Annotated in this window: 57 protein-coding genes and 2 pseudogenes (2 of these 59 only partly in view); 47 read left to right on the top strand and 12 right to left on the bottom strand. The window is 56.4% G+C overall.

The features are described 5' to 3' along the window. The 14 genes from OCY70_RS01120 to OCY70_RS01185 all read left to right on the top strand — a co-directional run. Positions 1-927 carry the 3' portion of a catalase gene (locus OCY70_RS01120; RefSeq protein WP_213428035.1) on the top strand. Its footprint begins 546 nt before the window's first position, so the window shows 927 of its 1,473 coding nt (coding positions 547-1,473); its start codon lies beyond the left edge, outside the window; its stop codon occupies positions 925-927. 52 nt (positions 928-979) lie between these two features. Beyond that, positions 980-1,276 (top strand): transcriptional repressor, encoded by a 297-nt coding sequence (locus OCY70_RS01125; RefSeq protein ID WP_213428034.1) that lies wholly within the window; start codon positions 980-982, stop codon positions 1,274-1,276. 338 nt (positions 1,277-1,614) lie between these two features. Then, entirely contained in the window at positions 1,615-2,802 is a 1,188-nt protein-coding gene (locus tag OCY70_RS01130; protein ID WP_213428033.1) for an anhydro-N-acetylmuramic acid kinase, read from the top strand. A gap of 70 nt (positions 2,803-2,872) precedes the next feature. Next, positions 2,873-4,285 carry a serine hydrolase domain-containing protein gene (locus OCY70_RS01135; RefSeq protein WP_249725003.1) on the top strand — a complete coding sequence of 471 codons (1,413 nt, stop codon included), beginning with the start codon at positions 2,873-2,875 and terminating at the stop codon, positions 4,283-4,285. 1,006 nt (positions 4,286-5,291) lie between these two features. After that, positions 5,292-6,053, top strand: coding sequence for an IclR family transcriptional regulator (locus OCY70_RS01140; protein ID WP_213428032.1), 762 nt, complete (start codon positions 5,292-5,294; stop codon positions 6,051-6,053). A gap of 75 nt (positions 6,054-6,128) precedes the next feature. After that, positions 6,129-7,139, top strand: a complete 1,011-nt coding sequence (locus OCY70_RS01145; protein ID WP_213428031.1) for an ABC transporter permease — start codon at positions 6,129-6,131, stop codon at positions 7,137-7,139. Between the two features lie 95 nt (positions 7,140-7,234). Continuing rightward, complete coding sequence (locus tag OCY70_RS01150; RefSeq protein ID WP_249725008.1) at positions 7,235-8,101, top strand: ABC transporter permease; 867 nt, start codon at positions 7,235-7,237, stop codon at positions 8,099-8,101. A 41-nt stretch (positions 8,102-8,142) separates the two neighbouring features. Further along, the gene (locus OCY70_RS01155) at positions 8,143-9,750 is read left to right on the top strand and encodes an ABC transporter substrate-binding protein (protein ID WP_213428058.1); all 1,608 of its coding nucleotides are present in this window, start codon (positions 8,143-8,145) and stop codon (positions 9,748-9,750) included. A gap of 43 nt (positions 9,751-9,793) precedes the next feature. After that, positions 9,794-11,053 (top strand): M20 family metallopeptidase, encoded by a 1,260-nt coding sequence (locus tag OCY70_RS01160; protein ID WP_213428030.1) that lies wholly within the window; start codon positions 9,794-9,796, stop codon positions 11,051-11,053. Position 11,054: 1 nt separating this feature from the next. Then, positions 11,055-12,035, top strand: a complete 981-nt coding sequence (locus tag OCY70_RS01165; protein WP_213428029.1) for an ABC transporter ATP-binding protein — start codon at positions 11,055-11,057, stop codon at positions 12,033-12,035. Continuing rightward, positions 12,032-12,994: an ABC transporter ATP-binding protein gene (locus OCY70_RS01170; RefSeq protein ID WP_213428028.1), complete on the top strand. Its 963-nt coding sequence runs from the start codon at positions 12,032-12,034 to the stop codon at positions 12,992-12,994. Before OCY70_RS01165 ends, OCY70_RS01170 begins: the two co-directional genes overlap by 4 nt. A 107-nt stretch (positions 12,995-13,101) precedes the next feature. Then, the gene (locus OCY70_RS01175; RefSeq protein ID WP_213428027.1) at positions 13,102-14,046 is read left to right on the top strand and encodes a DUF1177 domain-containing protein; all 945 of its coding nucleotides are present in this window, start codon (positions 13,102-13,104) and stop codon (positions 14,044-14,046) included. Positions 14,047-14,111: 65 nt separating this feature from the next. After that, positions 14,112-14,813 carry an AroM family protein gene (locus OCY70_RS01180; protein ID WP_213428026.1) on the top strand — a complete coding sequence of 234 codons (702 nt, stop codon included), beginning with the start codon at positions 14,112-14,114 and terminating at the stop codon, positions 14,811-14,813. 881 nt (positions 14,814-15,694) lie between these two features. Beyond that, positions 15,695-17,053 (top strand): IS1182 family transposase, encoded by a 1,359-nt coding sequence (locus OCY70_RS01185; protein ID WP_261944512.1) that lies wholly within the window; start codon positions 15,695-15,697, stop codon positions 17,051-17,053. 294 nt (positions 17,054-17,347) lie between these two features. Here the strand turns inward: OCY70_RS01185 and OCY70_RS01190 are convergent, their stop codons facing one another. Beyond that, the gene (locus tag OCY70_RS01190; RefSeq protein ID WP_213428097.1) at positions 17,348-18,640 is read right to left on the bottom strand and encodes a glycosyl hydrolase family 8; all 1,293 of its coding nucleotides are present in this window, start codon (positions 18,638-18,640) and stop codon (positions 17,348-17,350) included. A gap of 244 nt (positions 18,641-18,884) precedes the next feature. Here OCY70_RS01190 and OCY70_RS01195 point away from each other — a divergent pair, with 244 nt between their 5' ends. The 5 genes from OCY70_RS01195 to OCY70_RS01215 all read left to right on the top strand — a co-directional run bounded on the left by OCY70_RS01195 (position 18,885) and on the right by OCY70_RS01215 (position 23,517). Continuing rightward, positions 18,885-19,019: a hypothetical protein gene (locus OCY70_RS01195; RefSeq protein WP_261944513.1), complete on the top strand. Its 135-nt coding sequence runs from the start codon at positions 18,885-18,887 to the stop codon at positions 19,017-19,019. Between the two features lie 157 nt (positions 19,020-19,176). Then, on the top strand, positions 19,177-20,181 hold the full coding sequence (locus OCY70_RS01200; protein ID WP_373871450.1) for a glycosyltransferase family 2 protein: 1,005 nt from the start codon (positions 19,177-19,179) through the stop codon (positions 20,179-20,181). Next, entirely contained in the window at positions 20,178-20,654 is a 477-nt protein-coding gene (locus OCY70_RS01205) for a GtrA family protein (protein WP_213428095.1), read from the top strand. The genes OCY70_RS01200 and OCY70_RS01205 overlap by 4 nt, the downstream gene beginning before the upstream one ends. A gap of 42 nt (positions 20,655-20,696) precedes the next feature. Further along, positions 20,697-22,118: a glycan biosynthesis hexose transferase WsfD gene (gene wsfD / locus OCY70_RS01210; RefSeq protein ID WP_213428094.1), complete on the top strand. Its 1,422-nt coding sequence runs from the start codon at positions 20,697-20,699 to the stop codon at positions 22,116-22,118. 145 nt (positions 22,119-22,263) lie between these two features. Beyond that, complete coding sequence (locus OCY70_RS01215) at positions 22,264-23,517, top strand: anaerobic sulfatase maturase (protein ID WP_261944514.1); 1,254 nt, start codon at positions 22,264-22,266, stop codon at positions 23,515-23,517. 58 nt (positions 23,518-23,575) lie between these two features. Here the strand turns inward: OCY70_RS01215 and OCY70_RS01220 are convergent, their stop codons facing one another. After that, positions 23,576-24,235 carry a hypothetical protein gene (locus OCY70_RS01220; RefSeq protein WP_249725030.1) on the bottom strand — a complete coding sequence of 220 codons (660 nt, stop codon included), beginning with the start codon at positions 24,233-24,235 and terminating at the stop codon, positions 23,576-23,578. 163 nt (positions 24,236-24,398) lie between these two features. Here OCY70_RS01220 and OCY70_RS01225 point away from each other — a divergent pair, with 163 nt between their 5' ends. Then, a complete protein-coding gene (locus OCY70_RS01225; RefSeq protein WP_213428092.1) occupies positions 24,399-24,977 on the top strand; it encodes a hypothetical protein in 579 nt (192 codons plus the stop codon). A gap of 155 nt (positions 24,978-25,132) precedes the next feature. Next, on the top strand, positions 25,133-26,527 hold the full coding sequence (locus tag OCY70_RS01230) for an L-cystine transporter (protein ID WP_213428091.1): 1,395 nt from the start codon (positions 25,133-25,135) through the stop codon (positions 26,525-26,527). A gap of 139 nt (positions 26,528-26,666) precedes the next feature. On the opposite strand, the gene OCY70_RS01235 is transcribed toward OCY70_RS01230, so the two are convergent. After that, positions 26,667-26,828: a DUF1328 family protein gene (locus tag OCY70_RS01235; protein WP_006677150.1), complete on the bottom strand. Its 162-nt coding sequence runs from the start codon at positions 26,826-26,828 to the stop codon at positions 26,667-26,669. Positions 26,829-27,074: 246 nt separating this feature from the next. Between OCY70_RS01235 and OCY70_RS01240 the strand changes: the two genes are divergently transcribed. The 8 genes and pseudogenes from OCY70_RS01240 (at position 27,075) to OCY70_RS01275 (ending at position 36,263) form a co-directional block, all read left to right on the top strand. Next, positions 27,075-27,683, top strand: a complete 609-nt coding sequence (locus tag OCY70_RS01240) for a DUF948 domain-containing protein (protein ID WP_213428090.1) — start codon at positions 27,075-27,077, stop codon at positions 27,681-27,683. Positions 27,684-27,860: 177 nt separating this feature from the next. Continuing rightward, entirely contained in the window at positions 27,861-29,000 is a 1,140-nt protein-coding gene (locus tag OCY70_RS01245) for a fused response regulator/phosphatase (protein WP_261944643.1), read from the top strand. 18 nt (positions 29,001-29,018) lie between these two features. Beyond that, positions 29,019-32,444: a response regulator gene (locus tag OCY70_RS01250; protein ID WP_213428089.1), complete on the top strand. Its 3,426-nt coding sequence runs from the start codon at positions 29,019-29,021 to the stop codon at positions 32,442-32,444. Between the two features lie 30 nt (positions 32,445-32,474). Continuing rightward, on the top strand, positions 32,475-33,362 hold the full coding sequence (locus OCY70_RS01255; protein ID WP_390955127.1) for a CheR family methyltransferase: 888 nt from the start codon (positions 32,475-32,477) through the stop codon (positions 33,360-33,362). 11 nt (positions 33,363-33,373) lie between these two features. After that, positions 33,374-34,582 (top strand): annotated as a pseudogene (locus OCY70_RS01260) (ATP-binding protein); the annotation flags it as partial. A 105-nt stretch (positions 34,583-34,687) separates the two neighbouring features. Next, positions 34,688-35,008 carry an STAS domain-containing protein gene (locus OCY70_RS01265; protein WP_213428086.1) on the top strand — a complete coding sequence of 107 codons (321 nt, stop codon included), beginning with the start codon at positions 34,688-34,690 and terminating at the stop codon, positions 35,006-35,008. 29 nt (positions 35,009-35,037) lie between these two features. Next, the gene (rsbW, locus tag OCY70_RS01270; RefSeq protein ID WP_213428085.1) at positions 35,038-35,496 is read left to right on the top strand and encodes an anti-sigma B factor RsbW; all 459 of its coding nucleotides are present in this window, start codon (positions 35,038-35,040) and stop codon (positions 35,494-35,496) included. Further along, positions 35,493-36,263, top strand: a complete 771-nt coding sequence (locus OCY70_RS01275) for a sigma-70 family RNA polymerase sigma factor (protein ID WP_213428084.1) — start codon at positions 35,493-35,495, stop codon at positions 36,261-36,263. The genes rsbW and OCY70_RS01275 overlap by 4 nt, the downstream gene beginning before the upstream one ends. Positions 36,264-36,345: 82 nt before the next feature. Here OCY70_RS01275 and OCY70_RS01280 read toward each other — a convergent pair whose 3' ends face one another. The 3 genes from OCY70_RS01280 to OCY70_RS01290 all read right to left on the bottom strand — a co-directional run bounded on the left by OCY70_RS01280 (position 36,346) and on the right by OCY70_RS01290 (position 37,951). Further along, positions 36,346-36,768 carry a hypothetical protein gene (locus tag OCY70_RS01280; protein ID WP_213428083.1) on the bottom strand — a complete coding sequence of 141 codons (423 nt, stop codon included), beginning with the start codon at positions 36,766-36,768 and terminating at the stop codon, positions 36,346-36,348. 14 nt (positions 36,769-36,782) lie between these two features. Further along, positions 36,783-37,154 (bottom strand): YtxH domain-containing protein, encoded by a 372-nt coding sequence (locus OCY70_RS01285; protein WP_238535343.1) that lies wholly within the window; start codon positions 37,152-37,154, stop codon positions 36,783-36,785. Between the two features lie 92 nt (positions 37,155-37,246). After that, positions 37,247-37,951, bottom strand: a complete 705-nt coding sequence (locus tag OCY70_RS01290; protein ID WP_249725028.1) for a phosphatase PAP2 family protein — start codon at positions 37,949-37,951, stop codon at positions 37,247-37,249. A gap of 197 nt (positions 37,952-38,148) precedes the next feature. On the opposite strand from OCY70_RS01290, the gene OCY70_RS01295 reads away from it, so the two are divergent. Both OCY70_RS01295 and OCY70_RS01300 read left to right on the top strand, forming a co-directional pair. Beyond that, positions 38,149-39,159 carry an asparaginase gene (locus OCY70_RS01295; protein ID WP_261944528.1) on the top strand — a complete coding sequence of 337 codons (1,011 nt, stop codon included), beginning with the start codon at positions 38,149-38,151 and terminating at the stop codon, positions 39,157-39,159. A gap of 29 nt (positions 39,160-39,188) precedes the next feature. Then, complete coding sequence (locus OCY70_RS01300) at positions 39,189-39,911, top strand: copper homeostasis protein CutC (protein ID WP_249725025.1); 723 nt, start codon at positions 39,189-39,191, stop codon at positions 39,909-39,911. Between the two features lie 59 nt (positions 39,912-39,970). Here the strand turns inward: OCY70_RS01300 and OCY70_RS01305 are convergent, their stop codons facing one another. Beyond that, on the bottom strand, positions 39,971-40,195 hold the full coding sequence (locus OCY70_RS01305; RefSeq protein ID WP_087440702.1) for a DUF1128 domain-containing protein: 225 nt from the start codon (positions 40,193-40,195) through the stop codon (positions 39,971-39,973). 177 nt (positions 40,196-40,372) lie between these two features. Here OCY70_RS01305 and yyaC point away from each other — a divergent pair. The 3 genes and pseudogenes from yyaC to OCY70_RS01320 all read left to right on the top strand — a co-directional run bounded on the left by yyaC (position 40,373) and on the right by OCY70_RS01320 (position 43,130). Beyond that, a pseudogene (gene yyaC, locus OCY70_RS01310) lies at positions 40,373-40,924 on the top strand (spore protease YyaC). A gap of 481 nt (positions 40,925-41,405) precedes the next feature. Further along, positions 41,406-42,194 carry an alpha/beta fold hydrolase gene (locus OCY70_RS01315; protein ID WP_213428081.1) on the top strand — a complete coding sequence of 263 codons (789 nt, stop codon included), beginning with the start codon at positions 41,406-41,408 and terminating at the stop codon, positions 42,192-42,194. A 204-nt stretch (positions 42,195-42,398) separates the two neighbouring features. After that, entirely contained in the window at positions 42,399-43,130 is a 732-nt protein-coding gene (locus OCY70_RS01320) for a DUF6483 family protein (protein ID WP_213428080.1), read from the top strand. Between the two features lie 464 nt (positions 43,131-43,594). Here the strand turns inward: OCY70_RS01320 and OCY70_RS01325 are convergent, their stop codons facing one another. Then, positions 43,595-43,834 carry a hypothetical protein gene (locus tag OCY70_RS01325; RefSeq protein ID WP_249725022.1) on the bottom strand — a complete coding sequence of 80 codons (240 nt, stop codon included), beginning with the start codon at positions 43,832-43,834 and terminating at the stop codon, positions 43,595-43,597. Between OCY70_RS01325 and OCY70_RS01330 the strand changes: the two genes are divergently transcribed. The 4 genes from OCY70_RS01330 (at position 43,821) to OCY70_RS01345 (ending at position 48,437) form a co-directional block, all read left to right on the top strand. Further along, positions 43,821-44,156, top strand: a complete 336-nt coding sequence (locus OCY70_RS01330) for a PilZ domain-containing protein (RefSeq protein WP_249725018.1) — start codon at positions 43,821-43,823, stop codon at positions 44,154-44,156. The genes OCY70_RS01325 and OCY70_RS01330 overlap by 14 nt on opposite strands. Positions 44,157-44,201: 45 nt before the next feature. After that, entirely contained in the window at positions 44,202-45,599 is a 1,398-nt protein-coding gene (locus OCY70_RS01335; protein ID WP_261944530.1) for a glycerol-3-phosphate responsive antiterminator, read from the top strand. 118 nt (positions 45,600-45,717) lie between these two features. Then, on the top strand, positions 45,718-47,688 hold the full coding sequence (locus OCY70_RS01340) for an O-antigen ligase family protein (protein WP_213428079.1): 1,971 nt from the start codon (positions 45,718-45,720) through the stop codon (positions 47,686-47,688). A gap of 44 nt (positions 47,689-47,732) precedes the next feature. Further along, positions 47,733-48,437, top strand: coding sequence for a hypothetical protein (locus OCY70_RS01345; protein ID WP_249725012.1), 705 nt, complete (start codon positions 47,733-47,735; stop codon positions 48,435-48,437). A gap of 821 nt (positions 48,438-49,258) precedes the next feature. On the opposite strand, the gene OCY70_RS01350 is transcribed toward OCY70_RS01345, so the two are convergent. From OCY70_RS01350 to OCY70_RS01365, 4 genes are all read right to left on the bottom strand, one after another. Then, positions 49,259-49,639: a hypothetical protein gene (locus tag OCY70_RS01350; protein ID WP_249725010.1), complete on the bottom strand. Its 381-nt coding sequence runs from the start codon at positions 49,637-49,639 to the stop codon at positions 49,259-49,261. 49 nt (positions 49,640-49,688) lie between these two features. Continuing rightward, complete coding sequence (locus OCY70_RS01355) at positions 49,689-49,961, bottom strand: hypothetical protein (RefSeq protein WP_213428078.1); 273 nt, start codon at positions 49,959-49,961, stop codon at positions 49,689-49,691. Between the two features lie 175 nt (positions 49,962-50,136). Beyond that, positions 50,137-50,448 (bottom strand): dehydrogenase, encoded by a 312-nt coding sequence (locus OCY70_RS01360; RefSeq protein WP_213428077.1) that lies wholly within the window; start codon positions 50,446-50,448, stop codon positions 50,137-50,139. Between the two features lie 78 nt (positions 50,449-50,526). Continuing rightward, on the bottom strand, positions 50,527-50,979 hold the full coding sequence (locus tag OCY70_RS01365; protein ID WP_213428076.1) for a cupredoxin domain-containing protein: 453 nt from the start codon (positions 50,977-50,979) through the stop codon (positions 50,527-50,529). Positions 50,980-51,178: 199 nt separating this feature from the next. Here OCY70_RS01365 and OCY70_RS01370 point away from each other — a divergent pair, with 199 nt between their 5' ends. The 9 genes from OCY70_RS01370 to gatA form a co-directional block, all read left to right on the top strand. Beyond that, complete coding sequence (locus OCY70_RS01370; protein WP_213428075.1) at positions 51,179-51,790, top strand: DedA family protein; 612 nt, start codon at positions 51,179-51,181, stop codon at positions 51,788-51,790. Between the two features lie 2 nt (positions 51,791-51,792). After that, on the top strand, positions 51,793-52,359 hold the full coding sequence (locus OCY70_RS01375) for a thioredoxin family protein (protein WP_213428098.1): 567 nt from the start codon (positions 51,793-51,795) through the stop codon (positions 52,357-52,359). Positions 52,360-52,454: 95 nt separating this feature from the next. Further along, a complete protein-coding gene (locus OCY70_RS01380) occupies positions 52,455-53,078 on the top strand; it encodes an MBL fold metallo-hydrolase (RefSeq protein ID WP_213428074.1) in 624 nt (207 codons plus the stop codon). After that, entirely contained in the window at positions 53,071-53,196 is a 126-nt protein-coding gene (locus tag OCY70_RS01385) for a hypothetical protein (RefSeq protein ID WP_261944533.1), read from the top strand. The genes OCY70_RS01380 and OCY70_RS01385 overlap by 8 nt, the downstream gene beginning before the upstream one ends. Before the next feature lie 226 nt (positions 53,197-53,422). Beyond that, complete coding sequence (locus OCY70_RS01390; protein WP_213428073.1) at positions 53,423-54,628, top strand: M24 family metallopeptidase; 1,206 nt, start codon at positions 53,423-53,425, stop codon at positions 54,626-54,628. A 206-nt stretch (positions 54,629-54,834) separates the two neighbouring features. Continuing rightward, on the top strand, positions 54,835-55,218 hold the full coding sequence (locus tag OCY70_RS01395; RefSeq protein WP_006677119.1) for a hypothetical protein: 384 nt from the start codon (positions 54,835-54,837) through the stop codon (positions 55,216-55,218). A gap of 446 nt (positions 55,219-55,664) precedes the next feature. Then, the gene (locus OCY70_RS01400; protein ID WP_213428072.1) at positions 55,665-55,856 is read left to right on the top strand and encodes a hypothetical protein; all 192 of its coding nucleotides are present in this window, start codon (positions 55,665-55,667) and stop codon (positions 55,854-55,856) included. Between the two features lie 437 nt (positions 55,857-56,293). After that, positions 56,294-56,581: an Asp-tRNA(Asn)/Glu-tRNA(Gln) amidotransferase subunit GatC gene (gene gatC / locus OCY70_RS01405; RefSeq protein WP_006677117.1), complete on the top strand. Its 288-nt coding sequence runs from the start codon at positions 56,294-56,296 to the stop codon at positions 56,579-56,581. Between the two features lie 35 nt (positions 56,582-56,616). Beyond that, positions 56,617-57,671 carry the 5' portion of an Asp-tRNA(Asn)/Glu-tRNA(Gln) amidotransferase subunit GatA gene (gene gatA / locus OCY70_RS01410; protein WP_373871451.1) on the top strand. The gene runs 391 nt beyond the window's last position, so 1,055 of the gene's 1,446 nt are visible here — the first part of the coding sequence; its start codon is at positions 56,617-56,619; its stop codon lies beyond the right edge, outside the window.

Genomic DNA, 57,671 nt, shown 5'->3' on the forward strand with positions numbered 1-57,671 from the left:
CTCGGCATTCCCGCCACTTACCGCGAGATGGACGGCTTCAGCGTCCACGCGTTCAAATGGGTCAATGAAAAAGGCGGCGTCGTGTACGTCAAATATACATGGAAGTCGCTGCAGGGCGTGCGCGGGTTGAGCGTGGAGGAAGCGGAGCGGATTCAAGCCAAAGATTTCAGCCATGCGACGCGAGATCTGCATCAGGCGATTGAAGAGGGCCGCTGCCCGGAATGGGAGCTGTGCGTTCAAATGCTTGAGCCTTCGCGGCTGGACGATTTCGACTTCGACCCGCTCGATCCGACGAAGGTATGGCCCGAAGCGATGATACCGATGATGAAGGTAGGCCGGATGACGCTGAATCAGAACCCGGACAATTATTTCGCCCAGGTCGAGCAGGCGGCGTTCTCCCCTAGCGCGCTTGTGCCCGGGATTGAACCGTCCGAGGACAAATTGCTCCAAGGCCGTCTCTTTTCCTATCCGGATACGCAGCGGCACCGTCTCGGTCCGAATTATTTGCAGATCCCGGTGAACTGCCCGTTCGCGCGGGTAAGGAATCATCAACGGGACGGGTTGATGACCGTGAAGCAGGATACGTCCCCGATCAACTACGAGCCGAACAGCCATGCCGGGGCATATGCTGAAGCGGGCGAGGCTTATGCCGAGAGCGAAACGGTTGTGGCAGGAACGACGATGCGCCGCTCGATAGACAAGACGAATAATTTCGGCCAGGCCGGAGAGAAGTACCGTGAGATGTCCCCGGAGGAACAAGATCGGCTCGTGCAAAACCTGGTGAACGATCTGAAGCAGGTACGCCCCGAAGTTCAAATGCGGGCGCTGTGCAATTTCTTCCGGGCCGATGCGGAGTATGGAATGAAGCTTGCGGCCGGACTCGGCGTGGATATTAGCGAATATTTGCAGCATGTACCGCGTTCCTAGCGCGATGATATAGAGGTTTGGATTGTCTTTTGAAAATTCTGTGAGGAAAGGAATGGGGCACGTGAATCATAACAAGGTGGAAGCATCGGTTGTTCGGCAGGGCAAGGATAAAAAAATGCATATGACGCAGCAACGAGAGGCCGTCTATGCTTGCATCCGTCAAGCGGCATCCCCTATGACCGCAATGGACGTATTTCTGGCGTTGAAGTCGGGCGGGCAGCTGGTTTCCCTCTCTACCGTCTACTGCAGTCTGAAGTATTTCGTCAAAAAAGGACTTGTTCACGAGCTTCAAGACGATCAGCTCTCCAAGCGTTACAAGCATGCCTGCCCCATATGCCGCGGCGCATAACCGGCCGTACAATGTTTATCACGAGGTTCCTTGAACCGTATGCGATAGGAAGCCCTTTGCAGAACCGCTGCAGAGGGCCTTTCCTCTGCTTGCCGCCGCGTGGCATTCTTTGAAACAAAATATTATATTATCGAAAATATATTTAAAATAATATTTCAATCGCGTATAATAAAGCTAACTTGGAAATGCTTCATTCATCCACTTTCTCATATCACCCCGCAAGAATAGCCTGCCCCTGTACAACGAATGTGCTAAACTCCGCTTTTACTTTATATGGTTACTATAAGTGTCAATTGCATCGTGCCGTTTTGATTTTCGAATGGGAGGGGGAGATAACGATGCGGATTGTCATGCCGAACCGCCCTTATCGGACCATCATTGGCCTGATGTCAGGCACGTCGCTGGACGGAATCGATGCCGCCGTTGTCCGGGTGCAAGGAAGCGGGACCGGAACGGAAGTCGAGCTGCTGGCGTTTCATTGCATCGAATATGATGCTGAGCTGCGCGGCAGGATAAAGCGATTATGCGGAAAAGAGCAATCCGATGCCGCCGACCTCTGCATGATGAATGCTTATCTGGGGCAGCGGTTCGCGGCGGCCGCCCGGGAAGCGGCAGACGCTGCCGGGATCCCGATGGAAGACATCGATCTGGTCAGCTCCCACGGGCAGACGGTCTGGCATCAGCCGATGGCGGATAGCGAAGATCCATATTGTGTTCCCTCCACGCTGCAAATCGGAGATTTGTCCGTCATCGCGAAGCTGACAGGGCGGCCCGTGGTCGGGGATTATCGCCCCGCCGACATGGGCGTCGGGGGCCAGGGGGCCCCGCTTACCCCCTATGCGGATTATATCTTTCACCGCCATGAGCGCATGGGCCGCATTGCCCAGAATATCGGCGGGATCGGGAACTGCACGGTCGTTCCGCCCGGGGCCGATGCGAATCAAGTAGCTGCCTTCGATACCGGACCAGGCAATATGCTGATTGACCAGGCCGTCTACCGGCTGTCGGAAGGGGCGCTGGCCTATGACCGCAATGGCGGCTGGGCCGCCCAAGGCCAGGTGAGCGAAGCATGGCTGTCTGAGCTGCTGGAGCATCCTTACTATGCCCAGAAGCCGCGGAAGACGACGGGCAGAGAAATGTTCGGCGAGGCATATGCCACGGCTTTGATTCACGACGGTCTGCAGCGGGGCTTGCCGGCTGCCGATATCGTGGCGACCTTCACGATGCTGACGGTTCGGACCATCGCGGGCGCATATCGGGACTTTATATTCCCTGAGCATGACATCCATGAAGTGATCGTCAGCGGCGGCGGGGCCCGCAACGAGACGATGATGAGGTGGCTTGCGGCGGAGCTGCCCCAACAGCGGGTCCAGCGCTCCGATGAGGTTGGCTTGCCTGCCGATGCGAAGGAGGCGATTGTCTTCGCCGTGTTGGCGAATGAATTTGTGCACGGGATCGCGAATCAGCTCCCTTCCGTTACCGGAGCGTCGCGTCCAACCGTCATGGGCAAGCTTGCCCTTCCGTGAACTCCGAGGCGGAGCATGAATGACATTGAACGGAGTTTGCTATCCGATACGACAAGAAGGGGGTTTTTCCATGAAAAAATGGGATCTGTCGGCAGCCGGGCAGCTAGGCCTGTGCGAGGAAGGACTGCAAGCCGCTTGGACGCCGCTCGATAACGCGATAGAGCAGGGAATTATCCCCGGGGGCGTGGCTCTTATTGGACGCCGCGGCCATGTGGCGGCTTATGCCGCCGGGCATGCGTTCCTCAGCGAGGATCGTTCCATTCCGGCCAGCGTGGAGACGATCTATGACTGCGCGTCATTGACGAAGGTCGCCGTCACGCTGGCGCTCATGCTCATCTTGATGGATCGGGGCCAAGTTCGGCTTGCCGATCCGGTGGCGCAGCATATCCCCGCATTTGGAACCGCGGGGAAGGCAGAGGTTACGATCGGGCAATTGCTGGCCCATACCTCGGGCTTGCCCGCGCATCGCGATCTGTATTCGCACGGCTGGACGCCGCAGCGGATCCATGACGCGATCTGCGCGATGGAACCGGACTATCCGCCAGGGACGCGCTGCGTCTATAGCTGCCCGGGTTATATGATCCTCGGCGGCATTATCCGGCAGCATTTCGGGCGTCCGTTGGAGGAAGCGGCCTGGATCGAGGTGCTGCAGCCGCTCGGAATGACGGCGAGCCGGTATAACCCGCCGCCGGAATGGAAGCCGCGCATCGCGGCGACAGAATACGATGCGGCGCTGGGCGAGTACCGCTGGGGCTTCGTGCACGATGAGAACGCCTATGCGCTTGGCGGGGCGGCGGGCAATGCGGGGCTGTTCTCGACCGCCTCGGATCTGCTGCGGTATGCCCGCATGTGGCTGGCCTTGGCAGGCAGCGCCAGTTCCGCGGACAGCGCGGCGAACGCTTCCTTAAGCCGCTCCCGGACAGAGGATGGCCCGGAAGCCTTCATATTGTCGCGCGAGGCCGTGAAGGAAGCGCTGCGAAGCCATACCCTTGACATACCGGGAGCGAATCGGGGGCTGGGATGGGTGCTGCACGGAGACCCGGCCGATGTTGGCGGGGAGGGGGTGTCTCCATTCAGCTTCGGCCATACGGGCTTCACCGGAACGAGTCTCTGGATCGATCCGGCGCAGGATCTAATTTTAATTCTGCTGACGAACCGCGTACATTACGACCGGGGCAACTCGATCGCGGCGCTCCGCCGGCAGTTCCACGAGGCAGCCGTAGCGGCCATACAGAACTCATACCTATATGAAAACCTTGGGAAGTACATCCAAACCATGCGAAGTACATCCAGAACCTGGCGAGTACATCAAATCCTTGGCAAGCGCATCCGACGGGATGCCGGCCAGGGATTTTTTTGCTGGCGGCCGGGCTTTGCCGAAATGATTGAGCAGCTTGGCTTGGACACACAGAGAGCGCATCTATTGCGGCAGCTTACATATTGGCGGATTGCGTCTGCTCACCAGAAGGTGGCAGTGCAATAGAATGGCGCACTTCAGCAAAATGTGGCTCTTCAGCAAAATGTGACTGTTTGCCAATGTGGTTGTTCAACAGATTTCGGGAGGGAAGACCATTCAGCATCGGATGAGTTACGGCAGTTGGATTGGCGCACGTTGAGATAAACGGCAATGGGTCTGTCGAAACCAGGTCCAATGTATCTGTCAGGTCTTTGATCCACTCTTCCCTCGGTTCAGAAAGAGAAAGCACACGCTGGCACGACAAGCGGCAGGAGGCGAACCGAAACGATGGAGCAGGCGAGCAAGCAGTAGGACCAAGTAGTTGAATCCAGAAGACGGAATAGCAAAAATGTGGTGCCAACGAAGGTTCCCCTTCAGCGCGCCCCTGAACCGATGGGAGTTTGCCTATAAGGCGGCAGGTGGGCAAGCCACTGCGGCTCTCTGAATCGATGGGATAGTGAAGCTAAGGAAGAAAACGTTGCATGTACCGGACCGAGTTTCTGCACCGATGGGATATTGAGCCTAAGTGGGAGAGAAGCAACCTCCCTTCGCATACCTGAACCGATGGGAGACGGCCTATAAGGCAGCAGGTGTGAGCCATCCCCAAGCCAGCTTCTGAATCAATGGGATAGTGACGCTAAGGAAGAAAATGCAGCATGTACCCGAACGAGTATCTGATTCGATGGGATAGTGAGCCTGAGAGGAGAGGAGCAATCTCCGGCGCGCCTCTGCGCCGATGGGATAGTGAATCCGAGTGGAGAAGAAGCCACCTCCCCTTGGCGCGCCCCTGAGCCAGGGGCCCGGGCCTCCTCACAGGCATTACATCAAATGTAAGGTATGTGCTTCCATAATATACATATGTACACTATGAGAGGACATCGAAACCGCAGTGTCCGCATAGTAAAAACAAGGAAAAATAGTTGTTGATCTTTCGTTCGCATCGTTTATAATGATGAAAAATTATTTATAGAAACAGTGTATCTATTATCGGTACAGTTGCCTTGCTGAATTAAAAAGGGGAAGAGGTGAGGAAGTGTCGCTCAAGACGCTGGCCAAATCGCTTGAATTGCTCGATTGCTTTACATCGGATCATCCGATATGGGGGGTACGTGATTTAGCGAAGAAGCTGGGAATGCACCACTCGGTCGTGCACCGCATCGTAAGTACGTTTGAACAGCACGGCTTTCTCATTCAGAACAGAGACACGCAGAAATACCACCTCGGCTTGAAGCTGCTGGAGTACGGCAAGGTTGTCACCGAGCAGCTCAATATCCAGCAATATTTTCAGCCGATATTGAAGGAAATTGCGAATTTGACCGGAGAATCGGTATACCTGAATATGCTCGAAGGGAAGGAGGGCGTCTGTGTATCCATCGTCCTCAGCTCGAAGGATATTCAATATCTGATTCCGGTCGGCGACCGCTCGCCGCTGTATGCTGGAGCGTCGCAGAAGGTGATGATGGCCTATCTATCCGAGGAGCTTCAGGAGGAAATCATCCAGGAAGGCCTGACGGCCGTCACTTCCCGAACGATAACGAATCCGCTCCGCTTACGGGCCCAGTTGGCGCAAATCAAGGAGGAGGGCTGGTGCATTTCCGTCGGGGAGTATACGGAAGATGTCGTCGGCATTTCCGTCCCGATGCTGGACAGTCATCGCCGCATTCTTGGCTCCATTACGATTGCCGGGCCAAGATACCGGATCGACGACGAGAAATGCGAGTCGTACTTGCGTATTTTGATTGACCAAGTCCCTTTAATACGTCAAAGCTGCAATATTATATCGCATATGTGGTAATCAGGGTTCACATTTTTACACAGCCGCACTTTATTTAGATAATGAGATACCGCTTTAAAGGGGGAGGGGTTGCTCTTGCTACAATTCATTACTCGACGTCTGTTGTACCTCATTCCAAGCTTGCTCGGCATCGTGCTCATCACGTTCATTCTGTCCAGAGTGCTGCCGGGCGACCCTGCTCTGATGATTGCCGGAGAACAAGCGCCGCAGCATGTGGTGGAGAACATTCGCGCCCAGCTCGGGCTGAACGAGCCGCTGTACGTTCAGTTCGGCGCTTATATCAAGCAGCTGGCCCAAGGGGATCTGGGGATCGCCTGGCACACGGGACACACAGTGCTGGAGGATTTCGCCGTCCGTCTCCCGGCCACGATTGAGCTTGGCTTCGCCAGTCTGTTGATTGCGTTGTTGGTCGCGATTCCGGTAGGCATTGTGGCCGCCACGAAAAAAGAATCGATTGTGGATCACATCTCCCGCGTTTTTTCACTAATCGGCGCCTGCATGCCGGTCTTCTGGCTGGGACTGCTGCTCATCCTGTTTTTCTATTCCAAGTTCGGCATTGCGCCCGCTCCTATGGGCCGAATCGGCGGAGATATCCTCCCGCCCACTCATATTACCGGCTTGTATCTGGTGGACAGCTTGCTTACGGCGGATTGGGTCGCCTTCAAGCAATCCTTATCCCATCTCATTCTTCCGGCCATTTGCCTTAGCGCCGGCACGATGGCCATCATCGCCCGCATGATGCGTTCCAGCATGCTGGAGGTCATCGGCCAGGATTATATCCGAACGGCCCGAGCCAAAGGGCTCAACGAGCGTTCCGTCGTGTACAAGCATGCTCTGGCCAATGCGTCGATTCCGACGATTACGATGGTCGGTCTCCAGATCGGCTACCTGCTCGGGGGCGCGGTCATCACGGAAACGATCTTCGCCTGGCCCGGGGTCGGAAGCTATGTCACGGAGTCGATTCTCGCGACAGATTACGCCCCGATTCAGGCGTTCACGCTGCTAAGCGCCGTCGTATACAGCGGCATCAATTTGCTGGTCGATGTCATCTATGGCTTAATCGATCCGCGCATTCGCTATGAATAATCCATCTCTCATGTCATGACATCTTAGGAGGTGCAACCGTGATGAAAGCATCAACCTCATCGTCCGCTGCAATCGCGGCGGCGAGCGAGACGTCCATGCTGCAGGAGTTCTGGCATGGGCTGCGGCAGTGGAGCAAGCTGTTCCTTCGCAACAAGCTTGCCGCGCTCGGCCTCTTCCTGATCGTGCTGTGGACGCTCCTGGCTATCGCCGCGCCGCTGGTCGCGCCCTATGCGCCGGATGCCACGCAGTTGGATGCGAAGCTGCAAGGTCCGAGCGGGGAGCATTGGTTCGGGACCGACCAGTTCGGCCGGGATATTTTCAGCCGTGTCGTCTACGCGGCGCGCATCTCGATCTGGACCGGGCTTATCGCCGTCGGAATTTCCTTCTTCATCGGCGTTCCGCTCGGCGGCATCGCCGCTTATTACGGCGGCTGGATCGGGAATGTGATTATGCGCGTCATGGATATTTTTCTGGCGTTCCCTTCGCTCATTCTGGCGATGGCGATCGCGGCCGCCATGGGCCCCGGCCTCGTCAGCGCGATGATGGCCGTTGGCGTCGTCGGCATTCCGGAATTCGCCCGTCTGATGTACAGCCAGACCATCTATTTGAAGGAGCGAGAATTCGTGGAGGCGAGCCGTTCCATCGGGGTCAAGGACGGCACCATTCTGGTCCGGCATATTTTCCCGAATGCGCTCGCGCCGCTGCTCGTCCGCATTACGCTCGGGATGGGCTTCGCCATCTTGACGGCGGCGAGCTTGAGCTTCCTCGGTCTCGGCGTGCGCCCGCCGCTGGCGGAGTGGGGGGCGATGATATCCGAAGGCCGCGAGTACATTATTACCGGCGAATGGTGGCTGGTCACCTTCCCGGGGCTTGCCATCGCAACAACGATTCTTGGCTTCAATCTGCTTGGCGACGGACTGCGTGACGTCCTTGATCCGCGGCTGCGCACAAGCCGGAAATAAGCGATATTTTTCAGACGAATATTCAGGGGGAGGAAACAATGATGAAACGAAGCAACTTGACGATGGCTCTTGTATTGACACTCATCTTGGCTCTGGTTGCGGGCTGCGCGCCGAAGGCGAACCAGTCCGGGGGAGACAGCGCCGCCGGCTCGGGCGAACAAACGAACGCAACGGGCAGCGGCTCCGGCAGCAAAACGCTGACCGTCGCCTATTCCGAAGGCGGGCAGACGCTCGATCCGGCGGAAGCGAACGATCTGACGTCGGATACGCTGGTGCTGTCCACGTATGATCAGCTTGTCACGTACGGCGTCAAAAACGTAGATGGCGCGGATATCGCCGCCACGGAAGAAATCAAGCCGATGCTGGCCGAGTCATGGGACGTATCCGATGACCAGAAGACGTATACGTTCAAGCTGCGCCAGGACGTGAAGTTCCATAGCGGCAATCCGCTCGATGCGGATGCGGTCGTGTTCTCGCTCGATCATATCAAAAACTCGAACTCGGGCGGGTTCCTGTATCAGCAAGCCTCCATCGAGTCGTACCGCAAGGTGGACGACCATACGGTGGAAGTGAAGCTGGAGCGCCCGAACCATATGTTCCTGCAAATTTTGGCGATGTACTCCTTCTCCGTCATCGATCCGAAAGCGATCGAAGGGGATCCGAGTGAATTTCTGAAGACGAAGACGGCGGGTTCCGGGCCATTCAAGCTGGAGAAATGGGATCCTTCCTCCGAGGCGGTATTCGTGGCGAATGACGATTACTGGCAGGAGCGCGCCAAGCTGGACAAAGTCGTCATGAAGTTCATGAAGGAAGCTTCGTCCCGCACGATGATGCTGAACAAGGGCGATATCGACCTGGCTATGGAGTTTCCGCCGAAGGATGTCGATACGCTGAAGCAGAACACCGGGCTGACCGTGCGCTCTGATGCGAGCAACCGCATTTTGTACATGGGTCTGAACAATAACATGAAGCCGTTCGACAATCCGAAGGTGCGCCAGGCGATCGCCTACGCGATTCCGCATGATGCGCTTCTGAAGGATGTCATGTACGGACAAGCCAAGCAAATGAAGAGCATCGTGGCAAGCAATACGCCGGGTTTTTCCGATAATGGCTACGAGTATGAATACAACCTGGACAAAGCGAAGGAACTGCTGAAGGAAGCGGGCTACGAGAATGGCTTCTCGTTCGACTTCACGCTCGGCTCTGGCTTCAAAGACTGGGAAGACGCCGCCACGGTCATCCAGGCGGAGCTGAAAAAGATCGGCGTCACGATGAACATCAACAAGCTGGCGCGCGCGCAATTCCTGGAACAGCTTCGCACCGGCAATGTGCAGTCCTTCATGTCGAAATGGACCTCTTTCGTCAACGATCCGGAATATCATCTCGGCTTCCTGGTAGATAGCGAGAGCTCTTCCAACTACGTGCATTACGATAATGCGAAGGTCAATGAACTGCTGGATCTGGCGGCTATCGAGACGGACATGACGAAGCGCAATGCCATGTATGATGAGATTCAGGGCTTGATCAATGCGGACATGCCTTATGTGTACATGTACGAATACAACCGCCTCGTGGCGTTCAACAACGACGTGAAGGGGTACATTTTCTTCCCGGATGAATGCTTGCGTTTTTACCCGCTTTCTAAATAAGAGATAACGATCGCAACGGATATAGATACAGGAGGGGATTACGGTGAACGAATGGAAGCAACGCTGGATAGACGAAGTGGAGCAGCGCCAGGACGAATTGCTGGGCTTGTGCTCGAAGCTGATTCAATTCCCGACGGAAAATCCGCCTGGAGACTCGCGTGACATCAGCCAATTCATTATCGACTACTTGGCCGAGGTCGGCATCGAGACGAAGGTGTATGACGCCGGGGATAACATGCTCAATCTGATTGCGGCGATCGGCGATGAGTCCGCGTCGGAACGTCATTTGATCTATTGCGGCCATACCGATGTCGTGCCGGCAGGCGACCGCTCCCGCTGGGACTTCGACCCGTTCTCCGGCGAAGTGCGGGACGGCTATGTGCTGGGACGCGGAGCCAGCGACATGAAATGCGGCTTGGCCGGGCTCATCTTCAGCGTCAAGCTGCTGAAGGAGCTGAATGTTCCGCTCAAAGGCAGACTGTCGCTGCTGATCGTGCCGGATGAGGAGACCGGCGGCCATCTCGGCGTGCCGTGGGTGTTCGAGCGGAAGCTGATCCACGGCACGGCGGCGGTCATCGCCGAGCCGTCGCATCCGCTGCATCCGACCATCGGGCAGAAGGGAAGCTGCTGGTTCAACTTCACGGTGACAGGCACGCCGGGTCACGGCAGCCTGTCGCCTATCCTCGGCGACAATGCGATTATGAAGGCGGCCGCAGCCGTTCAGGCGCTGCAGCAGCTGCATCATTATCCGGTGGAGCTGCCGGAGGAAGTGAAGGATATTATCGAAGTGACGAAGCGCTATATCGCGGAAAAAGAAAATGCCGATTTCTCCGCTATTATCGATCGCGTGTCGGTCAATGTCGGCCTGATCGAGGGCGGAACGAAGACGAACGTCGTGCCTGACCGCTGCACGGTCAGCGTCGATACCCGCCTTCCGTTCGGAGTCGAGCCGGCTCAGGTGCTGGCCGAGGCGAAGCGGCTGCTGTCCGAGATCGGCATCGAGACGGAGCTTCATCCGGAAGGCTTCCAGGGGCGGGCCAACTGGACGCCGCCGACGGATCCGATCGTGGAGGAGCTCGTGCAGCATATTTGCGACGTGAAGCAGGAAGAAGGCTACGGCGTCCTGCAATGGGCTTCCAGCGATGCGCGGCATTTCCGCCGCGCCGGCATTCCGGTGCTGCAATACGGCCCTGCCGATCTGTCCACCATTCACGGCTTCAATGAGAAGGCGCCGGTGCAGGACGTGGTGGACGCGGCCAAGGTGTACACGCTGACGGCGCTCAGCTACTTGGGTGGTGAGTAAGATGGAACCGGTGCTGGCAGTCGAACAGCTGGAAACGGAGTTTGTTACGAACGGGGGCGTCTTCAAGGCGGTGGACGGCGTAAGCTTCCATGTGCACCAAGGCGAGACGCTCGGCGTTGTCGGCGAATCGGGCTGCGGCAAAAGCGTCACCTCCCTGTCCATCATGGGTCTTCTCCCTAAGAAGATTGGCCGGGTGAAGGGCGGACGCATTCAGTTCCATGGGAACGACCTGCTGCAAGTCCCGGAAAAGCAAATGAGGTCCATTCGCGGCAACCGGATCGCGATGATCTTCCAGGAGCCGATGACCTCGCTCAATCCGGTGTTCCGGATCGGCGATCAACTGGCCGAGGCTATCCAGCTTCATAAGAAGCTGAAGCGCAAGGAAGCGATGCGGCATGCCGTCGACATGCTGCGCAAGGTCGGCATTCCGCATCCCGATTCGGTGGCGCAGGAGTATCCGCACCAGCTCTCGGGCGGGATGCGCCAGCGGGTCATGATCGCGATGGCGATGTCCTGCAATCCGGAGGTGCTGATTGCGGATGAGCCGACGACGGCGCTGGACGTGACCATTCAAGCGCAAATTTTGGATTTGATGCGGCAGCTGCAGGAGGAAGAGAAGACGTCCATCCTGCTCATTACCCACGACCTCGGGGTCGTCGCCGAGATGTGCCACCGCGTCGTCGTCATGTACGCGGGGCAGGTCGTGGAGGAGGCGGATGTGGACACGCTCTTCGAATCGCCGCAGCATCCGTATACGCAGGGGCTGCTGGCCTCGCTGCCGCAGCTCGCCGGGGAGCAGGAGCGGCTGGAGTCGATTCCCGGCACGGTGCCGAGTCCGCTGCAGATGCCGCCGGGCTGCCGCTTCGCCCCGCGCTGCAAATACCGGACGGAAGCGTGCGATCAGGCGCAGCCCGCGCTGACGGACTTGGGCGGGGGGCACCGTTGCCGCTGTCTGCTCGTCGAGAAGGGGGTGGCGCGATGACGGCATTGCTGCAAGTGCGCAATCTGAAAAAGCATTATCCGATTCGCAAAGGTCTCCTCAATAAGCAGGTCGGCTCCGTGAAATCGGTGGATGGCTTGAACTTCGATATCTATGAAGGCGAGACCTTCGGCATCGTCGGCGAATCCGGCTGCGGCAAGTCGACGACGGGCCGCTCCGTCTTGCGCCTGATTGAACCGACGGAAGGCGAAATCTGGTTCCAGGGACGCAACATTATGGCGCTCTCTCCGAAGGAGCTGCGCCAGCTTCGCCCCGAGATGAGCATGATCTTCCAGGATCCGTACGCGTCGCTGAATCCGCGCTGGACCGTGCAGCGCATCCTGGAGGAGCCGCTGCAGACCCATCTGCCGATCCGGTCCTCGGAGCGTAAGCGGCGGGTGCAGGAACTGATGGAGCGGGTAGGGCTGTCGGCATTTCAAGCGAACCGTTTTCCGCATGAATTCTCGGGCGGCCAGCGGCAGCGCGTCGGCATCGCCCGCGCCCTGGCGCTCAACCCGAAGTTCATCGTCTGCGACGAGCCGGTCTCGGCGCTGGACGTCTCGATTCAGTCGCAGGTGCTCAACCTGATGCAGGATTTACAGGAGCAAGAGAAGCTGACCTATATGTTCATTTCTCATGATTTATCGGTCGTCAAGTTCCTGTGCACGCGGGTCGGCGTCATGTATCTCGGCAAAATGGTCGAGCTGGCGCCTAAGGGCAAGCTGTATGCAAATCCGCTCCATCCTTATACGAAGGCGCTGATGTCGGCGGTGCCCGTGCCGAACCCGAAGGCGAAGAAGGAGCGCATCGTCTTGTCCGGCGAAGTGCCGAGCGCCAAAAATCCGCCGCAAGGCTGCGCCTTCCACCTTCGCTGCCCGATTGCGTCGGAGCGCTGCCGCACCGTCCAGCCGGAATGGCGGGAGGCGGATGAAGGGCATTGGGTGGCCTGCCACCATATCTAAGGCAGGCCCGTCTAAGGCAGGCCGGCAGAGAGGCTGACAGGTTGCGCTGCAACGTAACTATGATGATATCGACAACTATGACATCGAGCGGAAAAGGAGAGAAAATCATGGCTTTACTGCAAACGTTGCGAATCTATGAAGCGGTAGACAATGCATTTACATCCGGCGAGGCGGTGAAGGAGCTGTTCAAGCCTTATCCGCTGGCCGACGTAAGCGTGCAGCGGGTTCATGGCGAGAAGGGATTTACGGATTTCATCCGCATCCTTATCCCGGGGACGGAAGGCAAGCGCGGGGGCGGACAAGCGCCGAGCTTCGGCATCGTCGGCCGGTTAGGCGGCTTGGGCGCCCGGCCGCAGCGCATCGGGCTCGTCTCCGACGGCGACGGCGCGATTGCGGCGCTGTCGGCCGCATTGAAGCTCGCCGACATGAGCGTGAAGGGCGACCGGCTAAAAGGGGATGTATACATTACGACCCACATTTGCCCGGACGCGCCTACCTTGCCGCATGAGCCGGTCGATTTCATGGATTCGCCCGTTGATATTGCGACGATGAACGAATACGAGGTGCTGGACGAGATGGAAGCGGTCTTGTCCATCGACACGACGAAAGGCAACCGCGTCATCAATCATAAAGGAATCGCCATTTCCCCGACGGTGAAGGAAGGCTATATCCTGCGCGTCAGCGATGATCTGCTTCGCATCATGGAGATGACGACCGGACAGCTTCCGGTCACGTTCCCGGTGACGACGCAGGACATTACGCCGTATGGCAACGGGCTGTATCATATTAACAGCATCCTGCAGCCTTGCGTCACGACCGCCGCGCCGGTCGTCGGCGTCGCGATTACCGCGCAATCGACCGTGCCCGGCTGCGGGACGGGAGCAAGTCATGAAGTCGATATCGCGCTCGCCGCGCGCTTCGCGGTGGAGGTCGCCAAGGAATTCACGAATGAAGTCTGTTCCTTCTATAATAAGGAAGAGTTCGAGCATATGCTTAACCTGTATGGGCCGATGAATGCGCTGCAGACGTTGGGAAAAACGGTGCAATCTTAGACCCTGTATGATCATGCAACGTTTTGCTTAATGCCCCGCCGCAAGAGAGAAAGGAGGCAGCCGGGATGGAACGAAGCGGCAGCCGGCAACGCGTCAAAATAGGTCTCATTACGATAGGACAAGCGCCGCGAACGGATGTGCAGCCATTGATTGAGCGCTGGCTGGCGCCTTGTGCGGATGTTATCCAGCTTGGCGTGCTCGATGGCATGGCGCCGGCGGAGATCGAGCGCGAGCTTGGCCCGCAGGAGGGCGAATTCGTCCTGACGACACGGCTGACCGACGGTCAAGCCGTCGTCTTGTCCGCGGCCAAAACGGAAACAGCAATGCAGCGCTTGATTGACGAGTGCGAACGGCAGGGCTGCCAAGTGATCATTCTGCTCTGCACCGGCGCCTTCCGTCATCTTGCCGCTGAACGAGCCTTATTGATTGAACCGGAACGGATACTGACGCCCGCGATTGCGAACCTGGCTGGCGGGACGCAGATTGGCTTGATCATTCCGCTGGCGGAGCAAGCGGAGGAAATGCGCCAGAAATGGGGCGCGTTCGGCGCCTCGATTACGACGGCAGCCGCTTCTCCCTACACGGCGACGCGGGAACAGCTTGCGGCCGCCGCACAGGATCTGAGAGCTGCCGGGGCCGGAATCATCGTGCTCGATTGCATGGGATACACGCTAGAGCATCAGCAGATCGCCAGACAGGCGAGCGGATGCTTCGCGCTGCTCTCGAGCAGCTTGCTGTTCAAGCTGATAACAGAATTTTGTGAATAAAGGGTAGAACGAGTGGAATCAACAGATGATAACCGCCTGTTGCTTGCGGAAGCGAGCAGCGGGCGGTTTTTTGAGTTGCCTGTTACTTGCACTTACCTGCTCTAAGGCCGCTCTATTTTGGAAAGGATGTACCTTCTCCCGCTCTTAGCTTCACTATCCCATCGGTTCAGACAGGGGGGAACACCTCGGAATGATGACACTTCTAAGTATAGACAGTAAGTATGTATAGGCAGCAAGTATGTATAGCAGCAAGTATGTATAGGCAGCGAGGAATGCCTGTCCCGCCGACACGATGGCAGTGTTGCGGCACGGGGGAAGAGGAGCTCTAGATGCCCATTTATATAGTTAGAAAAGAATCAGGATTCGCCTCGGCCGCTTCTGAACGAATGCGAGAGTGGATATAAAGAAGAAAACAGCGCCTGCACCCGGCGCTGAGTCGATGGGATATTGTGCCTAAGGCCTAAGAAGAGAAAGACTGCAGCATGCAACTGCACCCTTGGCTTTGCCCGAACATTGACTCCGCCCCGTACAACAACAAGGGACTGTCCCATACTCAGTCGCAGGGGAAGACGGGCAACTCGCAGGGTAAGACGGGCAACAGGGAATATAGGTACTTAAAAGACGGCGGCGGGCCAAGCGGCGGAAGAGAGAGGCGGCAGTGAAATCCTGCAAAAGCGCAGGATTTTTCGTAATTTGAGACGCTATTTGATGAAATTCCTGCGTAAGTACATTAATTTTGCTAATTTTCAATTAAAATCCATTATCATGGCTAAAATTCCTGCAGTTTTCAGAGTGTTGAGAAAGTCTATGTTAATTACCCATTCACCGCGTTAATTTGGTATAATGTTCTTATCATAATCCATGGAAAGCGCGGTGTTTGTATGCTTTACACGAATGATCCCAACCCACAACTGGACTATGAACTGGTTTGTCTTGAGCATATGGTTGCCCCTGATCACTTGCTTCGTCATATCGATAAACATATTGATTTTACCTTTATTTTGGACCTTGTGCGTCCTTACTACAGCGAGTCGAACGGCCGACCATCTGTGGATCCCATTGTGTTCTTTAAAATGCTGCTGATCGGCTACTTGTATAACATTCGCTCAGAGCGAGAACTGGAGCGAGTCGTCAACGATTCCCTGGCTTTTCGGTGGTTCTTACGGCTCGGGCTTTCCGGCAAAGCGCCTGACCATTCGATCTTTAGCTGGAACCGGAAAAATCGGTTTAAGGATACTACCGTCTTCCAAGATATCTTCGATAATATCGTTCAGCAGGCGATTCAGCACAACATGGTGGGAGGGCGGCTGCTCTTTACCGACTCCACGCATATCAAGGCAAATGCCAATAACGGACGGTACGAGAAACGAGAAGTCACTTGTACGCCTTATGAATATCTCCAAGAGCTGGAGCAAGCCGTGAATGAGGATCGGGTCGCTTTTGGAAAAAAGCCACTGCCTCCCAAAGAGGAGGCCGAAACCAAGGAACAAAAAGTTAGCTTAACAGATCCGGATAGCGGAAACCTGAATCGGGATGGAAAACCGGAAGGGTTTCATTATTTAGATCACCGCACCGTAGATCATAAATACAACGTGATTACGGACTGCTACGTTACGCCTGGAAATGTGAATGATTCGGTTGTTTATGTGGATCGTCTACTACATCAAATAGAGAAGTTTGGCTGGGAAAAGTCGCTGGAGGCCGTTGCACTCGACTCTGGTTACATGACGGCCTATGTTTGTTACCGTACGAACAAATTAAACATCACGGCAGTTATTCCAGAGCGTTCGACCCGTGAACACGGTGTATTTCCCAAAGAGAAATTTCATTATGATGCAGAAAAGAATGTTTTTATCTGTCCAAACCAGCAAGAACTCACGTACCGCACCACAACACGAAAAGGATTCAGAGATTATAAATCCGATCCCAAACAATGCGCTGCCTGTCCATTATTGAGCAAGTGTAACGAGAACAAAAATAAACAACGCACCATACAACGGCATATCTGGGAAGAACACAAAGAGAAAGTAGTTCAAAACTTCCAGAGTGAGAGCGGAAAAGCCGTTTATGCCCTACGCGCCCAAACCATTGAGCGAAGTTTCGCGGATGCCAAAGTGCTCCATGGACTTCGCTATTGCCGGTTTCGGGGAAGAGACAAGGTGCAGGAGCAAGTGCTAATGACAGCCACTGCACAGAACATAAAAAAGATAGCCACACATCTCGCCAGAAGGGTGGGGTAAAGCAAAGACCCCATCCCCCCTCCATTCTCTCTCACCAAACACCACTTTTTCCCAGCAAAATGATATTACAATGATATTACTTCGTAAAAAACAGGGGTTTTCCAACAGCCTGAGTTTTGCAGGAACCCCTGTAACGGAGTAAACGTCACAAGGAAAAACTGCATTTTGGCAGTTTATTCAGCAATGCGAGCTGTGAGAAGAAAGTTCGGCAAATCGAACTATGAGAAGAAGGAGGGCTGTCTCCCTGCAGCTAAAAACTACTTCATGGGACAGCCCCCAGAAGATGCGTTTAAGTTACGGCGTCCACCAGTTGCCGGAGACGACGATAAGGCTGAGCAGGCGGATGCTGTTGCCGAAGTAGGTGTCGCCGTTGGTCGACTTCGAGGTCGTGTTGCTCCATAAGGAATTGAGCCATTCCTGATTGCTGGAATCGATCATGGCGCTGACGGCGAACGGAGTTGAGAACGGAAGATCGTAGTATGAGACGAGCGGGCTGCCGTTCAGCTTATATCCCGCGCGGATGTTCGCCGGTTTGCTGCCGGTGCTGCTCTTGATCCAGCTATTCAGCTTCGTGAGCTGCGCCTTCGCGCGGGTATCGCCCGTCAAGATGTAGTCGGTCGCGATTCTCCACGGCGTCCGGCAGGAGTTGTAATAGTAGTTGCCGTCATTCGGCGTTTCCAGGTAGGTTCCGACGGCGGGTTTATAGCCGCTGGATTCTTTGGTCGCGAAATCCGGCATCAGCCCGGTTGAGCCTGAATAGCCGGAGAACAGCTGCTGAATGATCGTATAGGTCCGATTCAGGACATTGTCCCAACGCGAATCTCCGGTCGCTGCCTTGAAGACGCGGAGATGGTTGAGCATAAAGTCGGACGGACGCGTTCCTTTGCCCCACTTCGAGTCCGAATCGGAAGCCCAGTCCCCGAGCTTCAAATGCCACGATTTCTGGTTGACCTCGCTTTGCATGATGGCATTGATCAGGTTGACCGCTTCCGCGCGGTAATTGATGCCGCTGGAGCTGCCCCACTGCTTGTCGGCCAACAGGAGCGCATAGGCCATATCCATGTCGCCATCGGTGGCGGCATCCGAGCCGGCTTCCGTATTATTGACGATGGCGGAGCCGTTATCGATCTGCTGCCAGGCCATCAGCTTCGGGTTAATCTCGCTCGGGTGCGCCTTGTAGAAGCGGTATAATCCGTCGAAATAGGTTTTGGCATTGGCGTCATGCCCCGCCATATAGGCGGTAATGAGCATGCCGTATCCGTTCGCTTCGCTGGTGGTGACGGCATTTGGATAGTCATCATCGGATTCGCCGTTTAAGTTGTAGTGAACGAAATATTGATTGCTGACATACGGGTTTTTCTTTAAGTATCGGGCCTTCCATTCGTTGTACAGCCGCTTCACTTCGTTGTCCATCTGGCTCTGGCTCACGTTATTCGGCTTAATGACCCCTGACGCGTACGATTGGTGCTGCGGGAACGGACGATTGACTGCGGCGGCAGACGCCGTCTTCTCGGACATGACCCACAGGGTCTGAACTGAGCCGAGAAGCAGGGTAAGGCAGAGAAACCATTTTACTGACTTTCGCAATGCGATACGACTCCTTTCAAGTTATAAAGTTGAAGCGACTCAATTTTCATGCAAGAAAATTAAATCGATTTCACTTTAAGCTATGCCGATGGGGGTAAGTTCATGATTGCAGAATTAGGTATGAGGAAAGCCATCTGGGCTCGTGAGGAAAGGGGCAAGTCAAGCAACTCAGACAAATCAGGTAATCATGCAAGTCTGAAAATCAGGCAGAGCCGTACATCAGGCGAAGCAGGCAATTGCGGTCATGGATGAAAATATAAGCGATTTAACTTTTGATGCCGAAAACAAAAACCTGTATGTGTCAGAGGCATTTTTTTCAATTATAGTACGAGTCCAGAAAAAAAGAAAAGAGAAACTTAAAGCGCTTACAGATCCTTGACATGATTCGCTTTATTCCCCGACAATGCGATCCGAAAAAGCCCGAATTCACGACATAAATCCCTAAATTTTGAAAAAAGGATTTCATGTTATAGAATATAATGGAAAATGTTTGTATAATAAGGAGGAATTGAATTCCTTCTCTGAAGGAAGCTGTTATGGAGATGACACCGATTTTGTATATGGTTGTTCCTTGCTATAACGAAGAGGCGGTGCTTCCCCTCACGATGCAGACCTTGACCGGCGTGCTGTCCCGCTTGGTTCAGGACTGCGTCATCTCCGCCGAGAGCCGGATATTGCTGGTCGATGACGGCAGCAGAGACGCGACCTGGCTGACCATCGTGCAGGAACGGGAACGGAATCACTGGATTGCCGGATTGAAGCTGTCCCGCAATGCCGGACATCAGAAGGCGCTGCTCGCCGGGCTGATGTATGCCAAAAATTTTGCCGATTGCGTCGTCTCCCTTGACGCCGATCTGCAGGACGATGTCGCCGTCGTGAGGCAATTCGTCGAGCAGTTCCGCGACGGCTGCGATATTGTTTACGGCGTAAGGGACAACCGGGATAACGATACGTATTTCAAGCGGTGGAGCGCCGAATTTTTCTATAAGCTGATGCGGCGGATGGGCATTCCGCTTGTCTACAATCATGCCGATTACCGGCTGATGAGCCGCCGCGTTCTCGACTACCTGAGCCAGTTCCCGGAGTCCAATCTGTTCCTGCGCGGCATCGTGCCGCTCATCGGCTTCCCGTCTTCCGTCGTTCCTTACCGGAGGATGGAGCGGGCTGCGGGCGAGACCAAGTATCCGCTCCGCAAAATGCTGTCGTTTGCCTGGGACGGCATTACGTCCTTCAGCATGAAGCCGATGCGGGTCGTTACCGCGCTTGGCTTCGTCAGCCTGGGCGCAAGCGCGCTGGCGGGCCTCTATGCCCTCCTGTCCAAGCTGTTGGGACAGACCGTATCCGGATGGACTTCTCTGATGCTGTCCGTCTGGTTCGTCGGCAGCGTCCAATTGCTGGGCCTGGGGGTGGTCGGGGAATACATCGGCAAGATCTATTCCGAGGTCAAGCGGCGTCCGCCTTACATCATTGAGCAGGTGCTGGCGGACAAGCCGGTCATCGAGCAGCCGGTCCGGGCGTATGGAACGGGGTGGGCGGAGTGAGCGGCGCGAAGCTGGCCGTGCGGGGCGGCGCCCGTCTGTTCGGCCGCTATGCCGCCGTCGGGGCCGTGAACACGCTGGTCGGGCTCGGGACGGTGTATGTGCTGCTGTATGCCGGCTGGAGCCATTTTCACGCGACATTCGCGGGCAACTCGGTCGGCGCCGGGGTGAGCTACATTCTGAACCGGCGCTATACGTTCCGCTACCGGGGGCAATGGCTGCCAAGCTTGATCCGGTTCATCGCCATCGCCTTGCTCTGCTACGGACTGGCGTACCAGGCGCTGCATCCGGCCATGTCTGCCCTGGCGGCCCTCCTGCTGCCCGCTTGGGCCTCGCCCTGGGAGCCGTATGCGGCCGTATTGGGGGAAGCGGCGGTCTATACCGTTGCCTCGTTCCGGCTTCACCGGGCCGTCACGTTCGCCCGGCCAAGCGGCGGGGACGACGATACCCCGCCTATCGAAGCCGGCGTCAAATAGCAAGCAAGCATAGCGATTTCCACACGGGAGAGTGATTCATGCATGAAGCAGAAAGACTGGGTAACGTGGGGAGCGATGGGAATAGGCGCGCTTATTCTCGTCGTCATTCTGTTCATCCCCCCGTTCATCGGGGTCGCGAACAATGGCGACTTCGAACGGATTGTGGGCAGCGGCGGCATTGCCCCGCTGAGCGACAAGTTCACCTATGAACAAAAATATTTCGGCTACAGCCACTCGCACTATGAATACGGCCCCTTCTCCGTGAACTATTGGTCATCCCAAGCGCTGTTCGTCTTCCTGGCCGGGCTGCTCGGGCGGGCATGGAGTTCCGCTTCGTTTCCGCTGGAGGCGATGGGGGCGATCTATGCCGCCCTGCTGCTGGCGGCGCTGTTCCTTATTGTCCGGCACGCCTGTTCCGGACAGCGCTGGCTGCAGTTGACCGTCGCGCTCTGCCTGCTGTTTATCTTCTTCGATATTGCCTATGTGGCGTATTTTCAATCTTTTTTCGGCGAGCCGGTCTCCCTCATCTTCCTGCTTCTCGGATCCGGAACGTCCTTCGTGCTGGCATCGCGGCGCAAGCCTTCCATCGGCTGGCTTGTTCTGTTCTTCGTCTCCGTCCTGATTCTATCCGCATCCAAGCTGCAGAATGCGCCGATTGGCCTCGTCTTCATCCTCTTCGCCTTCCGGCTATACCGCAAGCGCCCGGAGCGGAGCTGGAGGAGCACGGTCATTGCCGGTTCGGCCTCGATACTGGCCGTGTCCGCATTGGTGTATGCCTATGCGCCGCAGGGGCTGAAGCAGATCAACCTGTACCAGACGATATTTTACGGAATATTGAAGGATTCGCCTCATGTGAAGCGAGATCTGGCAGAGTTGGGCATCCCGGAGAAGTTCGCCGTGCTCGCCGGGACGAATTACTTCCAGAAGGATGTGCCGATCCGGCAGGACGATCCGGAATTGACGGAGCATGTCTATTCCCGGCTCGGGCATGCCGATGTGGCCGCCTACTATATCCGCCATCCCGGGCGGATGATCGATAAGCTGGAGGCCGCTTCATCTCAAGCCGCGATGATTCGGCCGTACTATCTGGGCAACTATGAGCAAGAGGCCGGCAAGCCTCGGGGCGCCCTGTCGTATACATACAGCGTCTGGAGCGAGACGAAGAAGGACTTGCTCCCGCAGCGCTTCGCTTTTAATCTCGTTTTTTTCCTTCTATATATAGGTGTCGCGCTCAGGGAATATACTCGCAGACGCTATGGGAAGCATGTGGTCGATGCGGCGCTGGTCATCGGCTTCGTTGCCATTATCGCGGTGGCGGTGCCGCTGGTGGGGGACGGCGAGGCGGATTTGGGCAAGCATTTGTTCCTGTTCAACGTCAGCTTCGACATGATGATCATCGTATCGCTCGTCTGGGTGATCGCCCAGATTCGCAGAATTTTTGACCGATCCCCCGAATTGCATTGATGAAGCACGGGCGACATGGCGATGAGGGCCGTATGCACCCGCCGGCATATGACCTTGTTCCTAGCGAATCGTTGAAAAATAAGGATATTGTAGATGCGACAGCCGGTGACGCCGGCCGCATCTACAGAGTAAGGGGGCACGGGATATGAACGCTGACGTGAGAGACATCGCCCGCCATCCATTCACTGGTGTCATGTGGAAGACCGTATCCGAGGATTGCAATCTCGCATGTGATTACTGTTACTACAGTTCCTGCCAGGGCCGGCCTGGCCATACGATTCAGCGGATTGACGAGGATGTGCTGGACACGTTCATCCGCCAATGGATGGAGCAATCGCAGGGGGTGGCCTCCTTTGCCTGGCAAGGAGGGGAACCGCTGCTCGCGGGCAAGCCCTTCTTCGAGCAGGTCGTCCGGCTGCAGGCGGCCCATGCGCCGCCGCGCACGGTGATCAGCAACGCGCTGCAGACGAACGGCACCCTGCTCGATGCGGAATGGGCGGCCTTTTTCAAGCGATATGCCTTCTTGATCGGGGTCAGTCTGGATGGTCCGCAGCCGATACACGACAAGCACCGCGTCACCGGATCGGGAGCCGGCTCCTATCAAGCCGTCATGCGCGGAATCGATCATTTGCGTCAGGCAGGCGTGGATTATAATATTTTGACCGTCATCCACGAGGACAATGTGGGCGAGGCGGCCGCGCTGATAGATTTCTTCTCGGCGGAGCGGTTTACGCATATCCAGTTCATACCGTGCATGGATTTCCGATCTCAGAACGTCGACGCGCCCGGCCTCTATACGATCACGCCGGAGCAGTACGGACAATTTCTATGCGAAGCTTTCGATAAATGGTACAACGGCGGGGAGCCGATCTTCTCCGTCCGGATGTTCGACAACGTCCTTCAGGCCGAATTGGGCCTGGAGCCGGAGATGTGCACTCATCGCGAATCCTGCCCCTCGGCGCTCGTGCTGGAGCCGAACGGGGACGCCTACCCGTGCGACTTCTTCCTGCACGACCGCTACCGGCTCGGCAATGTCGGCACCGACCGGCTGGCCTCCTTGTCCTGCCATTCGAACTGGCAGCAATTCCATCAGATGAAGCAGGAGGTGCCGGATGCTTGCGGCGCATGCGAATATTGGCGCTACTGCCATGGCGGCTGCCCGCGCAACCGGATCGGCCGGGACGGCTTTTGGGAAGGCCATACCGACTATTTCTGCGAGAGCTACCGGATGCTGTATGCGCATGCGGGAGAGCGCATCGCCACGCTTGGCCGGAAGATCCGCCTGCAGGAGCTGCTGCGGCTCCGGGGGAGCGGCCGCCCGCTGCCCGGCCGCAATCAACCTTGCGTATGCGGCAGCGGACGCAAGTTCAAGCAATGCTGCGGGCCGCTGCTGCCGTAGGCTGCCCGCTTCCAAGAACAAGAGGCGATGCTCGAATGGCATCGCCTCCTATGTATTGTTACCACTTGATCCACAAGTCGCCTTTCCAGGTGAACACCTTGCCCCAGCGCTGGTTAGTCCCGTCGTAGCGAACCTCTGACACGTTCACCGTCTGCGGGGAGAGCGCGCCTACCTTGCGGCCGTTGACTTGGTCATACAGCGCAGTCTTCTTCTCCAGCTTTGCCTTCTGCTTCTCCTGGCTTGGGGATATGACCCAGGCCTTGCCCTTGTACGTATGAAGCTGATACCAGACGAACCCGGAGTCGTCGATCTGTTCATTGATCACGTTTACGGTCTGGCGGCTGAGCACTCCCAGCCGCTCGCCGTTTATTTTATCGTAGAAGGCCGTTTTGTCGGGCAGATCGATCGACTTGTAGGAAGCGTTCGGATCCTTGAAGTAGCCGTATCCGATCCAGGTCAATGCTCTGTGCCAGGTCCGGTTGTCTAGATCCACGACCGACTCTTCAATATTGACGATCTGGGGCCCTAGCGCCCCCATCCGCTTCCCGCCCGGAAACGTATAGAACGGGACGGACTCATCGAGATCGATTTGCTTCGTCGGCTTCCCGACCGTGCCTGGAACCGCGTGTCCCTCTGAATCCGCGGCCCACGCCGCCGCAGCCGAGAAGGCGCTTAGGGCTGCAGTCAATGCCAACACTGCCGATAATTTCTTCATCATTGAATTCTCCTCTCTCATGGTTATACAATGGTATGGTTTACAGCGATGAGATATACGTGACGCCGTCTATCTCATACTTGCTTGTACACTATGTAACCGTGGGCAATTCGATTTGAAACAGGGCCTTCCCGCTGGTTAAATAGAAGGAGAGGGAGGAGATTGCATGAAAAAAGGATGGAAATGGCTGGGGAGAACGATTGCCTTCCTGATCTTATTCGTGATTATCGCAAGCGTTGCTTTCATATTCTATATTCGGCCGGCGGAGAAGATTGGGTGGCCGGGCCATGTCGAGGTATCGATCCTCGGCAAGCTGGAGCAGATGGTGAAGAACCGTTCCTTGTCCCTGCAGTTGAATGAGGACGAGATCAATGCGCTGGCGGTGCAAGGGATGCAGAAGACGGAGCCGTATCGATCGTACATGAAATTGTGGAAGCTGGACGGCATGCGGATTCATCTGCAGCCGGGCGGCCTGGAGGCGCAGGTGCAGATGGAGCCGTTCCCGGGCATCCGGGCCGAGGCGAACATCCGCTATGAGATGGAATGGAACCCGGAGCAGCAGAGCGTGCGCGCGGTTCCGCAGTCGGTGCGCATGAAGGGCTGGGAGATTCCGGAGTCCTGGCTGAACCTGAAGCCGATGGAATTCCCGATCGCGGCGGAGCTGCCAGATTGGGTGAAGGTCAAAAAGTTCGATTTCCATGCCGACGGCTGGGTAATGAAGCTGGGGCTGTCCTTGACCAAGTAACAACGCCCGCGCGCCATCCAATGAAGACCGTCCATCGAATGTATCGCTTGCCTCCGCTGGATAACTGTTCCCGAATTGGGCAGTAATAAAAACGCAGGGAACCGGCAATAGGCTGCTCCAGCCATTTTGAACCAGGACAGAGGAGTGATGCAGAGATGACAGTCGGATGGTGGGTAGCGATTCACGCCATCATTATGCTCGGCCTGGTGGCGCTGCTGTACCGCATGCAGCGCAAGCATGTATCTTTTACGAAGCGGGTATTCGCGGGTCTTGGTCTCGGAATTGTATACGGGGCAGTGCTGCAGTCGCTTCATGGCCCGAACAGCGCCATTGTGGAGCAGGCGGCCGACTGGTTCGAGATCGTCGGCGTCGGCTATGTGCGGCTGCTGCAAATGGTCATCATGCCGCTCATTATCGTATCGATCATCTCCGCCATCATTCATGTGAAGGCCAAGGCGGGGGTAGGCAAGATGAGCGCCTCCATCATCGGCATCTTGATCGGCACGACCGCCGTGGCTGCCGTTGTCGGCATCGTCACGGCCCTCGTCTTTCAGTTGTCCTCGTTCGAGATTGAAGCGGGCAAGGAGGAGATTGAGCGCGGCAATTATTTGGACAGCAAGCTGGGGGAAGTCAGCGAGATGACGCTGCCGCAGCAAATTATTGAATTCATTCCGGCCAATCCGTTCCTTGATATGACGGGAGAGCGGCGGACCTCGACGATCGCCGTCGTCATCTTCGCGGCCTTCGTCGGCGTTGCCGCGCTTGGCGTGATGCGCAAGAAGCCGGACACAGGGGCCGCTTTCATGACCCTCATCGACGCGCTGCATGCCGTCGTCATGCGGATGGTAACGCTGGTGCTGAGGCTGACCCCTTATGGCGTCCTGACGCTGATGGCCGTCGTGGTCGCCACGACGGCGCCCTCGGAAATATGGAAGCTGGGGAAATTCGTCATCGCTTCATATGTGGCGATCGTCATCATGTTCTGTCTGCATCTGCTGCTCATGGCGCTGTCCGGCATCTCGCCGCTCCGGTACGTGACCGGCGCGCTGCCGGCGCTCGTCTTCGCGTTCACCTCCCGCACCAGCGCAGGCTCGATTCCGATCAACGTCGAGATGCAGGTCAATCGGCTCGGCGTGCCGGAGAGCTTCGCCAACTTCAGCGCCTCGTTCGGCGCCTCGATGGGGCAGAACGGCTGCGCCGGCATCTATCCGGCGATGCTGGCCGTCATGATCGCCCCGAGCGCGGGCATCGATCCGTACAACCTTGGATTTCTGCTCCAATTGGTTGCGGTCGTGGCCATCAGCTCATTCGGCGTCGCCGGGGTCGGGGGAGGAGCGACCTTCGCCGCGCTGATCGTGCTGTCCTCGATGAACTTGCCGGTCGCGCTGGCGGGGCTCCTGATTAGCGTCGAGCCGCTGATTGACATGGGGCGGACGGCCTTGAACGTGAACGGTTCGATGACCGCGGGCGTCCTGTCCTCCCGCTGGCTCGGCCAATGGAACCGGAAGCGGTTCAATGAGGAGCGCCAGCCGCATCGCGAGGACATATAGCGGATGATCCCCATGGAAAATATGAACAAGCTTTCACACTTTTTTGCCCGCAAATGCGATACAATACAAAGGACGCCTTCTTCGTCGGAAGGCGTCCTTTGTTGCATTGCAGGGCAGATGCGGCTGAATGCTGCAAGGGCTATGGCGTTCTTCGTCCCGTGAACAGGGAGATGATGAACAGAATCAGGAACAGGAAGAACAGGATTTTGGCAATGGATGCCGCGGCCTCCACAATGCCGAAAAACCCGAATATCCCGGCTATGATCGCGATAATTAAAAAGATGACAGACCATCTTAGCATCGGTTTCCACTCCTTTGGCTGGTTAATGGGTCTGATGAATGCATGGATCGCTCACCGGCCGATGGATCCACGGTGAAGCTAAGGATGAATAACCGGTCTCCAATTGGAATGAAACAAATAAAGATAACTGTTTCACAAGCGGGCCTGACGGGTACTAAATGGATGATTTCATGGCAACATGCACATCCGTTTTGCAAATAGATGATTGGGTTCACATTTATACAGAGAGAGAAAGGCGGAGATGTTATGCTAGTTGAAATCAGTGCGCTGATCGCGGCGCTGGCCTTTGCCGTATTGGTCGTCTTCCTGATTCAGACGCTGCGGTCGGCCAAGCAGTCGCTCGACAAGGCGTCAAGAACGCTGGAGGATGTGCAGCAGACCGTACAGATGCTGAGCGGGGATCTGCAGGCGATCGCGCGGAATGCCAATCACATGACCGAGGAATTGCAGGGACAATTGAAGAAGATTGAGCCTGTGGCCGATTCGGTCCAGAATGCCGGAGAAGCCTTGAATGAATTGACGCTGGCCGCGAAGCAAATCTCGGTCGGCTTCGTAAGCGGCGTCCGCAAAGCGGCGAGCCGCTTCGAGAAGAAGCGCCAGGACGGGCCGGCACCGGGAAGCCAGCCGGCGAACACGGGCGGCTCTTATGCGGACAGCCCGGCTCCAGTCGGACAAGCCCCTTCTCCGATGCAGGACGGAGCGCCCGGAGCAAGCGCCGCTTCCGCGCTGCCGCTCGCGGCTGCCGCCGCGGAGCGCCCGCAACCGGGAGCGCCGGCGAAGAAGGGCGGGGACGATTGGAAGGCCTGGGTCGATCTTGGAATACGCGCATGGCAGCTCTGGAGGCAACGAAGCTAGTTATCCAGCCGGACTAACGGTTACGTTAGCCGGCTTTTCCGATCTGAGCGGGAATACCGTTGGATCCTATGCCATAAAAAGGGGTGCGAAAGCAGCCGCGTTTCCGTTATATTGGAAGGTAGAGAGTGTAAGTGTTCGGGCAGTGGAATGCTGTCGATTGAGGGGAGGAGAAGGATGTTGAACGTACTTGTTGTCGACGATAATCCGACCAATGTCATGCTGATTCGGGAGATCCTTCGCAAGGCGGGCTATACGGGAGTGCAGTCCGCCTCTTCGGCGCGGGAAATGTACGAGGTGCTCGGCCTGGAAGGACCGGTAGGTCCGCTCTATGTGCCGGACATTGATCTCATTTTGCTGGATATGATGATGCCCGAGATTGACGGGCTGGAGGCGTGCCGGACCATTCAGCAGTATTCGGAGCTGCGCGATATTCCGATCATTATCGTGACGGCGATCGGCGATTCGTATATGCTGGCCGAGGCGCTGGACGCGGGAGCGGCGGACTACGTGACGAAGCCGATTAACCGCATCGAGCTGCTCGCCCGCATCCGGCTGGCCCTTCGCTTGAAGCAGGAGAAGGACTGGCATAAGGAACGCGACCGCCATATCCGGGAGGAGCTGCGGCTCGCCGCCCGGGTGCAGACCTCGGTGCTGACGGAGCCGCTCTCCGATGAGCGGATTACGATAGACGCCCTCTACCAGACGTCCGAGGAGCTGGCTGGAGATCTGTACGCCTGGTTCAAGCTGGGGGAAGGCCGCTACGGCATCATGATTATCGACATGATGGGGCATGGCGTCTCCTCCGCGCTGCTGTGCATGTTCATCGCCTCGGTCCTGAGGGACGCGGTGGTGCAGACCGAGCAGCCGGACATGGTGCTGAAGCGGTTGAACACGAAGTTCCACCAGCTTCATATGAACGGGAATCTGATGCTGTATTATATGACGGCGCTCTATGTCGTCGTGGATACGAATGAGCGCACGATCCAGTATGCCAATGCGGGCCACCCGCCGGGGATCGTCATGATGGAGGACGGCCGGATGGTGACGCTGGAGTCGACAGGCTATCCTGTCGGCATGTTCGCCGAGCTGGAAGTGGATACCCATGCTTTGAAATTCGACTCGCGGGCGAGAATCGCGCTGTATACCGACGGGCTGCTGGAATCGGCAGGGGCCGCCGTGGAGAGCGCGATGGAGCGGATCGGAACGCTGTTGAAGCAGGAACCGTCCTTGAAGAGCAAAGCCTGGGACGAGCTGCTCCATCCGCCGGGAGAAGAGAGCGAGGACGACAAATGCCTCGTATGGGCCGACATTCATTAGACAGAGGGGGAGCATGCGTTGAAGCTGCGAACGAAGCTCATCATCGGTTATGTCATGTTGATGATCATCATTCTCGCGCTGGGCTGGTATTCGTTTGCCCGGATGGGCGGCCTGAAGCAGGACTTGGATCATTTCTACCGGGACAGCTTCCAGAAGGTTGAGCTGGCGCTGACGACGCGGGACGATGCCAATGCGATCGCCCGTGATCTGGTGACTGAGCTGCTCAATCCGGACAAAGCGGATCAGACCGGCAGAGAAGTGCTGGATAAGGTCGACGGCTACAAGGAGCGGATCAACCGTTCTCTGGAAGAGCTGACCCGGAAAGCGGCCAAAGCCGAGGAGAAGCAGATGGTGGAGGCGTCGCTTCACGATTGGGGCCGCTACGACCAATTCGTGACCGATGCGATTCGGCTGAGCATGGAGAATGAGTATGAGCAAGCCAACCAGCTCCGCAATGAATACGGGCTTGATTATCAGAACGATTTGCTGAACAGCCTGGGCGATCTGGCCCGCTACCATGAAGCGGTCATGGAAGATCAGGTGACGGCCGCGACCGAGACGTATGAAGCGGCCCTGACGTGGACGGCGGTCATTATGCTGCTCGGAATTGTCGTGACCGCAGCGGTCATGCTGTGGGTCATTCCGAGCGTCACGCGCAATCTCAATACGATGTCGGTCATGATTCGGAGTCTGGCCCGCGGACGGATGCGCGTCATTCAGAAGCTGGAGCCGCATACGAATGACGAGATCGGGGAAGTCATTCATGTCTTCAAGCAGATGGCCGAGGATGTCGAGAGACGGAAGCGGAGCGAGGAGCAATTCCGGCTGGTTCAGGAGGAGCAAGCCTGGATGGACGCCAATGTCGCCCGCGTGACGGAGCTGTGGAACGGCGTGACGACCTTGAACCAGGTCGGGGAGACGTTCGTGAGCGAGTTCGTGCCGACGCTCGGCGCGCAATACGGGGCGCTCTATATCCGGGATGACCTGAAGAACCCGGATTGGCTTCATCTGTGCGGCGCTTATGCGGCCGCCGGCGGCCTCCAGGCCGAGACGGGCTTCCGCGTCGGCGAAGGCTTGGTCGGACAGTGCGCGCAAGACGAGGAGCCGATCTATATTCATGATTTGAAAAACAGTTCGCTGCGCATCCAGAGCGGGATATGCGATACGGAGCCGATGGAGCTCATTGTCTATCCAATCATTTTCGAATCTACGGTTATCGCCGTGCTGGAGCTGGCATCTGTGTCGCCGCTGTCGAGGAAGGAGCAGCAGCTCATGGAGCAGCTGGCGGACAAGCTGGGCGTCATCATCCACACGATTTCCGGACGGTTAAGGGTCGAGGAATTGCTGCGTGAATCGCAGGCGCTGACGGAGGAACTGCAGTGCCAGTCCGAGGAGCTGCTGACGCAGCAAGAAGAGATGCGGCGCTCGAACGAGCATCTGGAGGCCCAGACCGAGGCGTTGAAGCGATCGGAGGAGATGCTGCAGCGTCAGCAGGAGGAGCTGGAGCATTACAATACGGAGCTGATCGCGAAGACGCGCGCGCTGGAAGAGCAGATGCTGGCCACCCAGGAGAAGAACGAGGAGCTGGAGAGCGCCCGCAAGGAATTGGAACGCCAGGCGCTTCAGCTTGCGCTCGCTTCCAAGTACAAATCGGAATTCCTGGCGAACATGTCGCATGAATTGCGGACGCCGCTCAACAGCCTGCTCGTTCTGTCCCAATTGCTCTCCGAGAACAAGGAAGGCAATCTGCAGCAGAAGCAGATCGAGTATGCGCGCACGATTCATAGGTCCGGATCGGATCTGTTGAAAATGATTGACGAGATCTTGGACTTGTCCAAAGTCGACGCGGGCAAAATGCAGTTGAACTATGAAAAGGTGCATTTGTCGGAGCTGACCGCTTATATCCGCGACAGCTTCTCCGAGATCGCTTCGCAAAAAGGCCTCCGGCTTGATGTCCATATGGATGAGAACGTGCCGGACAGTCTGGTGACAGACGGTCACCGGGTCATGCAGATCATCCGCAACCTGATGTCCAATGCGGTCAAATTCACGAACCGCGGAAGCGTCGCCTTCCATATCGGCATGGCGGAGGAGGAGGAGATCCCGGCCCTTCTCCGCAAGGAGGGGATGCCTTTCTTCGCGCTGCGGGTGAGCGATACCGGAATCGGAATTCCGAAGGAGAAGCAGGATCTGATCTTCGAAGCGTTCCAGCAGCTCGACGGCACGACCAGCCGGAAGTACGGCGGAGCCGGGCTGGGGCTGTCCATCAGCCGGGAACTGGCCCGTCTGCTCGGCGGGGCGCTTGCGGTGGAGAGCAAGGAGGAGGAGGGCAGCACCTTCACCTTCTATTTGCCGGTGCAAGCGACCAGGCAGCCGGAAGCGGCGGAGGGCAGCGTCCGCCTCATCGAGCATTGGAACGAGAAGGCGATGGCGTCTGCGGCGGCGGAATCATCCGCAGCGGCAGGATCATCTCCAGCTGCAGGATCATCCGAAGCGCATCCGGAAGCGGAGCAGCGGGACGATGAGACGGCGGCTTCGCCCGATCGCACATGGAAGACGTGGCACCGGGAGTGGGACAACGCGGTGAGGCATGAGGCCGCCGCGGCCGCGGAGCAGAAGCGGGAGCGGGTATGGCCGCTGGAACGGAAGAAGCTGCTCATCGTGGAAGACGACGGCCCGCAGCGGCAGTCGCTGATCGCGCTCATCGAGGGGGCCGATGTCGAAGTGCATGCCGTCTCGACCGGCACGGAGGCGCTGAAGTCGCTGGCTGACACGAAGTACGACGGCCTCGTGCTGGATCTGCTGCTGCCTGACATGAACGGATTCGAGCTGCTGGACAGCATGGGCGCTCATGAGGAGTTGCGCAAGGTTCCGGTCATTGTCTACACGGGCAAGCTGCTCGACAAGAAGGAAGAGCTGGAGCTGAAGAAGCGCGCGCGGAGCATCATCATCAAAGATGTGAAGTCGCCGGAGCGGCTTCTGCAGGAGACGATGCTGCTGCTGAACCGGCCGGGAGAAGAGGAAGCGGGGGCGCATGCGAGCGGGCACGCATCGAACGATCAGCTGCTGGCAGGCAAGCGCATCCTGCTCGTCGATGACGATGTGCGCAACGTGTTCGCCCTGTCCAGCGTGCTGGAACAGTACGATATGGACATCGTCTACGCGGAGAATGGCAAAGAAGCCATCGAGGCGTTGACCGCGGATCCGGAGCATTTCGACCTGGTCCTGATGGACATGATGATGCCGGAAATGGACGGCTACGAGGCGATGCGCCTCATTCGGGAGATGCCTGCGTTCGAGAAGCTCCCGATCATTGCCCTGACCGCCAAGGCGATGAAGGAAGATCGCAATAAATGCATTGAAGCCGGGGCTTCCGACTATGTGAGCAAGCCGTTCCAGAAGGATCAACTGCTGTCGCTGATGCGGGTCTGGCTGTACAAGTAGACGGAATTATCTTTTCAAGATGACACAGACATGAAGGAGCAGGGGATGGAGATGAGAGGCAGAGAAACCGAAGGGAACCGCGAGGGACGGCGCCCCCAGGATTCGGATCGGGAGAGAGTAGAAATCGAGCTGCTCCTGGAAGGAATTTATCGGGTCTATGGTTACGATTTTCGGGAGTATGCCTTTCCTTCTCTCCAGCGGCGGATCTGGCATCAAGTATATGCCGAGCAGGCGGAGACGATCTCCGAATTGCAAAGCCGCGTGCTTCATAACCGGGACAGCCTGCAGCGGCTCGTGCACAGCCTGTCCATTCCGGTGACGGAGATGTTCCGCGATCCCCAGATGTTCGGCGCATTCCGCCGCACCGTCGTCCCTCTGCTTCGAACCTATCCGTACATCCGCATCTGGCATGCCGGCTGCTCGACGGGGGAGGAGGTCTACTCGATGGCCATCCTTCTTCACGAGGAAGGGCTGTACGAGAAGACGAGGCTGTATGCGACCGATATGAATTCGCGTTCGCTGCGCATCGCCAAGGAAGGCATCTGTCCCTTGGACAAAATGAAATTGTACACCAAAAACTATATGGAAGCGGGCGGCACCCGTTCCTTCTCCGAATATTACACCGCTTCCGGAGAAGGAGTCGTCATTCATCCCTATTTACGCAAAAACATTATTTTTGCCGAGCATAATCTGGCGACGGACCGTTCCTTCAACGAGTTCAATGTCATTCTCTGCCGCAATGTCATGATCTATTTCAACGAACCGCTGCGCAATCGGGTGCATGAGCTGTTCTACGAGAGTCTCGCCCCGCTGGGCGTGCTCATTGTCGGCGCCAAGGAATCGCTGCATTTTACAGTGCATGAAGCGTGCTATGAGGAGATGGGCCGGAACGAGAAGATTTATCGCAAAATACGGTAGGAGGTATACGGATGGCTGCCTTGGAACCGATAAATATACTGCTGGTCGATGACCGGCCTGAAAATTTGCTGGCGCTGGAGGCGGTCCTGTCGGAAGAAAGCTACCGGCTCGTCAAGGCGACGTCGGGCGAGGAAGCCTTGCGCCATCTGATGAAGAGCGAATTCGCGGTCATCGTCCTCGACGTTCAAATGCCCGGCATGGACGGCATCGAGACCGCCAAGTGGATTAAAGCGCGGGAAAAGACGAAAAACATCCCGATCATTTTCGTATCCGCCAATTACAAAGAGACCGAGCATCTCTTTGCCGGCTATTCGGCCGGCGGGGTGGATTACATGATCAAGCCGTTCGTCCCCCATATTCTCAAATCCAAAATTCACAGCTTCGTCGGCATGTTCCTGGCGCAGAAGCGCCTCCAATCGCAGAAGATGCTCCTTCACCAGAAGACGCAGGAGCTGGAGCGGATGAACCGCGAGCTGGCTGCGGCCAAGGAGGCCGCCGAACGCGCCGCTCTCGCCCGCACGCAGTTCCTGGCGATGATGAGCCATGAGATCCGCACCCCGATGAACGGAGTGCTCGGGATGGTCGATCTGCTGATGGATACCGAGCTCACTCCCGAGCAGGGGAATTATGCCGAGATGATCCGGAAGAGCGCGGATGCGCTCATTCGGACGATCAACAACATCCTCGACTTCACGAAGATGGAGTCGGGCAAGCTGGAGCTGGACGAATTCCCGTTTGACTGCCAATCGCTCGTCTCGGAAGTGTATGAGCTGTTCACGCCGGAAGCGAGCAAGCGCGATCTGAAGCTGACGTACACGATTGCGCCCGACGTGCCGAATTGTCTCTACGGCGACATGTTCTGGCTGCGGCAGATTCTCGTCAACCTGGTCGGGAACGCCGTCAAATTCACGGACCGCGGCGAGGTCGAGATCCGCATTTCCCTTCTGCCGGAGCGGCGGCAAGAGGAGGACCAGGAACGGGTGAAGGTCCAATTTGAAGTGAAGGATTCGGGCGTCGGCATTCCCGAGGCTAAAATGGACAGGCTGTTTCAGCCGTTCTCCCAACTGGATTCCTCGATGAACCGCAAATATGGCGGGAGCGGCCTCGGGCTGGCGATCTGCCAATCGCTCGTCCACATGATGAAGGGAGATATCCGCACCGTTCCGGTAGAGGAAGGGGCGTTGTTCGTGTTCCATGTATGGCTGGGGACATGCGAGGAGCAATAGGATTCGTTTCGATGTTTCGGGCCCGCGCATTTCGGTTATTTAGGTTACAGTGAGGGCATAAGGATAGAACCTAGAAGTCGTGAGTTAGGAGAGGAAGCTATGAACGGCAACAAATTCAAAGTAACGACGCAGCAAGAGGAACATCAAGTGACAGCGCGCTTGCAAGGGGATCTGGACCTGGCAGCCGCGGGGGAGTTCCGCAGCCTGCTGGAGCCGATAGTCAATGACCCGGCACTGGATTTGACGCTCGATTTGGAGAAGCTCACTTATATCGACAGCACCGGAATCGGAATTCTCATCTCCGTGCTGAAGCTTCGGAAGGAGCAGCAAGCGCAGTTCCGTATCGTTCACGTGCCGCAGCAGATTCAGAAGCTGTTCCATATGACGGGGATCTCCAAGTTTTTGACACCGAACGCCTAAATTTATGGAAATATGAAAGGGAATGACTTATGGCAAATGACAGAGATCGGAAGCAAATCAAATTAATTCTGCCTGCGCAAGCGGCTTATGTCGATCTGGCCCGTCTGACGCTGTACGGCATTGCAAGCCGAATCGGCTTCTCTTACGAGGACATCGAGGATATGAAGGTCGCCATCTCCGAGGCCTGCAACAACGCGGTACTATATGCTTACCGCACGACGCAAGGGATGGTCGAAATCATTTTCGAGGAGGGGCCTGACGAGATTGGCATCATGGTCAAGGACGAGGGCGGCAGCTTCGATGCGGACAGCAAGACGAGCGGCTTGCGCGGGTGGCATGACAAGAGCCTGGACGAGGTAGAAGCCGGGGGGCTCGGGTTCTACCTGATGCAGGCGCTGATGGATGATGTGGAAGTGATGAGCACGGAGGGACGAGGCACCGTTGTCAAAATGCGCAAGCGACTTTTGAAAAGCGGAGAACTGGTATGAGCGCCCCCTCCCGGCATGGAACAGCCGAAGATGCGGTTCAGCTCATCAGCGCTTATCAGAAGACGCAAGACAACGATATCGCCACGATCCTCATCCAAAAGTACGAGCCCATGGTCAAGATGGCCGCCGGCAAAATTTCGCGCAACCGTCCCGATTTGTACGAAGACCTGATGCAGGTCGGCAATATGGCATTGATTCGCTTGCTCCAGCAGTTCGACAGCTCCTTGGGCGTGCCCTTCGAAGCTTATGCGATGAAGAGCATGATCGGTCATATGAAAAATTTTCTCCGGGACAAGTCGTGGTATATTCAAGTGCCGCGGCGAATCAAGGAGAAGGGCGCTCTCATTCAGCAGACGATCGACGAATTGACCGTTCAGCTGGAACGTTCGCCGAACGTGGAGGAGATTGCGGAGCGGCTGGAATTATCCGTGGAGGAGACCGTCGAAGTATTGGCGGGCCGGGAATGCTATCACTATGTGTCGCTGGACACGCCATTGTCGCAGGAAGAGAGCGCGGCGACGCTGGGGGAGCTGATCAGCTCGGACAGCGACGATTACGAAGCCGTCGAGCGGCGGATGGATCTGAGCGATGCGATGGCAGCGCTTAAAGCGGAAGAGCGGCAGGTGCTTGCCCTGGTCTTCGAGGAAGGGCTGTCCCAGCGCGCGGCCGCCGAACGGCTCGGGGTATCCCAGATGAGCGTCTCCCGGATTCAACGCAGGGCCACGGACAAGCTCCGGCATATTCTATCCTCCCGCTATGACGGATAGCTGTCCTGCGCCTTATGCCGCGGACAGAACGAAGCACGCCTCCAGGGCGTGCTTCGATGGTTGCTCTTCTCGATGATTCGGGTCATCCCCATAACACTCGGTCCGTCATGGCTTGAACCTGTCTCAGCTCCGCTTCGCACGGAGCGATGGCATGGAGCAGTTCCGCATCGGAAGCGGGGGGCTCCACGCCGGGAACGCTGAGCTTGCGCTCGAGCTGGGCGCACAGCTTCGACAGGATCGTCCACGCTCTTGCCTGTATCGCTTCCGGCACAGGCGCGTTGCTCGAGAAGCCCGCCAAGCCGGCTTCGACCTGCAACGCTCCGTTCGCCAGCTTGACAGCCGGAACGGTGAACATATGGCTTGCCCTTGCTGTATCAAGCGCCTCGTTCACCAGCCCCAGCACGAAGACTTCCTGCTCGCTGCACTGAATGCCGGTGAAGCCGTGCCGCAAAAATAATTTGCGCACGGCTTCGGCCTGAGCAGAGACGGGAGGTATCGGCGTCATTCCCATTCCTCCCGTCAGTTCGAGTTCAGCTGACTCGCCACTTCATCCGCCACATCGGAAGAAGCTTCCTTCAACTGCGCCGTCGCTTCGGATGCGGCGTCCTTCACGGTAGCCGCCACCTGCTGGGACGCATCCTTCATGCTGTGCACGACCGCTTCGGCCTTGCTGCCGACCGACTTGACGGCATCGGCGGTCTTCGTGCCGAGATCACAGGCGATATCCTTCGTCTTCTCGCCCACCTTCTGCGCCGTGTCGCACAGATCGGAACGCAATTCGCGGCCCGACTTCGGTGCCAGCAGCAGGGCAGCCGCCGCGCCGATAATGCCGCCGACGATGGCGCCTTTCAAAAATCCGTTGGAATTGTTATTATTTTCACTCACTATCATCATCTCCTTGTACGTCATTCGTTGCTATCTACCATACGATTACACCAATTTACCGCTTTTGAAACAGGCTGTGCCGAAATTTGATCCCCCAATTACGCACGGCGCTTGCGGTGGATCCATTGCAGCGCGTAAATGCAGGTGGTAAGCCAGACGCCTCCTGCGCAGAAGCCGGCGATCACATCCGTAGCATAATGCACGCCCAGATAAATCCGGCTCAAGCCGATGGCCAGGATGAGCAGCCCGGTCAGGACGAGAATATAGGCGGCAGGCCGCCCCCGTTCCTTGCGATGCAGCCAGAGGAGATAGCCAAGCATGCCATAGAACGCGATCGAAGCCATGGAATGGCCGCTCGGGAAGCTGTATCCGGATTCGACCACCCAGTGCTCCCATGACGGTCTGGCGCGCTGAATCAGGTTTTTGATGATCAGGTTCAGCGTGTAGCTGCCGCCAAGCGCGGCCAGCAAGCCGAGCGCATCCCAGCGCCGCTTGAATCCCCAGGCGCAAATGCCTGCGCACAGCAGCGAGATGGGGATAATGCCGTGGCTGGAAGCGAGATCGGTGAACAAGGCTACGGCCTTGGTCAGCCCCGGCGATGCGGCGAGCCGCACCGTATCCGTGACGGCGGCGTCAAATTGTTGAAAGTTGTCCGCGAGTACTCCCCGAATCAGCACAAAAAGCAGTACGATCAGAATCAGAACGGCAAGGCCGCCCCATAATAGGCTTAATGTGAACATCGCCGTTTCTTTCGGGGAGGGGGCGGCCGGTTTGTTGCTGGATTGATGATTCATCGCTGTCATGATTTCTCCTTAAGCGGCACACAGGCGGGTGAACACATGCTCTCGCCTGAGGCTGTGTGAATATAAATAGACCGAATACAGGAAAGAGCCCCATTATATGAATATCACAAAGCTTCTATCGAATGCAAATAGACCGATAGGCAGCGGCTTCGGAAAGGGATATAATTTAGGAAGTGGCTACGAGGAAAGGAAGACCGATGATGAATGAACGACTGATAGAAGAAACGCGCAACGGCTGGCTGGAATGCGAGCATCGGGGCGCGATATGCGGCATGGACGAACATGGCCGCATCCGTTATGCTGTAGGGGACACGGCCCGGCCGATGTTTCTCCGTTCGGCAGCCAAGCCGCTGCAGGCGATTCCGGTCGTGCGAAGCGGAATGCTGGATCATTTCCAGCTTGAGGATCGGGACTTGGCGCTAATGACTGCCTCGCACCGGGGAGAAGCGGCCCATGTCGATACGTTAGAGCATGTGATGGAGCATTGCGAGCTTCGCGACGAGGAGCTGATCTGCAGTCCTTCTCTGCCGCTCCATGAGGAATCAAGAGAAGCGCTGCTTCGCCAGGGCGGAGACCGGCGGCGCATGTACCACAATTGCGCGGGCAAGCATTTCGGCGTGTTGGCCTGGAGCAAGATGGCCGGCATGGACATGGCATCGTATGCCGATCCCGCGCATCCGGCCCAGCGCCAGATGAGAGACATGATCAGCTACATGTCGGAAGTGCCGCAGGAGGCAATGATTCAAGGCACGGACGGATGCGGATTCCCGGTATACGGCATTCCGCTGACCGGTCTGGCGACCGCCTACCTTAAGCTGGCCTGTCCTGATCTGATCGGAGACGCGCCCACGAGGGAAGCCGCGGCGCGCGTTCGCCGCGCGATGCAGCGCTATCCGTTCCTGGTCGGGGGCACGGACCGGGTCGACTCGCTGCTGATGGAGGATGACAACATCATCGCCAAGGGCGGGTTCAAAGGGATCTTCGCCTTCGCGCTGACCAAGGAGCGGCTCGGCTTCGCCTTCAAGATCGCCGACGGATCAGATGAAGAGTGGGCGTTGATGACTGCCTCCATTCTGGAGCAGATCGGGTACGAGCGCCGGGAGACGGTAGAGCGTCTTCGCAGCCGGATACCGGCGGTGATTCTCAATGACAACGGCCGGCAGGTCGGGGAACGACGGACCGTCTTCGTGCTGAAGCCGGGAACGTAAGCGGCTGCAACTGAAGGCGGGAACGCAACATGGAGAGAGGCAGGGTGATGGAGATGAAGCAAGTGCTGCTGGAAGTGATAGGGACGACACGGGAAGAGGTGGTGACAGCGGCCCGGAACGGGGCGGATCGAATCGAGTTGATTACCGCCATTACCGAAGGCGGGCTGACGCCGAGCCTCGGACTTGTGCATGAGGCGGTGGAGGCGGTGGACATTCCGGTCAACGTCATGATCCGGCCGCACAGCCGATCTTTTATGTATGATGCGGATGATATGCGAACGATTGTGGCCGATGTGCGGCTCATCCGTTCTACCGGAGCGAACGCGATCGTATTCGGCGCCTTGACGCCGGAAGGAACGATAGACAAGGCAGCTCTCGAGCAGGTGCTGGAGGCCGCCGACGGCCTGCCGATGACCTTCCATCGGGCCGTGGACGAGACGAGGGACATCTATGAAGCGCTCGATGTGCTGCTCGGGTATCCTCAGATTACGAGCGTACTGACCTCGGGAGGACAGCCGAGCGCCTTGCAGGCGACCGATGTAATCGCCGAGATGGTCCGGCGCGCGGAAGGCTCCTCGCTGTCGATTCTGGCCGGCAGCGGGCTTACGGTGGAGTCGGTCGGCGGATTCATTCAGGAGACGGGCGTCCGCCATGTCCATTTCGGATCGAACGTAAGGCAGGGAACGCGGTCACTGTCGCCGATCGATCCCGAGCGGTTGTCAGGTCTGGCCGAGCTGCTTCGCACAGTATAGACGTCCAATCCCGCCCTTGACCGGCTGCCGGACCTGCCGGCCCGGTCAAGAGCAGGAACTCAGCCCCGGCGCAGGCGGCCGAGCTCGGAGACGAGCGCTTCCATTTCGCTAATGCTGTACGATGATTTGCTCATGACGATGTCGTATACATCCTTAATATCGTCATATTGCTCCACGGAGAAGGCGGAGGGCTGCATCGCGGCTGCCGTCGCCATCTTCAAGCGCCCCTTGATCGCCTCAATCATCAATTCCACGTTCTGCTGCGTTTTTTCATTGGTAATCATGCTATTCCTCCTCGAACGGTTGTGAACAACCTGCTCGTATTGTATCACGAATGCGGTGGAAACTGAACGAACTCCCGGGATGCGCTCCGCGCCAGCTGGCCTGCGGGACAGGCTTGGCATGGCAGGAAATGTGAAGTACAATAAGGCATCATGAAGATGAAAAGGAGTACGCAACCGATGCAGCTCAATTTATTTCCGCCCCTGGATCCCCGGTCCGCGGAGAGGCGGCAGAAGATGGCGGGAGCGCAGCTGTCCGGTTTTTTGCAATCGGTGGCTGCGGCGCATCCGTCCGAGCCGGTCACGTTCATCTGAATCGGAACTGACCGTTCCACGGGGGACGCGCTTGGCCCGCTGGTGGGAACCAGGCTGCGTGAGAGCGGATGGACGAATGTGAACGGCTGCCTGGACGAGCCTTGCGATTCGTCCAATCTGGAGGCGAGGCTCGCCGGATTGCCGGATAATCTCCTCACCATTGCGATCGACGCCTGCCTTGGCCATCCTTCGACGGTAGGCTATTATCTGGTCGGCAATCAGCCGCTGCTTCCCGCGGAATCAGTTGGCATGGCGCTCCCTCCCGTAGGCCGTTACAGCATCGCCGCGGTCGTCAATACGAACGGGCCGAAGCCGTACTGGACCCTGCAGACAACTTCTCTCCGCTTCGTGATGAAGATGGCGCATGAAGTGGCGGATGCCATTATGCAATCTTTTCCAGGGAATCATAAGGAATAAAAAAGGTATTTTCCCCATATGAATGATGTCGTGGGCCTGGGGAGGTATCCCGTTCGGCAGGGTCGGATACAGAAAAAAGAGCCGGACCCGACATCCGACTCTTTGGCACTGATCGCGTCAACCCCTATGTTGATCCGTTCCTGGCATGAACGGATCATTTTTTATCCTGCCGGTCCGTCAGCTTAATGATGAGCTGAACCAGGCCGAGCACAAACGCACTCGTGGCGAAGAACATTTCGAACCCTTCCATGATGATCACCTCCTTTCGCGGCCGGACAACAAATACTGGAGCAGATACTGCGCCATAGAAGGTGCTGATTCAGCGGTATTCAATTGGTGTAATATTATTCTATATCTATGTAGAAAAGTCGTTTCATAGAATCCATCTGTAGGAAATTTTGAATTTTTTTTGCACTTTGTGACAAGCATTCATAATACAACGGCGTGCATATGATGCGCGGACAGAAAAGAGGAGATAGCTATGCCAACGATCGCGGTTCATCCACAATTCAGCATGCATATGGAGGAGCAGGGCCAGGGACCGGCCGTCGTGCTGCTGCACGGATTCTGCGGCAGCTCGCGGTACTGGGCGGATCTGGCCCCCCTGCTGGCGGGAAGCTGCCGCGTCATTACGCCGGACCTGAGAGGCCACGGCAAATCGGATGCGCCTGTCGGTCCCTACACGATCGAACAGATGGCGGACGATGTGCTCCATTTGGCGGATGCGCTTGGCCTGGACCGATTCGTCCTGCTGGGCCATTCGTTGGGAGGGTATATTACGCTGTCGTTCGCGCAGCGGCATGCGCACCGCTTGAAGGGATTCGGGCTGATCCACTCGACCGGGAAGCCGGACACGGAGGAGGGCAAGCAGAAGCGGCTTGCCGCCGTAGAAGCGCTCCAGCGGCATGGCATCGTTCCGGTCGTGGACGATCTCGTGCCGAAGCTGTTCGCCGAGGACACCGGCCCTGGAGAGGCTATGGACAAGGCGAAGGAGATTGGCTATTCCACGCCGCCCCAAGGCGCGATCGGCGCAGTGCTCGCGATGCGCGAACGGCCCGACCGCACGGCGGTTCTGCAGGCGGCCGCGCTCCCGGTGCTGCTCGTGGCCGGAGAGAAGGATCGCATTGTCGCGCCGGAGAACGTATTTACCGCGGCGGGAGACCATATCGAGCCTGTCACCCTTGAAGGGGTCGGCCATATGGGCATGATGGAGGCGCCGGAGAAGCTGGCGGCCGCGATTCGTTCCTTCGTGGACAACGTATACGCATGACAGGCGGCCGAATGACAGACCGGCCCTGGTGAGAACGGGAGTGCTGCACCCTTGTGGACAGCACTCTTTGTGCGTTATACTGGATGTAATTTTTGTGCAAATTAGACAGATATCAAAATGTTCGATCACTTCCCGCGCACGATTTTCGCTGCTAATCGGAAAGATTAAGCAACACCTTATCGTCTTTGGCAAGGAGTTGGATTCATGTATCGAAAAGATTATTTGCTGCGGCTGGTGCAGGAGATGACCGACCTGATCGGCAAAGCGATGAATCTGCGGCAGCAGAAAAAACGGACCGAGCTGCTGTTCGAATGGGACGAACTGATGCGGGAGCGGTTCCGCATCAATGGCGAGCTGTCCGATCGGCTGACCGGAGAGGATCTGATTCATCTGTTCCGGACCAACGGGCGGCTGCATGCCGATGAGCTTCAGGCCTTCGCGATCCTGCTCCGTGAACGGGCGAAGCTGGAGCGGGAGAAGGAACTGGCGGAACGCCATGAGATGCCTGTCAGTGACGCTGCCCGCTCGGGACCCGATGATGCCTTCATCGAGGATCTGTATGTGCGGCGTTCCTTCAAAAGCCTGCATCTTCTGCTCGAGGCGATGCTGCACGGCAGCGACCGGCGGCTGCTTCCCGTCATGGAGGCGGCGGAGGGCCTGCTGCGGGAGCTGAAGGGCTACCGGATGCCGGACGAGCTGCTTGAGCGCCTGTGGGCATGGCTTGAACGGGAAGGCCGCTACGCCGAAGCCGAGGATGCGCTGTTCTGCTGGGTGCGGCAGGCCGCGGGCCAGCCGGAGGAAGCGGAGCTGCGCAAGCGACAGGGCGTACGCTTCTATGAACGCCTCGCGGAATGCCCGGATGAAGCGCTGGAGCAGGGCGGCCTTCCTCGCGAGGAGCTGGCCGACGGCCGCGCTGATCTGGAGGCGATTCAATGAACCCGGCCTTGGCCGGTCCGCGCGTGTGTTGGTCGGGCGGCGCCTTTCAGCCCGTCTTCACAATCTCACATAAGACAGGATAATGACGAGAACCTTGCCGGCCCGCAGGGTTCTTTTTCGATCTCCGCACTGAATCGCCTCGTTCTGACTCCTAGTTCCTAAGTCCTTCGGAATAAGAAGCTATTCATATTCACGGCCGATCCGTCGATATAGTATAGTAGGTAATTCGGACTATGCATATTTTTGAATCTCTGGATACAGGAATTGACGGTTGCCGGCGAGGCTGCCCACGAGGCCGCCTGCAAAGCGCATCTGGACCGATATAACACCCTGGCACGAGACATGAGGAGGTTTTTTACATGGGGAATCAGGCATACACGATGGACAGCCCGGGTTTATTATCGGGAGCCTTGTTGAACTGCCGAACTGTGATCGAAGGCAGTGGCTGTGTGGCAACGGGTATGTTATCTTATATGGAAGGCGATTTGATCGATATTGAATTGCCGCAATTCGAACACTTCGAATTGGGGGAGCAAGTCAAAGTTACGATCTATTCCGGAATGGGCATCGTCAACTTTTTCACCAAAATCATCGCCCGGAACGAGGGCTCCCTGCTGCTCATCCATCCGCCTCAGCAGCAGCAGCGGTTTACGGACAAGCGCGAGTCGCCGCGGGTCATTATCCGCAAGCATGGCTTCATCCATTCCGAAGCCGCATCACAGGAGAACCGGAGCGCTGTTCAGAGCGGAACCCCGATTACACCTGGTCGATATCAGCCTGACCGGCGTGGGCTTCACGATGAGCGAGGGCGCGCCGCTGCGCGAAGGCATGAGGGTCGACGCGGAGCTTCAATTGGGCTTCACCTTGCCCTGCCGCCTCAAGATTGTGCACCGATCCCGCCATCCCGAAGGGATGCAGTACGCAGCCAGCCTGGAAGGCCTCGACGAAGTCTCCCTCCGCTCCCTGCGCGCCTTCATCCTGCGCGAACAGATCACGGCTTATGTGGATAAGAAGCAGAGTGTATAGATAACATGTCGGCACTATATCCTTTTCGAAGAGAGGAGAAGCAATTTGAAAATATCATCCTTACGGTATTTCTTATCTTGCTGCGGACTAGCTATATTCGGCGTCATGTTATTTCTTCTTCCCGGAACTGCAGAAGCCGGAACGGTATTTCCCCCGAAGCAGATCGATTCCTACGATGTAGAATTGAAGACGGATCCGACATATGTTCCGACTCCGCTGAGCGTCACCGAAGCAACCTACGTCCAGACCGTCAACCTCGACCCGGCGGTGGCGGAAGTCTCGGTCGATCCGGTTCTGGGCCAATATGCGATTACAGGCAAAACCTACGGCACGACCACCGTCGAATACAAATGGACCACCGCCCAAAATGTCGAGCTCGTACATAAGTTCACGGTTACGGTCGATTCCGGCGGGATAGCGCCGCGTGTTCGAATAAATGAAGAAGAGGACAGTTATTTCAAGCTAATTAACAGCAGTTTATTTCAAACGAAGACAATAGATCTGAGTAGTTTATTTTCAGGTAATATAAAATGGGAAGCCGGGTCTTTTGAACTTTATGACAGTAACGGACTTTTTGGTCTTGGCTCGGATTTTTCAAGCCCAAGTAGAAGCTATTTTACTTTAATTTATACAGGTAATACGGGCGATACCAGGATTACGATAAAGGCAACTGACTTAAACGGCTACACCGCTTCCTACTTCTTCGACGTCTCGACGAACTGGGATCCCGTCTTTCAGCCGCATCCGGATATGACCCTGATTCAAGGGGAGGAATACACCTTCAATCTCAAGGACATGAAGGTCTTCACGGACGCAGATGATGACACATTGCATTACACCATAGATCCGGTAACTGGAGTGACGGCATCCATTAATGAAGATACGTTGACCGTGACATCCAATATCGAGCAGGAGTTTGCGTTGACGATCCAGGCCGATGACGGCCGGAACGGGAAGGCTGTTGGCGTGCTTAATTTCAAGGCTTGGCGCTCCGAGGAGGTTGGCATTGCAGGGACCTACCCGGAGACGCGCAACACGATTCGCTTTACCCAGATCCCTCAAGGGAAATACGTGCTCGCTCCGCTCAAGACCACGATGCCGAGCGAGGCGGAGCTGTTGGGTTGGGTCGATGAAGGGAAAGCGCGGGCTGCGGATTCAGACGGAGAGCTTGAATTTGCAATCGATGAGATCAACGAGCCGAACCAAAAGCAGCCAGCCTTGCAGGCAGGCACTTACGGACTTTATTTAGTTGAATCTGCCACTGTTACTCTGGACAGAGTCGTGCATCTTATCGGCATCGATGTCGTGCGGAGCCAGTTGGAGCAAATCGACCGTGACCATGAAAATAACGGGCTGGATATTATGGATGCGCATCGATGGTTAATGATATACAATAACACTTATTTCAATGCGAAAGTCGTCCTGTCGCTGCTTCCATCTTAACCTCGGAAAAGCACGTCAGAATCATAAATCATACAGGCTAACCTTAGGGTTGGCCTTTTGCTATTATGAGAACAATACAATAATAAAGATAGATAGAGTGATAGGTGGAGAAGAAGGCATGAATGATAAAAGCGAACGAAACGGAGAATGGACCGCGGCGGCTGCCGGGGTTGCCGCAGGCATCCTGCTGCTCGCGCTGTGGCTGAACGGCCTGTTCTATAACGGAGATACGGTTGTGCTCTCCGTTCTGATGTGTGCCGGGGCTATCGCGCTCCTTCTGATGAAGCGTCCCATTCTATCCGCGGCCATCCTGCTGCCGCTTGTTCTCCTGATCGCCTATGGCATCGTCCGCTTCCTCGATCCGGCGAGCGTTCACGGCACCCATATGCAGATGATCCGCTATGCGATGTATACCGGGTGGACGGTGGCGATATCCATGTTTTTTTGCCGGAGCGGCTCTGACTCCGCGTGGAAAAAAGGACTGCAAGCGCTCCTCGTCGTTGGCGCCATCAACAGCCTGAGCGCGCTCCTGATGCTGGGCGGATGGCTTCCTTATGAAGCCGGCGTTATGACCAGCGAGAACGTCGAAATTTCCGCTTGGGGATTCCGCCTGGGCGGATTCTTCCAGTATCCGAACACCCTCGGAGCGGTAACGGGCGCTTTTCTGCTCCTTCAGCTTTATCTTGTCCAGGCCGCCTCCGGCTTCCGGGCGCGTATGGCGGCGCTGCTTCCCGTCCTTCCTCACATGGCCGTCCTGATGCTGACGGAGTCCCGGAGTTCGTGGCTGGTTGTCGCGTTTGTGTGGGGTGCCGGGCTGTTATTTTTGCATACAAAACGGCGCGCTTATATCGCATTAACCGCCCGTACGGCCGCATGGGGATTCGCCGGGGCCGCGAGCGCCGCTTCCTTGTGGGCCGATGATCGCTCTATGATTCCGTTGGCCGTGGCTGCGGCTTGGGCCGGTTCATTAGGGGGAGAAGCGCTGCTTCACCGTCTCCGGCATTCCCGGCGGCGCGGAATCGGATGCTCGTTTTTGATTGCGGCGGCATCTGCGTTCCTCGGTCTGCTGCTGATGCCGCAGGGGGCTTCCGGGCGTCTAACGGATCATTATGCGACCGCAGGCGCGCGGACGCAGTTCTATCGCGACGCACTGATCTTGTGGCGGGAGCATCCATGGTTCGGCGCTGGCGGAGAGGCCTGGCGGCAGCAGTTCGCGCGCATCCAGAGCGAGCCCTATGTCGGCAAAGAAGTGCACAGCAGCCTCTTCGATCTGCTCCTCGATGTCGGCGTCATCGGAACGGCGCCCGCGCTCATGCTGGCCGCGGCGGCGCTCTATACCGCTTGGCGCCGTCACCAGGGACTGGCCATGGCCGCGTCCGTGCTCCTGCTGCACAGCGCCGCCGACTTCGACATGGCCTTCGGCTTCTTCGCGATGCTCCTCCTGGCCATGCTGGCGTTTGCGGCAGGCGCGGGCGAGCCGGGCCATGGAAGGCCGCCCCTTCGCCTGGACCGCATGGCGTCGCTTCTGCTGGCGCTGCCGCTGGGCGCCGCAGGCTTGCTGGCGGCTGTGCACGCCGCAGCCCAGCCGCTCGCGGACGCCGACGGCCTGCTGGCGTTGAAGCTGACGCCAGCCGACACCGAGCTTCGCATCGCGGTGTCGCGGACCTTGCCGCCGGAAGAGGCCTTCGCCCTGCTCGCGGAAGGCCGCCGCTATGAACGGAGCGGCTTCGCTCTCTACCGCGAGCTTGCCTTGGCGAGCAGCGGCCTCGGCCTCGGCCGGGCGGCGGAGGAGGCCGGCTATTGGCGGGAGGCCATCGCCTGCGCCCCGTTCGACCGCGACCTGCGAACGGAAGCGATTGAGCGGCTGGCCGACCAGGCCCGTCACGCCGTGATTGCCGGCCACCGCGACGAGGCCAAAATATTGGCGGCGGCCGCCGAAGACTTGTACCATCGCTATGAAGCCGAGGTACAGCGTGTCGCATCGATGCCGAATGCCGCCAATGACAAGCATTTTGTGATGACCGAGGAGGCGAGGCGCGCGTACATGGCCATCGTGCCGCTGCTCGGCTTCAACAGCGACCGGCGATAATCCCGCCTGCAAGCGCAGGAGGGGATTATCGGCCGGTCGTTTTTTTGGCATGGGACGTGTCGCAGGATCAAGAAGAAGTTCTGAAGGCGTTGAAAGGAATATATGCGAAGAAGGACTACGTATTTCATAATGAAGTTGAGGTGATTCACCAGTATACGGATGAAAAAGCAGAGGTGAGAGATGAGAGAACGTACCGCTTGCGAGGAAAAGATTTCTCCGCCGACCTGAACAAGAATTGGGTTATTGGGGGAGATCATCTCAGTTCTATAGAGATTGATTTCGATAAGAAAGAGCTTGATCCGAAATTGTGGAAAGCGGCGACAGATGCCGCTAAAACAGCTTTTCATCATAAATTTGATATGAAGCAGGGTCAGCTTCAGGGTTATTTTAGTCCATGGAAACAAGGTCAAAAACCAGAATTAAAGTGGATGCTTCGGGACGACAAGGTTACGATTTATGCGGATCCCAAGACAGGAAAAATAAATAGCGTAATCAATGAGTTCGGAATAAAAGTACGGGATAATAAAGGAATTTCAGAAAAAGAGGCAAAAGAATCGGTTGCCCCATTAGCGAAGAAATTGTTCAATATCGATCTTAATGGATATAACGTAATATGGGATAACCTGACAAAAGGCTATTACTTCACCAAAAAGAATGGCACGAGTGTGAGAGCGGCATTGGATGCCGATAAAAATGTGGTGTATCTTAAATCCGGGGACAATGCGGCTCACGGGGGAGACGGCGTTTGATATCTATTCATGCATGGAATTGACCCTTGAAAGACAATTGGCGGCTTCCGGAGACTTTGGGTGGGAGTCATGTCTTTGAATCTATAAATACCCACCAAAAAACCGGGGGCGGCGCCCTCAGACTGGTGGATGTTCAATTGGTCCGTAATGAATTATATGGGAATCCTTCGCATTTTGCGCAACGACGCGACGGATATGTTCTACGAAGTCTGATTCCAGTACGCATTGGCTGAATCAGGGTTTCTTCGATTTTTCCTGTGACGACGTGACGGGTGTCGAAAGTGCCATTTCGCTTGTATTCAAATCCGAGCGCTCCACTTTTCCCGGAACCATCTGCAAAGCTTCGTGATAGTGAGAAACCGCCTGTACACCCGTCATTTCATCGAAAGAATGGACATGAACTCTTTCTTCATACAGGGAAAGTGATGTAACTCACATACTTGTTTGTTATATGTCATAGAACTTGAAGCTACTAAACTACCGGATGAATTATACAAACGAGCTTGGCCACCCATATATCCTATTGGTACATTTGCATCTGCTTTAACATAGGCAACTGCTTCAACTGTTGTGGTTGGATTTCCGCTCCAGCGCTCCCATACCTCAGAAGTAAAAGAATACTTGTAACCATGGATTGCTGAAGGCAGCTCATAGGGATCAGACTTGGTGTCAGCAAATGCTGTTATTGACATCAAAGTGATGGATAAAAACAGATCATCAAGAAACTACTAACTTTTATTATCATTTTGTTCATTGTGCTTTACCTCCCCTTCAATTATGCGCAGCGTTCCCATTTGAATTATTCATTCTAAATTCACCGATTACAGTTTTACCATCTGATTCATACAAGGGGATTGATTGTAGCCGCTAGATTCCATAGATTCCTGGTAGGTGATAACCTCTTCTGGTGAAGAAACAGATGAATCCAGATCGGATGCTTTTACATATCCAACAACCCCATTTTCTCTCTCTGCCTTAATCAACTCTGGTTCTTGTGTTGGTCCATAAGGGTAAGGCCCATATCCATAAGTTTGTCTTTGCTCGTTAACAGGATAGTTAGGTACTTTTCCTTTAACTGATGCTATACTATACTTAGAAGGGGCTGCTTTCTCAGTATTATCTGTAGCAGCCAATAATGTAGGTATTCCAGTCACCAAAGCAAGCGTCAATATTACTCCCAGAGAATTTTTCTTCATTTTCATAATCGACAATCCTTTCTTCGATAGTTTTTTTCGGGTTATTGCAATAGGATTATTTTGGAAAAATTACCACAAAAATCACGCTTAAGTTTTCAACTCCTGAACAATTTGTTTGTAAACGGTTGCTATGCTCTACTACTTTCTCCAACTTCTCGTTCGTGACTTCACCCGATTCGCCAAGCTCCAGTAAATTTTGCCCATGTAGCTCCTGCTTTTCCTGATGCTCCGCTTCTTCAATGCTTGCAAACAACATCTTTACTTTGTCTTGCAGTTTGGCTTTGTGCTTGCCCCAGACAAAGATATACTTATTGGCATTTGTTGTCATTTTCTGAGTATATAAAGAAATCGTTCCTTTTGTAGATGGTGGATGGTACTTCCATTTATTAAAGAACGATTTCTTTTTGTTTTAGATTTTGAGAATAGTGTTGTCTCTTGTCATTTCAATGCCTCTTGGGATAGCCCCGATCTATTATACATTTTTTGCCTGAGAGTTCGCCGACCTATCCGCCGAAGGCTTGGCGGAAGCAGGCGGAGAGCTTCTTCGGATCGACCTCCCATAGGGCGGCGAGCTCCTCGCATACGGCTTCATCCCACCAGTCCGACAGCTTCTTGCGGTTGGCGTGATTCTCGTGAATCCATATCAAATTGGCAATCACTTTGCGGTAATAGAGCTCTTCACCTTCCTTCCGTTTGTCTTCGGGAATCCAGACATTCATGCGCTTGATCGTGCGGTACAGCTCGTTGCTGCAAGCCCGGCGGATGCCCCGGGCGGTAGGCAGGGCAGCGGTGTGGCGCGGTCTCGGTGTCTTCATGGCCATTGGCCCCTTTCCAGCAGGTTGTGTTATACCATATGCAGGAGGAGGCGCCGCTGCCAGAAGGACCTTCCGCGGCTAATCGACCACGATGTACCCGACCATCGGTCCATTGCTGGCCGCATCGGCATGCGTCGTGCAGACGATACGGTAGATCCCTTCCTTCGCGGTGAAGCGGATAATCGTCTCCTTGTTTTTTTCAATGGTGCCGGAGATATCGAGCCCTTCAATCACGAAATCATGGCGGTGCCCGTTCACGCCCCGGATGCGCAGCTCGACGCGCTCGCCTTCGTTCGCGTGTACTGTGTCAGGAGCAAATTGGTAAGATCCAATTTCGGTTCCGTTCTCAAGCGTGGACTTGAATTCGCCCGTCACCATATGCAGGATTCGGGTCTCTTGGGGGGCCGCTTGCGCGGCCTGCTCCATCCGCATCGATTCGTACCGCCAGAAGGCGGCGCCGACCATGATGGCGGCGATGGCGATCAAGCCGATGCGCCATTGCTTGGGGGTGACTACCCAGAAATTAGCCATGGATGTGAACCTCCTCGACATGTATTCGGAAAGCTTGGAGTACGAGACTTCTGTTAAGAAAGCGAAAATGGCCATGCTGTCCAGCTAGTCCATATGTATGCCGGAGAAGGCGGTAACATGAGCCCTTCCGGTCGATTGCGTTAGAGTCATGTCCCATCGTAAAATAGAATACACTGGTAGCAAAAAGAGGAGATGGGACATGGAATTTTTGCATCAAATCGTGACTACGCTCTTTCATTGGGTGCAGCAATTGGGAGAATGGGGAATCATGCTTGGCTTGATGATAGAGGTGATTCCGAGCGAGATTGTGCTTGCCTACGGAGGTTTTCTCGTCTCGATTCAAGAGATTACCTTTGTGGAAGCGGTCGTCTTCGGCGTCATCGGCGGGGTTATCGCGCAACTGTTCGTCTATTGGATCGGCAGGTACGGGGGAAGGCCTGTGCTCGAACGGTACGGCAAATACATTCTGATCCAGCCGCATCATATTGCGAAATCGGAAGAGTGGTTCCAAAAATATGGGACAGGCGTTATCTTTACGGCCCGCTTCGTTCCGGTTGTACGGCATGCCATCTCTATTCCGGCGGGCATTTCCAAAATGAATGTGTGGCGGTTCACGCTTCTGACGACGCTGGCGGTCATCCCGTGGACGATACTGTTTGTCTATTTGGGCTTCGTGCTGGGCGATAAATGGGAGCAGATTGACGACGTGGCCGGCAAATGGGTCAAGCCGTTTATTCTCGTTGCTCTGGCGCTGCTTATCGTGTATGTTGTCATTAAATATACGTATTCCAAAAAGAAAGCGGGGAAATGAAGATGGCCAAGAGCGTAGCCGGCGTAATGGGAAAAGGAATTCGCCCCCAAGCCTTTGTGGACGGGATGCAAAAGAACAAGGAGGCCTTCGTCTCCTGGTATGAGCAATTTGCATGGGCGGATGAAGAAGATAAAGCTTTTTTCGAGTCGCTGCAATACCGCGATCACCTGCGCTGCCTGATCCTGGCGGCGGATTGGTGCGGCGATGTCGTCCGCAACGTGCCGGTCGTCTTCCGTGCGATGGAAGCGGCGCAGATCGGGACGGAAGTGCTGATTATGGAGCAATTCCCGGAGACGATGGATCAGTTCCTGACGATGGGCGGGCGTTCGGTGCCGGTTGTCATCTTCGCCGATACCGGCGGGCATGTTCTCGGCCAATGGGGTCCGCGCCCGAGCGATGTGCAGGCGCATATGATCCGCTTCAAGCAGGAGAATCCGGACCGGGAAGCGCCGGACTATCAAGACAAACTGAAAGTGGTAAGACAGCAAATGATGGAAACGTACGGCGAAGGCACGGGATACCAGACACGCATCGTGCGCGAGCTCAAAGAGCTGCTGTCTTCCTTTTGACATCAAGCAAAGTTCAACAAGTCAACCTTTTAAAAAGGTAAACCTATGTTTGCGGTCGACTTCGCGAACAACTTTTACAAAGGCGGTGTTATTCTATGTTTCGCATTCAAAGCTATACACTCGGCCCGGTTCAGACCAATGCCTACGTGCTGATCAACGAAGAGACGAAGGAAGCGGCCGTCATCGATCCCGGCATGAATCCGGAGCCGCTGCTGCAGGGACTCCAAGGCTTGAAGGTGTCGGCCGTCCTGCTGACGCATGCGCATTTCGATCATATCGGCGGGGTTGACGCCGTGCGTGAAGCTCACGGATGCCCGGTCTATATTCATGAGCGGGAAGCGGAGTGGCTTACGACGCCCGAACTGAACGGTTCGACGATGTGGCCCCAAGTCTGCCCGCCGATGGCGATGAAGCCTGCCGATCATCTGCCGCAGGACGGCCAGACGCTGGAGCTGATCGGCCATAAGTTCCAGGTCATGCATACACCGGGACATTCTCCCGGCAGCGCCAGCTTCCTCCATGAGAAGCACTTGTTCTCGGGCGACGTTCTCTTCCGCACGTCAGTGGGACGAACGGATCTCCGGGACGGGGATATGAACGTGCTGCTCGAATCGATTCACGGCAAGCTGTTCCCGCTGGGGGATGACGTTACCGTCTACCCGGGTCATGGTCCCGTGACCCAGATCGGGTATGAGAAGGAGCATAATCCTTTTGTATAATAGGAAATGCTTGGCGAGGCGGCTTGCCGGACGAATGTTCGGGCAGGCCGCCTTCCTTATTAACGCCGTCGGCCCGTTGGCGCTGATTTTGGGTTCGTGGTATGATGAGCTTAATTGAGGAACGGATGCGCATTCTGCGGGGGAATGAGGCTGGCCCTGGGGCGGAAGCATGGATTGATTCGTGTATGCGGGGCTGCACGCACAGGAGCGAGGAAGGATAGGAGGCAAAGCGGGCGCGTAAACCGGGCGGGTTTGCGCTTTTTGCGTCCTCCGCGGGAGCATTCGCGCAAAGCGGGAGCCTCTGTGGGAACGGGGCTTCAGTAAGCAGGAAGGGAGCAAGATCGATGGAAGGCGTATTGAAGCGAGAAATCGAAGGACGAATTGCCCGGCTGCAGGCAGCGATGGAGGAACGAACCATGGACGGCTGTCTGATTACGCAAAATGTCGGGCTTTATTATTTTACCGGATCAATGCAGACAGGGTATCTGTTCGTGCCGAAGCAGGGCGAGCCTGTCTACTTCGTCAAGCGCAGCCTGGAGCGCGCTCGGCATGAAGCCGCGGTGGCGGTCGAGCCGCTCGGCTCCTTCCGCGCTTTCGGCACGCTGCTGCAGGAGCGCTTCCCGGAGGTGTTCGCGTCCGGACGCCCGGTCATTGCCACGGAATATGACGTGCTTCCGGTGCAGTTGTTCGAGCGTCTCCGTTCCGTGCTGCCGGATGCGGCATGGACCAACGGCTCCGCGATGCTGCGCGGGCTGCGGATGGTTAAATCGCCGTGGGAGATCGACCGCATCCGCACGGCCGCCCGCGCGGCGCATCATGCGCTCGAGCAAGCGGCCGCTTACGTCCGGCCCGGCATGATGGAGCTCCAGCTTATCGCCCATATCGAGCATGTATTCCGCATGCAGGGCCATGTCGGATTTATCCGGATGCGCGGGTACAACCAAGAGATTATTACCGGGATGGTCGCCTCGGGCGAAGCGGGAGCGGAGCCGACGTACTTCGACGGTCCGGCCGGCGGACGCGGCTTGACCCCGGCGAGCCCCCAAGGCTCCAGCCGGAAGGTCATCGCCGAGAATGAACCGATTCTCGTCGATATCGGATGCTGCATCGACGGCTATGTCATCGACCAGACCCGGACGCTGGTTATTGGCAAGCTGGATGAGGAGCTTGAACGGGCCTACGAATCGTCCGAAGCCATACTGCGGACCGCCGAAGCGAGCCTGAAGCCGGGGACGGTGTGCGAGACGCTGTATGCCGGCGCGTTGAAGCTGGCCGAACAGTATGGCTTGGCGGGGCACTTCATGGGCTTCGGGAGCGATCAGGTCAGCTTCCTCGGCCATGGCATCGGCATGGAGATGGATGAATGGCCCGTGCTGGCGCGCGGCTTCACGATGCCGCTTGAACCCGGCATGGTCATCGCGATCGAGCCAAAATTCACGTTTCCTGGCCGAGGCGTCGTCGGGATCGAGAACACGTACCTGATTACGGACGGCGGGTTCGAGAAGCTGACCACTCCGCCGGAAGGCGTGTGGCGGATTCCGGCGCCGTAATCGGAGGCCGGAATCCGAGGTGTGACGGAACCCGGAGCGCCGCGCTTCCGTCGATTTCCTGAGAATGCATGTTGACATTTGCCTGGAAGTCACATATTTTATTTTAGAAAAGGCAGCGTCTTTTTTGCGGGAACAAGCATACATTTACAGCAATCATAAATTTTAGTACGATAGAGGAAACAGCATATGGATGGGAGGCATGGACAATGCTGCATTTGGGAGAGAAAGTAGTCATTGTTGCCGACCGCTTCGAACAACATTTGCCTATCGGGGAATATGGCTATATCATTGCCTATGACCGCAATGCGGATAACGCATTCGATTACGTCATCCGGGTGCCGAGAGCAAACCGCAACTTCTTCGTGCCGGCGTCTGACGTCGAGCAGGAAGGCCTGCTCCTGCAGCAGGAAGCGGACCGCATCGAACGGGAAGCGCTTATCGACTATGCACTGGCTACTCACAATGAGTCTCTGTTCCGCCGGATCATGAATGGTGATGCGGCAGAAGACCAGGAGGAAGAGAACGAGCAGGAAGAAGCGATGTCTCAGGAAGAGTTCATCCGCCAAGTCAACCTGCGCGCATGGATATAAGGAAGAGCACCGGTTTGCGTTACGGGGTAACGTGCGGCCGGTGCTTTTTTGATATGATAGACTTTATAAATTTGTTTGGGTGCAAGCAGGTCTTCCGCTTGTTTCTGTTTTTGGTCAGGTTAGGATATGGAGAGGAACATCTTGAAACGAAACTTTTTTGGATAAAAATTTGCCGCCCAGAGCGCTTTACATCGATTTTTTCTATTGAGAGACACGGGTCCACCACATAAAAAATGAATCGCCCAAAACTCCCCAAAAAACCCTATGGACTTTCTCAACGGTCTGATTTCGGGCTCCAAGAGACTGCGCTGGATCCTGGAGGCATTATCGCTTTCTGTAGGCCTTGTTGGCTCTAGGAGGCATCGTTGCCTTCTGGAATCATCGTTTCCTCCTCGGGCTTGAAATTGTGGAGGGAATAGCTGCTATTTTACAGGAATTTCGGCTCAATGCGTCTACATCCCGAGGAAATGCTGCACAGCTACATCATTTTAGGCCTTTTTGCTCCAAGTCGAAGCGAAACGGGTGAAATTGCTGCCGTTTTGCAGGATTCCCTCTCTGGTGAAGTCGTCCCTATCGAATTGCTGTATTTGCGCAGGATTTTGCTTGCCGAACAGGCTTACCGAATAAGTGTGCCTTGAGAAATCATGCAGTTATGCGGATTTCCTTACCGAATCGGCGTGTCTGGAGAAATCATGCAGTTATGCAGAATTGGCCTGCCGGATAGACGTGTGTAGGGATATTGTGCAGTTTTCAGGCCGTTGGACCCCCCATTTTTTTCGAAGGGGTGGAGATTGTCCATTTACCTAATCAAAACTTGGCACTCCGATCAGAGCGTTTTAAATCCATTTTTCTACGAAGAGACGAGTCCGAATAGAGTGCCGAAAAATCCCCTGGACTTTCTTGTATCGAGAAGGCGGCGGTAAGGGGCTGCCCGCAAGCTAATACCGCTGCGGGGCGGCTGAAAATCGCGGCGCTGCGCCGCATTAATGGAAGCCAGCGTTGAGTTGCCCACGCTTCTAGGCTATAATAGAGGGATGAATTTGGCCCAATTGGGACAAGGAGGAACAGGTTGCCGATGAGCATTCAGGTACAAGACGTCGAGCATGTGGCCAAGCTGGCACGGCTCAATTTAACCGATGAAGAAAAAGCGCGCTATACCGAGCAGCTGAACGCGATTCTGAAGTACGCAGAGAAGTTGAACGAGCTGGATACGGATGACGTGCCGCCGACAACGCATGTTCTGCCGATTCGCAATGTGATGCGTGACGATACCGTTCGTCCATCGCTGCCGATAGAGAAAGTCATGCTGAACGCGCCTCAGGAAGAGGACGGCCAATTCCAGGTTCCGGCGGTGCTGGAGTAAAGAGAGAGGGGGTAACCGCATTGACATTGTTGGATATGACGATTTCACAAGCCAGACAAGCCTTGGCAGACCGCAAAGTATCCGCCGCCGAACTGACGGAGGCGTCTTTTGCGCGAATCGCGCAGACCGATGAGCGGGTGCAGGCGTTCCTGACGCTGAATGAAGAAGGGGCCAAGGCGCAGGCGAAGCGCATCGATGAGCGCCGGGCGGCAGGCGAGGCGCTTCATCCGCTGGCCGGCATTCCGGCCGGCCTGAAGGACAATATCGTGAGCGAAGGGATGCGAACGACATGCGCCAGCCGCTTCCTCGAGAACTATGAGCCGGTCTATGACGGAACCGTTGCCCGCAAGCTGAAGGAAGCGGACGTCGTTACGGTCGGCAAGCTCAATATGGATGAGTTCGCCATGGGCGGCTCCAATGAGAATTCGGCTTTCCAGGCGACCCGCAATCCGTGGGATCTGGAGCGCGTCCCGGGCGGATCGAGCGGCGGCTCGGCTGCGGCGGTAGCCGCCGGCCAGGTCAGCTTCGCCCTCGGATCGGATACGGGCGGATCGATCCGCCAGCCGGCGTCCTATTGCGGCATCGTCGGCTTGAAGCCTACCTATGGCCTCGTATCGCGGTTCGGCCTCGTCGCGTTCGCATCTTCCCTCGATCAGATCGGGCCGCTGACGAACAATGTGGAGGATGCCGCGCATGTGCTGCAGGCCATCGCCGGCTACGACCCGATGGACTCCACCTCGGCCAAGGTCGACATCCCCGATTATGCGGCGGCCTTGAGCGGAGAGGTGCGCGGCCTGCGCATCGGCGTGCCGTCCGAATATATCGGGCAGGGCGTCGATCCGAAGGTGAAGGAAGCGGTGCTCGCCGCCTTGAAGGTATACGAGCATTTGGGCGCGACCTGGGAAGAGGTGTCGATGCCGCATACGGATTATGCCGTGGCGACGTATTACCTGCTCGCTTCGTCCGAAGCGTCGTCCAATCTGGCCCGCTTCGACGGGGTCCGCTATGGCGTTCGCGCGGAGCAGCCGGGCAATCTGCTCGATCTCTATCTTCAGTCGCGCAGCCAGGGCTTCGGTCCGGAAGTGAAGCG

The sequence above is a fragment of the Paenibacillus melissococcoides genome, from assembly GCA_944800085.1.
GTDB lineage: Bacteria > Bacillota > Bacilli > Paenibacillales > Paenibacillaceae > Paenibacillus_B > Paenibacillus_B melissococcoides.

Coding starts and splice junctions, on each gene's coding strand:
- OCY70_RS01125 (WP_213428034.1), top strand. CDS start 980: ATGGGGCACGTGAATCATAACAAGGTGGAAGCATCGGTTGTTCGGCAG.
- OCY70_RS01130 (WP_213428033.1), top strand. CDS start 1,615: ATGCGGATTGTCATGCCGAACCGCCCTTATCGGACCATCATTGGCCTG.
- OCY70_RS01135 (WP_249725003.1), top strand. CDS start 2,873: ATGAAAAAATGGGATCTGTCGGCAGCCGGGCAGCTAGGCCTGTGCGAG.
- OCY70_RS01150 (WP_249725008.1), top strand. CDS start 7,235: ATGCTGCAGGAGTTCTGGCATGGGCTGCGGCAGTGGAGCAAGCTGTTC.
- OCY70_RS01155 (WP_213428058.1), top strand. CDS start 8,143: ATGAAACGAAGCAACTTGACGATGGCTCTTGTATTGACACTCATCTTG.
- OCY70_RS01165 (WP_213428029.1), top strand. CDS start 11,055: ATGGAACCGGTGCTGGCAGTCGAACAGCTGGAAACGGAGTTTGTTACG.
- OCY70_RS01170 (WP_213428028.1), top strand. CDS start 12,032: ATGACGGCATTGCTGCAAGTGCGCAATCTGAAAAAGCATTATCCGATT.
- OCY70_RS01175 (WP_213428027.1), top strand. CDS start 13,102: ATGGCTTTACTGCAAACGTTGCGAATCTATGAAGCGGTAGACAATGCA.
- OCY70_RS01180 (WP_213428026.1), top strand. CDS start 14,112: ATGGAACGAAGCGGCAGCCGGCAACGCGTCAAAATAGGTCTCATTACG.
- OCY70_RS01185 (WP_261944512.1), top strand. CDS start 15,695: ATGCTTTACACGAATGATCCCAACCCACAACTGGACTATGAACTGGTT.
- OCY70_RS01195 (WP_261944513.1), top strand. CDS start 18,885: ATGGATGAAAATATAAGCGATTTAACTTTTGATGCCGAAAACAAAAAC.
- OCY70_RS01200 (WP_373871450.1), top strand. CDS start 19,177: ATGGAGATGACACCGATTTTGTATATGGTTGTTCCTTGCTATAACGAA.
- wsfD (WP_213428094.1), top strand. CDS start 20,697: ATGAAGCAGAAAGACTGGGTAACGTGGGGAGCGATGGGAATAGGCGCG.
- OCY70_RS01215 (WP_261944514.1), top strand. CDS start 22,264: ATGAACGCTGACGTGAGAGACATCGCCCGCCATCCATTCACTGGTGTC.
- OCY70_RS01220 (WP_249725030.1), bottom strand. CDS start 24,235: ATGATGAAGAAATTATCGGCAGTGTTGGCATTGACTGCAGCCCTAAGC.
- OCY70_RS01225 (WP_213428092.1), top strand. CDS start 24,399: ATGAAAAAAGGATGGAAATGGCTGGGGAGAACGATTGCCTTCCTGATC.
- OCY70_RS01230 (WP_213428091.1), top strand. CDS start 25,133: ATGACAGTCGGATGGTGGGTAGCGATTCACGCCATCATTATGCTCGGC.
- OCY70_RS01235 (WP_006677150.1), bottom strand. CDS start 26,828: ATGCTAAGATGGTCTGTCATCTTTTTAATTATCGCGATCATAGCCGGG.
- OCY70_RS01240 (WP_213428090.1), top strand. CDS start 27,075: ATGCTAGTTGAAATCAGTGCGCTGATCGCGGCGCTGGCCTTTGCCGTA.
- OCY70_RS01255 (WP_390955127.1), top strand. CDS start 32,475: ATGAAGGAGCAGGGGATGGAGATGAGAGGCAGAGAAACCGAAGGGAAC.
- OCY70_RS01265 (WP_213428086.1), top strand. CDS start 34,688: ATGAACGGCAACAAATTCAAAGTAACGACGCAGCAAGAGGAACATCAA.
- rsbW (WP_213428085.1), top strand. CDS start 35,038: ATGGCAAATGACAGAGATCGGAAGCAAATCAAATTAATTCTGCCTGCG.
- OCY70_RS01275 (WP_213428084.1), top strand. CDS start 35,493: ATGAGCGCCCCCTCCCGGCATGGAACAGCCGAAGATGCGGTTCAGCTC.
- OCY70_RS01280 (WP_213428083.1), bottom strand. CDS start 36,768: ATGACGCCGATACCTCCCGTCTCTGCTCAGGCCGAAGCCGTGCGCAAA.
- OCY70_RS01285 (WP_238535343.1), bottom strand. CDS start 37,154: ATGATAGTGAGTGAAAATAATAACAATTCCAACGGATTTTTGAAAGGC.
- OCY70_RS01290 (WP_249725028.1), bottom strand. CDS start 37,951: ATGACAGCGATGAATCATCAATCCAGCAACAAACCGGCCGCCCCCTCC.
- OCY70_RS01295 (WP_261944528.1), top strand. CDS start 38,149: ATGATGAATGAACGACTGATAGAAGAAACGCGCAACGGCTGGCTGGAA.
- OCY70_RS01300 (WP_249725025.1), top strand. CDS start 39,189: ATGGAGAGAGGCAGGGTGATGGAGATGAAGCAAGTGCTGCTGGAAGTG.
- OCY70_RS01305 (WP_087440702.1), bottom strand. CDS start 40,195: ATGATTACCAATGAAAAAACGCAGCAGAACGTGGAATTGATGATTGAG.
- OCY70_RS01315 (WP_213428081.1), top strand. CDS start 41,406: ATGCCAACGATCGCGGTTCATCCACAATTCAGCATGCATATGGAGGAG.
- OCY70_RS01320 (WP_213428080.1), top strand. CDS start 42,399: ATGTATCGAAAAGATTATTTGCTGCGGCTGGTGCAGGAGATGACCGAC.
- OCY70_RS01330 (WP_249725018.1), top strand. CDS start 43,821: ATGGCTTCATCCATTCCGAAGCCGCATCACAGGAGAACCGGAGCGCTG.
- OCY70_RS01325 (WP_249725022.1), bottom strand. CDS start 43,834: ATGGATGAAGCCATGCTTGCGGATAATGACCCGCGGCGACTCGCGCTT.
- OCY70_RS01340 (WP_213428079.1), top strand. CDS start 45,718: ATGAATGATAAAAGCGAACGAAACGGAGAATGGACCGCGGCGGCTGCC.
- OCY70_RS01350 (WP_249725010.1), bottom strand. CDS start 49,639: ATGAAAATGAAGAAAAATTCTCTGGGAGTAATATTGACGCTTGCTTTG.
- OCY70_RS01355 (WP_213428078.1), bottom strand. CDS start 49,961: ATGACAACAAATGCCAATAAGTATATCTTTGTCTGGGGCAAGCACAAA.
- OCY70_RS01360 (WP_213428077.1), bottom strand. CDS start 50,448: ATGAAGACACCGAGACCGCGCCACACCGCTGCCCTGCCTACCGCCCGG.
- OCY70_RS01365 (WP_213428076.1), bottom strand. CDS start 50,979: ATGGCTAATTTCTGGGTAGTCACCCCCAAGCAATGGCGCATCGGCTTG.
- OCY70_RS01370 (WP_213428075.1), top strand. CDS start 51,179: ATGGAATTTTTGCATCAAATCGTGACTACGCTCTTTCATTGGGTGCAG.
- OCY70_RS01375 (WP_213428098.1), top strand. CDS start 51,793: ATGGCCAAGAGCGTAGCCGGCGTAATGGGAAAAGGAATTCGCCCCCAA.
- OCY70_RS01380 (WP_213428074.1), top strand. CDS start 52,455: ATGTTTCGCATTCAAAGCTATACACTCGGCCCGGTTCAGACCAATGCC.
- OCY70_RS01390 (WP_213428073.1), top strand. CDS start 53,423: ATGGAAGGCGTATTGAAGCGAGAAATCGAAGGACGAATTGCCCGGCTG.
- OCY70_RS01395 (WP_006677119.1), top strand. CDS start 54,835: ATGCTGCATTTGGGAGAGAAAGTAGTCATTGTTGCCGACCGCTTCGAA.
- OCY70_RS01400 (WP_213428072.1), top strand. CDS start 55,665: ATGCGTCTACATCCCGAGGAAATGCTGCACAGCTACATCATTTTAGGC.
- gatC (WP_006677117.1), top strand. CDS start 56,294: ATGAGCATTCAGGTACAAGACGTCGAGCATGTGGCCAAGCTGGCACGG.